This window comes from Micromonospora palomenae (assembly GCF_007829925.1).
GTDB lineage: Bacteria > Actinomycetota > Actinomycetes > Mycobacteriales > Micromonosporaceae > Micromonospora > Micromonospora purpureochromogenes.
In genome coordinates this window covers 345556-402998 of record NZ_VIXA01000001.1, presented here as the reverse complement: position 1 = coordinate 402998, position 57443 = coordinate 345556, and the positions used below count along the sequence as shown (strand labels likewise).

Below are 57443 nucleotides of genomic sequence, written 5' to 3'. Positions count from 1 at the left end.
GGCTGCTGCTCCTGCTCGTCGTCGCGGTGCTGAGCATCGCCGTCGGCGCCCGACCGCTCTCCCCCACCGAGGTCTGGCACGGCCTGGTCTCCGCCGCCTCCCCCGAACACGCGGTGGTGCACCGGATGCGGCTGCCCCGCACGCTGCTCGGCCTGGTCGCCGGCGCGGCGCTCGGGGTGGCCGGGGCGCTGATGCAGACGCTCACCCGCAACCCCCTGGCCGACCCGGGACTGCTCGGCATCAACGCCGGCGCGGCGGCCGCGGTCGCCTCCGCCACCGCCCTGCTCGGCGTCGGCACCGCCGGCGGCTGGATCTGGTTCGCCCTGCTCGGCGCCGCCACCGTCACCGTCGGGGTGTACGCCGTCGGCGGCGGCCGGCAGGCCACCCCGGACCGCCTCGCGCTGGCCGGGGCGGCGCTCAACGCGGTGCTCTACTCCTACGTCAGCGCGGTCATGCTGCTCAACTCCGCCTCGCTGGACCGGCTGCGGTTCTGGACGGTCGGTTCGCTGGCCAACGCCGAGTTCGCCACCCTGCGTACCGTGGCGCCCTTCGTGCTGGCCGGCCTGCTGGTCGCCCTGGCCGGCGCGCGGTCGCTGAACGCGCTGGCCCTGGGCGACGACACCGCGCGGGCGCTCGGCGCCCGGCCGGCCCTGGTACGCGGCGGCACCATCGCGGCGATCACGCTGCTCTGCGGCGCGGCCACCGCCGCCTGCGGGCCCATCGTCTTCGTCGGGCTGCTCGTGCCGCACCTGGTCCGCGTGCTGACCGGGCCGGACCTGCGCTGGCTGCTGCCCGCCTGCGCGCTGTACGCGCCCGTCCTGCTGCTCGGCGCCGACGTGCTGGGCCGGGTGCTGGGCCGCCCCGGCGAACTCCAGGTCGGCCTGGTCACCGCCGTGCTCGGCGGCCCGCTCTTCCTGCGTCTGGTGGCCCGGCGATGACCGTGCTCCGCACCCCCGGTGGCCGGTCACTGCGCTGGCGTCCCCGATCGCTGGTCGTCGTCGCCACCGCCGTGCTGCTCGCCGCCGGCCTCGGCGTGCTCGCCGTCGGCGGCGGGGACTACCCGATGAGCCCGGCCGACGTGCTGCGCACGCTGACCGGGGGCGGCACCGCGGCCGAGGAGTTCATCGTCGGCGAGCTGCGCCTGCCCCGGCTGGTCACCGCGCTGGGCGTCGGGGCCGCCCTGGCGCTCTCCGGCGCGGTGGTCCAGACGCTGCTGCGCAATCCGCTGGGCAGCCCCGACGTGCTCGGCATCACCCAGGGAGCGGCGACCGGCGGGCTGATCGCCGTGGTGCTCGGCGGCAGCAGCCTCGTGCTGTCCGGCGCGGCGCTGGCCACCGGGATCTGCACCGGCCTGCTCATCCGGGCCGTCGCCGGCGCCCGGGGCCTGGCCGGTCACCGGCTCGTGCTGGTCGGCATCGGCTTCACGGCGATCCTCACCGGCGTCAACGGCTGGCTGCTCACCCGGGCGCCGCTGATGGACGCCGCCCGGGCGGTGCTCTGGCTCACCGGCAGCCTGGACGGGCGCGGCTGGTCGCAGGCGGTACCGCTGCTCGGCGTCCTCGCGGCGCTCACCCCGGTGGTGCTCGCCGGCGGCCGGGCAATGGCCATGGTGGAGCTGGGCGACGAGACCGCGACCGCGCTGGGCGTGCCGGTGACCCGGGTCCGGCAGGTGCTGCTCGGCGCGGCGGTGCTGCTCGCCTCCGTCGCGGCGGCCGCCGCCGGGCCGGTCTCCTTCGTGGCGCTCACCGCCCCGCACCTGGCCCGCCGGCTCACCCGTGCGCCGGGGCCGAACCTGGTGGCCTCGGCGCTCACCGGTGCGGTGCTGCTGGTCGGGGCGGACCTGGTGGCGCAGCGCGCCCTCGCCGGCCAGCAACTTCCGGTCGGCGTGGTGACCGGCGTGCTCGGCGGGACGTACCTGGTGTGGTTGCTCGCCGCGCGGCGGGCCGGACGGAACTGAGGGAGATCACGTGTCGGGAAACCCACGCCTGGACGGGGTCGGGCTGACCCTGGCGTACGAGCGGCGGATCGTCGCGGAGGGGCTGTCGGTGGCCGTACCGGACGGGTCGTTCACCGTGGTCATCGGTCCGAACGCCTGCGGCAAGTCGACGCTGCTGCGGGCCCTGGCCCGGACGCTGCGGCCGCGCGCCGGGACGGTGCTGCTCGACGGGCGGGACATCCACGCGCTGCCGTCCCGGGCGGTGGCCCGTACCCTCGGCCTGCTGCCGCAGTCGTCGGTGGCGCCGGACGGCATCACGGTGGCCGACCTGGTCGCCCGCGGCCGGTACCCGCACCAGGGGCTGCTGCGGCAGTGGTCCCGGGAGGACGAACGGGTGGTCGCCGAGTCGATGGCCGCCACCGGCGTCGCCGAGCTGGCCGACCGGCCGGTCGACGAGCTCTCCGGCGGGCAGCGGCAGCGGGTCTGGATCGCCATGGCGCTGGCCCAGCAGACGCCGCTGCTGCTGCTCGACGAGCCGACCACCTGGCTGGACGTCGCCCACCAGATCGAGGTGCTGGACCTGTGCGCCCGGCTGCACGAGGAGCAGGGCCGGACGCTGGTGGCGGTGCTGCACGACCTGCACCACGCCGCCCGCTACGCCACCCACCTGATCGCCATGCGCGACGGCCGGGTGGTCGCCGAGGGCGACCCGCGCGAGGTGGTCACCGCCGACCTGGTCCAGGAGGTGTTCGGGCTGCCGTGCCGGATCGTCGAGGACCCGGAGACCGGCACGCCGCTGGTGGTGCCCGCCACCCGCCGTCCACGTTTGCCGGACGCGGCCTCGCGGGTAGTGCCGACGGCCTGACCGGACACCAAGATCCGGCGTACGGCCGGAGGAGTCGCGATGGCGGGCATGGCCCGGAAGTGGGCGGGGTCCGCCGTCGGGCGGCTGCGGCAGGGCTGGCGGCCGGCGCTGGAGGCGGCCGCGGCGGCCACCGTCGCGTGGATCGTCGCGGCCCGGCTGATCGGCCACCCGGATCCGTTCTTCGCGCCGAGCGCCGCGCTGATCGTGCTCGGCGAGGCGCGCGGGAAGCGACTGCGGCAGACCGTCGAGATGGTGCTCGGGGTGGCCGCCGGGGTGCTCGCCGCCGACCTGGCCGTGCAGTCGCTCGGCCCGGGCACCGGCACCGTCTTCCTCGTGCTGCTGCTGACCATCGGCCTCATGCTCACCATCGGGGCGAGCAGCACGCTCACCGTCCAGGCCGCCGTCTCCGCCCTCTACCTGGTCGCGGTCGCCGCGCCGCAGGGCGGCGGGCTGGTGCCGTTCCGGTTCGTCGACGCGCTGATCGGCGGTGCGGTGGCGCTGGCCGCGAGCCAGCTCATGGTGGCCCGGGACCCGCTCGGCCCGCTCGTCGCCGAGGCCCGGCGCACCTACGGCGACCTGGCCGACCTGCTCGACCGGATCGACCGGGCCCTGGCCGGCGCCGACGAGGACGCCGCCCGCGCGGCGCTGGACCGGGCCCGCGAGGTGGACGGCTGCGTGGACCGCTTCCGCGTCGCCGTGCAGGCCTGCAGCGAGTCGCTGCGGCTGCGGGTCCGCAAGCGTCGCCACCTCGACCAGGTGGCGGAGGTCGAGGCCACCTGCCACCAGCTCGACTACGCGGTACGCAACATCCGGGTGCTGGCCCGCAACGGCGTGACGCTGACCCGGCTCGGCACGCCGGCCCCGCCGGAGCTGGGCGAGGCGATCCGGGCGCTCGGCGAGGCGGTGCGCGCCGCCGCCGACGCCCTCTCCACCGACCTCGGTGGACACTCCGACGCGGACCGGCACGCGGATCGCGCCGACCACGCCGCCCTGGAGGCGGTACGCCTCGCCGCCCGGATGCTCCGGGCCGACCCGCCGCTGCCACTGATCATGATCGTGGGCCAGATCCGGGCCACCGCCATCGACCTGCTGCGCGGGGTCGGGGTGGACGACGCGGCCGTGCTGGGCCGGGTCGACGAGGCGCTGGGCCTGCCGAACACCTGAGCCGCCGGTCGTATCCGGGTCAACTGCCGGCGGGTGTCGGGTGAGTGTGCCCGTCCCGCTCGCCGTCACGTCCAGCCGGTGCCGGTCCAACCTTCGCTGATCCACGGTGGCGCCCACCCCGTCACCGCCGCCGCTGCGACAAGGACGGTCACCGTCGCTGTCCCCACGAGCGCACCCCGCCCGAGGTACCTGGTCCCGGGCAGGCGGGTCAGCAACCAACCCGCAGCCACGGTCACCGGCAGGAGTAGGCAGTTGGTTGCGCCGAAGTAGAAGGTCCACTCGCCGGGCGAATCCCTTCCGACCCACAGTGCATTCGCGGCGGCCGTGGCGCACCAGGTGTGGGCGATGATCACCAGGCCGGCACTCGTGGCCGCCTGGGCGACCTCCGATCGCCTGCCCACGGTGCTCCTGTCTGTCGAGTTCGCCGGGGCCGATCAGCTTATCCGGGCCAGCTCGCCGGAGGCTCGTCCGCTCCGTCCGGAATCCCTCCCGGCTCAGCGGGGCGACGGCGGGGCGGCCGCGCCGGCCGGCGGCTGCGGGCCGAAGGCGCTGAGAAACCGGTCCCGGAAGGTGTCCATCCGCCAGACCGGCGCGCTCGGGCCGGGCCGCAGCCCTTCGTCCCAGCCCCAGGCGGCGACCCGCGCCAGCACGGCCGGGTCGTGGGCCACGATGGTGATCGGCACGTCCCGTCCGGCGTTCTCCCCGGTCACCACCGGCGCGGGCTGGTGGTCGCCGAGGAAGACCAGCACCAGGTTGTCGTCGCCGTACGTCTCCACGTAGGAGATCAGGCTGTTCAGCGAGTACTCGATGGAGCGCCGGTAGCCGGTGCGGACCTCGGTGGCGCTGCGCCCCACCACGTCCTTCGGGTTGACGGCCACCGAGGTCGGCCGGCGGTAGATGGACCCGTCGCCGACGTGGTCCCAGTCCAGCATCCGGGGGATCGCCGCCCAGGGTGAGTGGCTGGAGATCAGCGGGATCTCCGCCATGATCGGCGCGTGCCCCGGCGTGGCCCGCTCCCGCCGGTGGAAGGTGGCCAGCGTGTACTGGTCGGGCATGGGCGCGTAGTTGAACTTCGGGCCGCGGTAGTCGAGCCCGGCCGCGTCGTGGTAGCGGTCGAAGCCGAAGAAGCTCTTCTCCGGCCAGGGCTGGGTGGCCGCCGGCATCACCCCCACCGTCTGCCAGCCGGCCCGCCGGAACGCGCCGTTGAGGGTGAGCCGGTCGCCGGCCAGCAGGCTGAGGTGGCGTTGCTGGTTGTCCACCCAGAGCCCGGACAACAGCGTGTCGTGCGCCAGCCAGCTTCCCCCGCCGGCGGTGGGTGAGGTGAGGAAACCGCTGCGGGCGGAAAAGCCCCGCTCGGCGAGGCGGCGCGTACCGCCGTCGAGCACCGCGCCGACCTGCGGGGCGAACTCCGGGTCCTGCACCGCGTCCCGGCCGTAGCTCTCCACGAACGCGACGATCACGTCCTTGCCGCGCAGCGCGGTGAGCAGCTCATCGCCCGGGGTGTCGCGGAAGGCGTCGGCGGCGGCCTCGGCGGCGAAGGCCTCCCGGTCCCGCAGCCCGGCACCCACCTGACCGACATGCTGGCCGACCAGCCGGGACGTGCCCGAGTCGGCGACCGGCACGCCGATCGTCGCGCCGGCGACCCAGACCACCGCGCACCCCGCCAGCACCCGGACCGTCCGCCGGTCGTGCCGGGCCACCAGCCGGGTCAGCCGGAGCACCGACCGGGTGGTCAGCACCAGCAACGCGCCGACCGCGGCGACCAGCGCCACGATCGCGCCGACCGCGCCGGCCCGGCCGACGGAGTCGCGGACGAAGCCGTACGCGTCGTCCAGCAGCACCCAGTCGAGAACCAGGTCGAAGGGGCGGGCGAGGCTGGCGGACATCCCCATGTCGAGCAGCTTGACGACGGCGAGCAGCCCGAGCGCGACGCCGCACAGCACCGCCACCGTCCGCCGGGCCACGCCGCGCAGCACCAGCAGCAGCGCGGCGGCGACCAGCCCCTCGACCGGGATGCGCAGGAACGCGGCGGGGCCGAGCTGGTCGAGCCGGTTCGGCGCCACCAGCACGGCGAACACGAGCAGGCCGGCCGCCACGGTGGTCACCCGCGCCGCGACGGTACGCACCCGTCCCCGTCCACCGGCGACGGCGTCATCCGCCACGGCGTCGACGGATTCCGCCGCGGCGTCGACGGAATCCGCGGCGGCGGGAGGACCGGCTGGTCCGTCCACCCTGGCCCGGCGGCGCAGGCGCGACAGCACTGACACTGCGATGTCCCTTCCCTGGGCTACCCCCGGCCGTCCGGCCGGGCGATCGGTGCGGCTCAGACGGGCTGGTGCGCGGCGAGCGGGCGCTCGGCGACGGTCTCCGGCGCCGGCCGGAGAGCCGGCGTCGGACGGCGTACCGGGGCGGTCCGGACCCGGCCGTGCCACCAGAGCCAGCCGACGTCGTGGCCGAACGACTCGACCAGCAGCGCCAGCGAGGCCGCCACCACGACGGCGGTCGCCGGCGCGGGCAGCACCTCCGCCGTGGCGACCAGCAGCAGCACCCCCTGGGCCGCGGCCACCACCTTGCGCCAGTACCGCGGCGGCAGCGTCCCACGCATCCACGGCAGCACCCAGCTCGCCGCGACGAAGGCGTACCGCATCGCGCCGATGGCGAGCACCCACCCGCCGGTGGACGGCGCCACGTGGACGCTGAGCACCAGGATCAGGAAGGCGTCGACCTCCATGTCGAAGCGGGCGCCGAGCGCGCTGGCGGTGCCGGTGCGCCGGGCCACCCAGCCGTCGACGGCGTCCAGGGCCAGCGCCACCACGGCCATCGGCACCAGCACGGCCAGCGGCGCCGCCGCGTCGATGGCGTCCACCACCAGGGCGGTCACCCCGCCGACGAGCACGGCCCGGGTCAGCGTCACCCGGTCCGCCGGACCCAACCGGTCCGCGCCGCGCCGGCGCAGGCCACGGTCGAGCGCCCCGCAGAGCCCGATACCGTACGCGACGCCGGCCAGCCAGCCGGCGACGTCGAGCCCGACGGTCGCGGCCAGCCCGGCGAGCAGGACGATCTGGGCGGTCAGGCCGATCACCGGACCGGTTCGAACCTTGGACACCCTGCCTCCGTGTTTATGATCGACGGCCTCGACAGGAAACACGGAGCGCGCGGCCGTTCGGTTCGGTCCGGCAGCCAGATGAGGAGAACATCCGCGTGATCCGCGACGCCCGCGCCTTCTGGCTCCGCTCCCCCGGCGTGGGTGAGATCCGCCCGGTGACGCTACCGGCGCCGGGCCCCGACGAGGTCCTGGTACGCGCGCTGTACTCGGGGGTCAGCCGGGGCACCGAGACGCTGGTCTTCACCGGCGGCGTGCCGGCCGACCAGTACGCGGCGATGCGCGCCCCGTTCCAGGAGGGCGACTTCCCCGCCCCGGTCAAGTACGGCTATCTCAGCGTCGGCGTGGTCGAGGCCGGTCCGGCGCGGCTGCGCGGGCGTACCGTCTTCTGCCTGCACCCGCACCAGAGCGCGTACGTCGTGCCGGCCTCGGCCGTGACGCCGGTGCCCGACGGCGTGGCGGCGGCCCGGGCGGTGCTGGCCGGCACGGTGGAGACGGCGGTGAACGCGCTCTGGGACGCCGCGCCGCTGGTCGGCGACCGGGTCAGCGTGGTGGGCGCCGGCATGGTCGGCTGCGCCGTCGCGGCGCTGCTCGCCCGCTTCCCCGGGGTACGCGTCGAACTGGTGGACACCGACCCGGCGCGGGCGGCGGTGGCCGCGGCGCTGGGCGTCGGGTTCGCGTCGCCCGACGACGCGGCCGGCGGGCGGGACCTGGTGGTGCACGCCAGCGCGACCGGCCCGGGGTTGCAGCACGCCATCGACCTGCTCGCCCCGGAGGGCACGGTGGTCGAGCTGAGCTGGTACGGCGACCGGCCGGTGCACCTGTCGCTGGGCGGGTCGTTCCACTCCGGCCGGTTGACCATCCGCAGCAGCCAGGTCGGCACGGTCTCGCCGGCCCGGGCGGCGCGGCGAAGCTACGCCGACCGGATGGCGCTGGCCCTGGAGCTGCTCGCCGACCCGGTCTTCGACGCGCTGCTCACCGGCCGGTCGCGCTTCGCGGACCTGCCCGACGTGCTCGACCGACTGGCCGCGGGGACCCTCCCCGCGCTGTGCCACCTCATCACCTACGACGGGGAGTGACGCCGTGTTCAGCGTGACCGTACGGGACCACATGATGGTCGCCCACAGCTTCCGGGGCGAGGTCTTCGGGCCGGCGCAGCGGCTGCACGGGGCGACGTTCGTGGTGGACGCGACCTTCCGCCGCGCCGAGCTGGACGCCGACGGCATCGTGGTGGACATCGGCCGGGCCACCGAGGAGCTGCGGGCGGTCCTCGCCGAGCTGACCTACCGCAACCTCGACGACGAGCCGGCTTTCGCCGGGGTGAACACCACCACCGAGGTGCTGTGCCGCACGGTGGCGGACCGGCTGGCCGAGCGGGCGCACGCCGGTGGGCTCGGCCCGGGGGCCCGCGAGCTGGCCGGGATCACGGTGACGCTGCACGAGTCGCACATCGCCTGGGCCAGCTACGAACGGTCGCTGTAGCCGGTGCCCGTGGTGCACGTCGTCCTTCCCGGCGACATCGACGACCCGGCGACCCCGAGCGGCGGCAACACGTACGACCGCCGGGTCTGCCGGGGCCTCGCCGAGCGGGGGTGGGCGGTGCGCGAGCACGGCGTACCCGGGCGGTGGCCGCGCCCCGACCCGCCGGCGCGGACCCGCCTGGCCGGGGTGCTCGCGACGCTGCCCGACGGCACGGTGGTGCTGCTGGACGGGCTGGTCGCCTCGGCCGTGCCGGAGGTGCTGGCCCCGCACGCCCGGCGGCTGCGGCTGGTGGTGCTGGTGCACATGCCGCTGGAGGACGCCACCGAGGCCGCCGCGCTGGCCTGCACCGCCGCGGTGGTCACCACCAGCGGGTGGACCCGCCGCCGCCTGCTCGACCGGTACCCGCTGCCCGCCGACCGGGTGCACGTCGCCACCCCCGGGGTGGACCCGGCGCCGCCGGCGACCGGCGCGGGTGCCGGCACGGCGCTGCTCTGCGTCGCGGCGGTCACCGCCCACAAGGGACACGACGTGCTGGTCCGCGCCCTGGCCGAGGTCGCCGACCTGCCCTGGACGCTGGACTGCGTGGGCGCGCTCACCCGCGACCCCGGCTTCGTGGCCGGGCTGCGCCGGCTGGTGGACGCGCGGGGGCTGGCCGGGCGGGTACGGCTGGCCGGACCGCGCACCGGGTCCGACCTCGACGCCGCGTACGCCGCCGCCGACCTGCTGGTGCTCGCCTCGCACGCCGAGACGTACGGGATGGTGGTCACCGAGGCCCTGGCCCGCGGCCTGCCGGTGCTCGCGACCCGGGTGGGCGGGGTGCCCGAGGCGCTGGGCCGGGCGCCGGACGGCGAGCCGCCCGGCCTGCTGGTACCCGCCGGCGACCCGGCCGCGCTGGCCGGCGCGCTGCGGCGCTGGCTCACCGGGGCGCCGCTGCGGCACCGGCTGCGGCAGGCGGCCCTGGCCCGCCGGGACGGCCTGGCCGGCTGGCCGGACACCGCCGCCGCGATCGCCCACGTCCTGAATGGAGTGCAGCTATGACCACGCACGCCACCGACCCCTTCGCCGACTGGCTCGCGCTGCGCGAGCCCGCCGACGCCGCCGCCCGCGCCGACGACCTGGTGGACCGGGTCCGCGCCCGGCTGGCCGCCGGCCGGCCCTTGGTGGTGCACGACCTGGGCAGTGGCACCGGGTCCATGGCACGCTGGCTGGCCCCCCGGCTGCCCGGCCCGCAGCACTGGGTCCTCTACGACCGGGACCCCGGGCTGCTCGACCGGGCCCTCGCCGCCCCGCCGCGCGCCGCCGACGGCAGCCCGGTGCGCGTCGAGACGCGGCGCACGGACATCACCCGGCTCACCGCCGCCGACCTGACCGGCGCCGACCTGGTCACCGCCTCGGCGTTGCTGGACATGCTGACCGCCGAGGAGATCGAGGCGATCGTGACGGCCTGCGTCGGGGCGGGCCGCCCGACCCTGTTCACGCTCTCCGTCATCGGCCGGGTGCGGCTCGATCCGCCGGACGAGCTGGACGCGGAGGTCGCCGCGGCGTTCGACGCGCACCAACGCCGTACCGTCGACGGCCGGCGGCTGCTCGGGCCGGACGCCGCCGCGGCCACCGTCGCCGCGTTCCGGCGGCGCGGGGTTCCCGTGACCGTCCGGTCCAGCCCGTGGCGGCTGGGCGCCGGGCAGGACGCGCTGATCGCCGAGTGGTTCACCGACTGGTGCGACGCCGCCGTCGAGCAGCGCCCCGAGCTGGCCGCCCGGATCACCGAGTACGCGCGGCGGCGGCTGGCCGAGGCGGCGGCGGGCCGGCTGACCGTCACGGTGGGCCACGACGACCTGCTCGCCGGGGTGGAATGAACCCGACGGCCGGCCAGTACGTGGAGGAGGGAGAGATCTTCGACAGGAGGCCCCGCGTGCCACAGGCTGCCCACGACACCCCCGGCACCCCGGTCCGTCCGACGTGGGCCTGGGTGAGCAACCTCGGCGGCGTCGCGCTGGTGGCGGCGCTGCTGTGGTGGCTGGGCACCGGCCCGGCGCTGGCCGCGCTGCGCCGCATCGACACCGCGGCGGTGGTCGCGGCGCTGCTGCTCGGGGCGCTCAGCACCGTCTGCTGCGCCTGGCGATGGCGGCTGGTCGCCGGAGGGCTCGGCGTCCGGCTTCCGCTGGGCACCGCCGTGGCGGACTGCTACCGGGCGGTCTTCCTCAACGCCACCCTGCCCGGCGGGGTGCTCGGCGACGTGCACCGGGCGGTCCGCCACGGCCGGGAGGCCGGCGACCTGGGCCGGGCCGTGCGGGCGGTGGTCTGGGAACGCAGCGCCGGTCAGGTCGTCCAGGTCACGCTCGCCGCGGCGCTGCTGCTGGCGCTGCCGTCGCCGGTGCGGCCCTGGCTGCCGGAGGCCACCGCGCTGGCCCTGGCGGTGGCCCTCGTGGTGGTGCTGGCGGCCCGGGCGCTGCCCCGCTCCGGTCCGTCCCGGCGGGCCCGCGCGCTGCGCGCCGCCGCCGCCGACGTCCGCGCCGGCCTGCTGACCCGCCGGACCGGGCCGGGGGTGCTGCTCGCCTCGGCGGTGGCGGTCCTCGGCCACCTGGGGACCTTTTTGGTGGCGGCCCGGGTCGCCGGAGCCACGGCCCCGCTGGCGCAGCTGCTGCCGCTGACGCTGCTGGCGCTGCTCGCGATGGGGCTGCCGGCGAACGTGGCCGGGTTCGGCCCGCGCGAGGGGGTGGCCGCCTGGGCGTTCGGGGCCGCCGGCCTGGGCGCCGCCCAGGGGGTGTCCACGGCTCTGGTGTACGGGGCGCTGGTGGTCGTCGCCGCCCTGCCCGGCGCCGCCGTGCTGCTGCTGGGCCGGCTTCCGGCCCGGTTCTCGTACCGGTCCACGCCTCGTACGGTGGGCCAGGGCGGTTCTGCCGCGGTACCCGCTGCCGGGTTGGCCGGCAGCGCCTGACGGAGGAGACACATGTACGGAGCACTTCCGGTCGCCACGGTCCGCACGCAGGTCACGGTCCCGCTGCGCCTACCCGACGGGTACGCCACCACGGCCCGGGTCTTCACCTTCGACGGGCTGGTGGACGGGCGGGAGCACCTGGCGTTCGGGCTCGGCGACTGGGCGGGCGCGCTGCGGCGGCAGCCGGGCGGGCCCGCGCCGCTGGTCCGCCCGCACAGCGAGTGCCTGACCGGGGACGTCTTCGGCAGCCAGCGCTGCGACTGCGGCCCGCAGCTGCGCGAGGCGGTGGAGCGCATCGCCGACGCCGGCGGGTTCCTGCTCTACCTGCGGCAGGAGGGGCGCGGCATCGGCCTGTACCCGAAGCTGGACGCCTACGCGTTGCAGGACGCCGGCCTGGACACCTACGAGGCGAACGTGGCGCTCGGGCACGGCGAGGACGAACGCGACTACCGGGCGGCCGCGCAGATGCTGGCGGTGCTGGGCGTGCGGCGGCTGACGCTGCTGAGCAACAACCCGGAGAAGGCCGAGCAGCTCGACGGGCTCGGCGTTGCGGTGACGGAGGTGGTCCCCACCGGGGTCTACCTCTCCCCCGCCAACGCCGACTACCTGGCGGCGAAGGCGAGCCGGGCGGCCACCCGCACCGCCGACTCGCCGTCGCTGACCTGAGATGGGCGCCGTGCCGGCGGGCCGGCGGCCGTACGTGCTGCTGAGCTGCGCCACGTCGATCGACGGGTACATCGACGACGCCACCGGGCAGCGGCTGCTGCTGTCCAACGCCGACGACCTGGCCCGGGTCGACGCCGTCCGGGCCGGCTGCGACGCGATCCTGGTCGGCGCCGGCACCGTCCGCCGCGACGACCCGCGGTTGGTGATCCGCTCGGAGCGGCTGCGCCGGGCGCGGATGGACCGCGGGCTGCCGCCGTCGCCGCTGAAGGTGACGCTGACCGGGCGGGGCGACCTCGACCGGCGCGCCCGGTTCTTCACCGTCGGCGACGCGGACCGGATCGTGTACTGCGCCTCGCCAGCCGTGGCGAAGACCAGCGAGATGTTGGACGGGCTGGCCACCGTGGTCGACGCCGGCGACCCGCTGGACCCGGCCCGGGCGCTGGCCGACCTGGCCGGGCGCGGGGTGGACCGGCTGATGGTGGAGGGCGGCGGGTCGGTGCACGCCCAGTTCCTCACCGCCGGGCTCGCCGACGAGCTGCACCTGGTGGTCGCCCCGTTCTTCGTCGGCGACCCCCGGGCGCCCCGCTTCGTCCGCGACGGCCCGTTCCCCTGGCACCCTGGCCGACGGGCCCGGGTGATCGAGGCCCGACAGATCGGTGACGTGGTGCTGGTCCGGTACGCCCTGTCGGAACGCTGCCCGGACGCCTGAGCCGGTGAACCGGCGGGCCCGTTCGTCCGTACCACCGGCCGACACGGAGAACCGACCTACTACGCTTCGTCGTAGGAGGTGGGGCGTGGCGGACGAGGGAGCGGCTGTGGTGGACGAGGGCGACGAGCAGGTGACCGCGTGGGCGCTGGCCGCCGGGCGGGGCGACCCGCTGGCGCTGGCCGCGTTCGTCCGGGCCACCCAGGGCCCGACCTGGCGGTTCCTGCACCACCTGCTGGCCGACGCGGAGACCGACGACCTGGTGCAGGAGACGTACCTGCGGGCGATGCGCGCGCTGCCCCGGTTCGCCGCCCGGTCCTCGGCGCGGACCTGGCTGTTCGGCATCGCCCGGCGGGTCGCCGCCGACCACCTCCGCTCCCGGCGGGCCCGCCCACCGGCCACCACCATCGACGGGTACGACCCGCCGTCGGCGGGCCGGTTCGAGAACGTCGTGGTGCTGGACGCCCTGCTGCGGCAACTGCCGGCCGAGCGGCGCGAGGCCTTCGTCGCCACCCAGCTCCTCGGCCTGTCGTACGCCGAGGCGGCGCAGGTCTGCGACTGTCCCGTCGGCACCATCCGGTCGCGGGTGGCCCGGGCCCGGGCGGACCTGGTCGACGCCATGGCCGAACGCGCCACCCGGACGGACACCCGCGCCGGCTGACCCCGCCGCCGGCGCGCATCGTTCCGTAAGGACATCGCAAGGTTTCCGCGCCCCGACACCGGCCCGGCCCGCGGCTACGCTGACCGGCACGAGGGGGAGGTACGCGTGCCGCAACGGGTGCTGGTCGTCGACGACGACCGGACGGTCAGCGACGTGGTCTGCCGCTACCTGGAACACGCCGGCTACCAGGTGGACCACGTCGGGGACGGCGCCGCCGCGCTGGCCGCCGTCGCCGCCGCGCCGCCGCAGCTGGTGGTGCTCGACGTGATGCTGCCCGGCGTCGACGGGCTGGAGGTCTGCCGGCGGCTGCGGGAGCGGCCGGACGGCGTACCCATCGTGATGTTGACCGCGCGCGGCGACGAGGCCGACCGGATCCTCGGCCTGCAACTGGGCGCGGACGACTACCTGAGCAAGCCCTTCTCCCCCCGCGAGCTGGTGCTGCGGGTGCGCTCGGTGCTGCGCCGGGCCGGCGGCGAGCCGGCCGGCGCGGCGCCGGAGGTGCTCACCGACGGCGCCCTCACCGTCGAGACCGGCCCCCGGGTGGCCCGGCTGCACGGTCGGGAGCTGGCCCTCACGCTGCGCGAGTTCGACCTGCTGGCCCACCTGATGCGGCACCCGGCACGGGCGTTCCGCCGGGCCGAACTGCTGGAGCGGGTCTGGGGCTGGAGCTTCGGCGACCAGTCCACCGTCACCGTCCACGTGCGCCGGCTGCGGGAGAAGATCGAGGCCGACCCGGCCGACCCGCGCCGGATCGTCACGGTGTGGGGCGTCGGCTACCGGTACGAGCCGGTTGATGGCTGACCTGGCGCTGATCTTCGGGGCGGCGCTCGCCGCGGCCTGCTGCGTCGGGCTGCTCGGCGCGGGGGCGCTGCGGCTGCTGCGCGGCCGGTCCATCACGGTGCACATCTCCGTCCTGCTGGCGATGACGGTGAGCGCGGTGGCGGCCGGGGTCGCGGTGATCGCCGAGGCGATGTTCCTCTCCCCGCACGACCTGGAGGTGGTGCTGATCACCGTCTCCGCGGCGGCGGTGGTCAGCCTCGCCGTCGGCTGGCTCTTCGGCCGGCGGCTCGCCGCGGCGGCGGTCTGGGCGGACCAGGCCCGGGAGCGGGAGCGGCGGATCGAGAAGGGCCGCCGCGACCTGGTCGCCTGGGTGTCGCACGACCTGCGCACGCCGCTGGCCGGGCTGCGGGCGATGGCCGAGGCGCTGGAGGACGGGGTGGTCGCCGACCCGGAGACGGTGCACGAGTACCACCGCCGGATCCGGGTGGAGACCGACCGGATGACCCGCCTGGTCGACGACCTGTTCGAACTGTCCCGGATCAACGCCGGGGCGTTGCGGCTGTCGCTGTCCGCCGTGCCGCTGGGTGACGTGGTCTCCGACGCCCTGGCCGGCACCGCGCCGCTGGCCGCGGCCCGCCAGATCCGGCTGGTCGCCGCCGAGTCGGGCTGGCCGACGGTGACCGCCAGCGAGCCGGAGCTGGCCCGGGTGGTGGGGAACCTGCTGCTCAACGCGGTGCGCTACACCCCGGACGACGGCACCGTGCGGGTCGACGCCGGCCGCGACGGCGACGCCGCCTGGCTGGCCGTGGCGGACACCTGCGGCGGCATCCCCGAGGACGACCTGCCCCGGCTCTTCGACGTGGCCTTCCGGGGCGAGCCGGCCCGCACGCCCCGGCCCGGCAACGGCGGCGCCGAGGGCTCCGGCGGGCTGGGCCTGGCGATCGTGCGCGGACTGGTCGAGGCGCACGGCGGCCGGGTCGACGTGCGCAACGTCGCCGGCGGGTGCCGGTTCGTCGTCCGGCTGCCGCTGGCCGACGGCTGACCCGTCCCGGCCGACCGTCGGACACTCACTCGGACCGGCGGCCCGGCGCGGCCGGGGGCTCAGGGGCGGCTCAGCTCGGCGAACCAGCGGCGGCCGGCCCGGAACACCTCGCCGACGGCCAGCCCGGCCGCCGCCGCCGGGCCCGCCACCGCGGCGGTGTCCAGCCAGGCCCAGCGGAAGCTCGGCCCCGGACGCCGACCGGTCAGCACGTGGACCTGCCCCTGCCAGGCGCCGGACCCCGGCGGCTCCAGCTCCACCAGCACCGTGCCGGCCGGCCGCAGCAACGCCCGGCACCGGCGCAGCAGCGCCGCCGGGTCGCCGCCGATGCCGATGTTGCCGTCCAGCAGCACCGCGTGCGCCCAGCGTCCCTCCGCCGGCAGCGGGCCGAACAGGTCGGCCTGCACGGCCACCGCACCCCGGGCCCGGGTCAGCGCCACCGCCCGGGCCGACACGTCCACCCCGAGCGTGGTCAGCCCGGACCGGGTCAGGGCCAGGGTCACCCGGCCCGGTCCGCAGCCCAGGTCCAGGGTGGGGCCGGCGCAGCGGGCGAGCACCGCCGTGTCCGCCGGGTCGGCCGGCCCGTGCCACCGGTCCACCGGCAGCGGGCGGCGCAGCCCGTCGGCGGGCACCAGCCAGTGGGCGTCCACGCTCCGGTCGCGCAGGGCGGCGGCGAAGCCGTCCACCGCCGGCGCGGTCACGCCCGCACCACCATCGCCCGGCGTACCGCGGCGACCTGCCGGGCGAACCGGCCACCCGGGACCGCGGCGGCCACCGCCCGGGCGTCCGACCAGTCGTCCACGTCCCGCAGCACCGGCAGCGGCACGGTACGCAGCCCCCGCTCGGCCAGCGCCGACCAGGTCGACCGCCCGGTGTCCGGGGTCGACATCGGCACCGCGCGCAGCGCCACCGCCTGCCGGGGGTCGCGCAGCCCCAGCGCCCACCAGCCGCCGTCGGCGGCCCGCCCCAGCACCGCGTCGGCGTCGGCCAGCCGGCGTACGGCGGCGGCCAGCCGCGCCGGGGTCAGCTGCGGGGTGTCCATGCCGATCTGGAGCACCGGACGGCCCGGGAAGGCGTCGGCGACGTCGGCGTGGGCGTGCACCAGCCGGGCGGCGAAGTCCGCGCCCCGCTGCGGCAGGACCGGCCAGCCGGCGACGGCGGCGGTCAGCGCGGCGGCGTCCTCGGCGTCGGCGAGGCGGCCGGCCAACGCCAGCACCGGCGTCACGCCGGGAGTCTCCCGGACGGCGTCCAGGGTGTCCCGCAGCGCGGCGGCGGCCACCCGGGCGGCCTGCACAGCGGTCGCGGGCGGGCAGAGCCGGGTCTTCACCGCGCCGGGCACGGGTGCCTTGGCGACCACCAGCAGCACGGTCACCGGGGACCGTCCACCCTGCGCAGCACGGCGGCGAAGTCGCGGGTGGCGCGCAGGGTGCCGCGGACCGAGCCGGAGACCTTGGAGCGGGTGCCGACGGCACGGGGAGCGTAGGCGACGTCGAGTTCGTGGATGCGCCAGCCCGCTGCGGCGGCCCGGATCAGCAGCTCCAGCGGGTAGCCGAAGGCCCGGTCGGTGACGCCGAGACCCAGCAGCGCCTCGCGCCGGGCCACCCGGATCGGGCTCAGGTCGCGCAGCGGTACGCCCCGGTGCCGCAGCAGCGCGGCGACCAGCGCGGTGCCGGCGCGGGCGTGCCAGGGCCACACCCCGACGCGGACCGGGCGGCGGCGGCCGACGGCCAGGTCGGCGCTCCCCTCGGCAACCGGGGCGACCAGGGCGGGCAGCTCCCGAGGGGCGAAGGAGCCATCGGCGTCCAGGACGCAGACCAGCTCCGTCTCGGCGGCCTCGATCCCGGCGTGCACGGCCGCGCCGTACCCCCGGCGGGGCTCGTGCACCACCCGGGCGCCGTGCCGGGCGGCCACCTCGGGCGAGCCGTCCCGGGAGCCGTTGTCCACCACGATCGCCCGGTAGCCGGGCGGCAGCGCGGTCAGCACGCCGGGCAGGGCGGCGGCCTCGTCCAGGCACGGCAGCACCACGTCGATCTGTGTCGGCATACCGCCGACGCTAGGTCCGCCCGGGGGCGCCCGCGCCGCGTTCGGCCTTACGGAACGCTTACCGAGCAGGCATTTCTTACCGTCCGGTGACGTACCGGTGGTTCGGCTGACGAGCCGGCGCGCAGGCCGTACCGTCCGGTCGACATGAGACCCGGTACCACGCTCCCCCGCTCGCCCGCCCCCGACCGGGCCCCGGCCCGCGACCGGGGCGATCTCGTCGTGCTGGCGGTCGAGGCGGCGCTGCTGGCCGCCGCGGTGGCTGTCGGCGCGGTGCTGAACCACCGGGGGGTGGGACTGTACGCCGACGCCGCGCCGCTCTACGCCACCTGGCGGCCGCACCTGGGCTGGGGCACGCCGGCGGCGCTGCTGGTTGCCGGCGTCGTGCTCGGCCCCGGGCTGCGCTGGGCCCGGACCGCCCGGTGGGGCCCGCTGCTCGGCGCCGGCTACCTGGCGGCGGTGGCGTGGACGCTGGCCCTGGCGCTGGTGGACGGCTGGTCGGCGGGGCTGACCCGGCGGCTCACCCCGCAGGCGGAGTACCTGCACGAGGTGCCCGGGGTGACCGACGTCCGGCGGATGCTGGCCGGCTTCACCGACCGGATCCTCGACTTCCAGCCGGACTCGTGGTCCACCCACACCGCCGGCCACCCGCCCGGCGCGCTGCTGTTCTTCGTCGGGCTGGACCGGGTCGGCCTGGGCGGCGGGACGGCGGCGGCGCTGGCCTGCGTCCTGGTCGGGGCGAGCATCGTGGTGTCCGTACCGGTGGCGCTGCGGGCGCTGGGCGCCGGCGAGGCGGCCCGGGCGGTGCTGCCGTTCCTGGTGCTGCTGCCCGGGGCGGTCTGGGTGGGCGCCTCCGCCGACGGCGTCTTCACCGGCGTGGTCGCCGCCGGCCTGGCCCTGCTGGCGGTATGCGGACCCGCGACCGCGCTGGCCGGCGGGCTGCTGCTCGGCTTCGCGCTGCACCTGTCGTACGGCTTCGTGCTGGTCGGGCCGCTGGCCCTGGCCGTGCTGGCGCTGCGGCCCTCGGGTCGGCGCGGTGCGCTGCTCGCCGGGGCGGCCGGGGTGGCCGCGGTGGTGGTGGCGTTCACCCTCGCCGGCTTCCACTGGTGGCAGGGGTACGACCGGGTGGTCGAGCGCTACTACCAGGGCTGGGCGGCCGACCGCCCGTACGGGTACTGGGTCTGGGCCAACCTGGCGGCGCTGCTGCTCTCGGCCGGGCCGGTGGTCGGGCCGGCCCTGCGCCGCACGCTGCTGGCGGCCCGGGCGGCCTGGCGCGGCACGGCGCGAGCCGGTGCGGCGGAGCCGGCCGCGTCCGCCCCGACGGTCGGGGCTCCAGGCCGGGTTCCGGGCCGGCTGGTGGGCGGCCTTCTCGCGCACCGCCGGCCGGTCGCGCCGGCGTCCCGGGTGCGGCTGCTCGGGCCGACCGTGCTGCTGCCGGCCGCCGCCGCGCTGGCGGTGATCGGCGCCGACCTGTCCGGCATGAGCAAGGCCGAGGTGGAGCGGATCTGGCTACCGTTCGCGGTGTGGCTGCTGGTCGCCGCCGCGCACCTGCCCGCACCGGCCCGCCGCTGGTGGCTGGCCGCCCAGGCACTCACCGCCCTCGCCGTCAACCACCTCCTCTTCACCGTCTCCTGACCGGGAGCCCCCTCCCCCGACGCCCCGGCCGCCGCCTCCTCCGGCCCCACGCGCCCGCTCGCAGTTTCAGAGAAAGAGGGCGCATTCCGCCGCCCGAGGCCCCTCTTTCAGAGAAAGTGCACGCGGGCGGGGCGGGGGGTCAGGCTGCTACGGCGGCCGGGGCGCGGAGTGGGTCGGTGGCGAAGGCGGTCACCCCGTCGAGGAAGCCGACCCGGGCGGTGTAGCCGAGCAGCTCGCGCGCGCGGCCCGGGTCGGCGACCACGTGCCGTACGTCCGCGGCGCGGGCGCCGCCGACCACCACCGGGGCCGGCCCGTCCATCGCGGCGGCCAGCGCGGCGGCGAGGTCGCCGACGGTGTGCGGCTCGCCGGAGCAGACGTTGAGCGGCACCAGGCCGTCCGGGACGGGTGCCGTCAGCGCCAGCAGGTTCGCCCGTGCCACGTCGGTGACGTGCACGAAGTCGCGGCGCTGCCGGCCGTCCTCGTACACCCGGGGCGGCCGGCCGTCCGCCAGCGCCGAGCGGAAGATCGAGGCGACCCCGGCGTACGGGGTGTCGCGGGGCATCCGGGGACCGTAGACGTTGTGGTAGCGCAGCGCCCACACCCCGCCCCCGGTCTGCCGGGCCCAGGCGGCGGCCAGGTGCTCCTGCGCCAGCTTGCTGGCCGCGTACGTGCTGCGCGGCTCCAGCGGGGCGTCCTCGGGCACCAGCAGGGCGGCGAGGGTGCCGCCGCACTCCGGGCAGGTGGGGTCGTACCGGCCGGCGGCCAGGTCGGCGGCGCGGCGCGGGGCGGGCCGGACGACGCCGTGCCGGGCGCAGCCGTAGCGCCCCTCGCCGTAGACCACCATGGAGCTGGCCAGCACCAACCGGGACACGCCGGCCCGGTGCATCGCGGCGAGCAGCACCGCCGTGCCGTAGTCGTTGTGGCTGGCGTAGTCGGGGGCGTCGGACGGGTCCAGCCCGTGCCCGACCATCGCCGCCTGGTGGCACACCGCGTCCACCCCGGCCAGCAGGTCGTCGAGCAGCCCCGGGTCCCGCACGTCGCCGATCATCGGGTCGTGCCGGCGCGACCACTCCGGGAGCGCGCCGCCGTGCGCCTGCGGCAGCAACGCGTCCAGGCACACCACCTGATGTCCCTCGGCGACGAGCAGGTCCGCGACCTGCGATCCGATGAACCCGGCCGCGCCGGTGACCAGTACCCGCATTCCCGTCACGCTAGGTCAGCGCGGCGGCCCGGCGGGCCGGTTCGGGCCGGACGTCAGCACTCCGTAAGGGACCTGCGGTAAGCCTTCGGTAATGCGGCAAAGCGGACCGGCGGGCGAGGTCGCCGTCTAGCGTCCAGCACGAGGGCCACCGCGCCCGCGCAGTCCCGCCCGCAGGAGGTCCCGTGCCCGCCGACCCGCCGCCACCGCCCGGCGACCCGACGCCCGGGCGCGGCGGGCCGGGCCGGGCGGCCGACCGGTCCGGGCCGCGAGCCGCCGAGGCCGGAACGTCCGACGGCGCCACCGACACCCACGGGTACGCCTTCCCGGAGCGACTGTGGCGGGCACTGGACCGGCACCGCCCGCCCGGCGTCGACGCCACCGCCGACGCGTGGCGCAGCCCGGTACGCGGCCCGTGGTTGACCTCGGTGTTCGGGGCGGTCCTGCTCGCCGCCCTGCCGCTGGTGATCGTCACCGGGCTGCTGGACTGGATCGCCTACGGCCCCCGGCTCGGCCAGGCGTTCCCCCGCGACGTGGGCTGGCTGCACCCGCCCGTCTTCGACTGGCCCACCCGGCCGGCCTGGCTGTTCCGGCTCACCCAGGGCCTGCACGTGACGCTCGGGATCGTGCTGGTTCCGGTGGTGCTGGGCAAGCTCTGGTCGGTGGTGCCGAAGCTCTTCGACTGGCCGCCGGCCCGCTCGGCGGCCCAGGTGCTGGAACGGCTGTCGCTGCTGCTGCTGGTCGGCGGGATCCTCTTCGAGACGGCCACCGGCCTGCTCAACATCCAGTACGCGTACCTGTTCGGGTTCGACTTCTACACCGCGCACTGGTACGGCGCCTGGGTCTTCACCGCCGCCCTGGTCACCCATGTGGCGATCAAGCTGCCCCGGATGGTCACGGCGCTGCGCGGGCCGGGCTTCGCGCGTACCCCGGTGGAGCGGACCGGGCCGGAGCCGGCGGATCCGGACGGCCTGGTGTCCCGGCGGCCCGGCCCGGCGACGATGAGCCGGCGCGGGGTGCTGGCCCTGGCGGGCGGTGGCGCGCTGCTGCTGGCCGCGCTGACCGTCGGGCAGAGCCTGGACGGGGTGCTGCGTCGCACCGCGCTGCTGCTGCCCCGGGGTCGGCAGCCCGGCGCCGGGCCGAACGGCTTCCCGGTCAACCGCAGCGCCGCGGCGGCCGGCATCCAGCCCGCCGACACCGGCACCGGCTGGCGACTGACCGTACGCGGCGGCGGGCGCAGCGTCGAGCTGGACCGGGGCCGCCTGCTCGCGATGGCGCAGCACACGGCGGACCTGCCGATCGCCTGCGTGGAGGGCTGGTCGACGGCGCAGACCTGGACCGGGGTACGGCTGCGCGACCTCGCCGCGCTGGTCGGCGCGCCGGAGGCGGCCACGGCGTCGGTCCGGTCGCTGGAACGGGCCGGCCTGTTCCGCCAGGCCCGGTTGCAGGCCAACCAGGTCCGCGACCCCGACTCGCTGCTCGCCCTGCGGGTCAACGGGGTCGACCTCTCCCCCGACCACGGCTATCCGGCGCGGGTCATCGTGCCGGCGCTGCCGGGCGTGCACTGCACCAAGTGGGTCCGGGAGATCGCCTTCGAGGGGCGCGCCGATGGCTAGGTTCCGGCGGGCCTACGGCGCCTCGCCCGGGCACCTGCTGCTCCTGCTCGGCTGCTTCGCGGTGACCGGCTGGATCGTGCTGCGGCTGGCCGGGGAGGAGTCCGCGGTGCGGATGCTGCTCTGGTTCCTCGGCGCGGTGATCGCCCACGACCTGCTGCTGTTCCCGGTGTACGCGCTGGCCGACCGGGCGCTGCGCGCCGGAGCGGGCCGTCGGGGCGGCCCGTCGGCGCTGAACCACGTCCGGGTGCCCGCGCTCGCCGCCGGGCTGCTCCTGCTCGTCCACCTGCCCGGCGTCCTCGGCCTCGGCGACGGCACGTACACCGCGGCGACCGGCCTGACCCCCCGGCCGCTGCTGACCCGCTGGCTGGCGGTCAGCGGGGCGCTCTTCGCCACCAGCGCGGCGCTGTACGCGCTGCGCCGGTGGCGACACCGCTGAGCCGGGGGGAGGCCGTCGGACGGCGGGCCGCCCGGCGTCACCGCTTGGGCGACAACGGATTGTCCGTGCGGCTGCCGGCGGGGATCATCACGTCCGGGGACGGGGTGGTGGCTTCGCCGCCGGAGCCCACCCAGTTCTCGGTAGCGGCGCCCTTACGCCGCCGCAGCGCCGCGGCACCGGCCGCTCCCGCGGTGAGGACGACCGCCGCCAGCGGCCACCAGTTCCGACGGTGCATCCGCGCCGCCCGCCTCTTCTGCAACATCGTCATTCTCATGCGTCCATTGTCCAAATCCGCCGGGGCGCCGGCGGCGAAATCGGCACCTACACCCGTTCGGTTGGCACCTGACAGCTCCCGAGGGACGGCCCTCCCACACCGGCACGGCCGGCAGCCGGAGGGATGTATACACCGGGCGGCGAGGGGTAACCGGCGTTCCCGTTCCTGCCCGAAGGGCGGGCCCCGACGAAGGGAGATCGCATGACAACGGGTAGGGAATCCCCTCCTGCATCCGGTGACGGATCGCGCGGCGGCAAGGTCGGACAGCTCCGGCAGGAGGCCGGCCGCATCGGCCAGGAGACGGCGCAGGCCGGCGGGCACACCGCCCGGCAGGCGATGGAACAGGGCCGGCAGATCGCCTCGGAGGGTCGCCAGCAGGCCCGCAACCTGCTCAGCGAAGCCTCCGCGCAGGCCCGGACGCAGGCCGAGGAGCAGCAGCGGCGGGCCGCCGACAGCCTGCGCACGCTGGGTACGCAACTGCGGTCCATGGCCGACTGCGCCGACCAGAGCGGCATGGCCAACGAGGTCGTCCGCCGGGGCGCGGATGCCGCCCAGCAGGCCGCGGGCTGGCTGGACAAGCGCGAACCCGGTGCCCTGGTGCGCGAGGTACGCGACTACGCCAGCCGGCACCCCGGGGCCTTCCTCGCCGGGGCCGCGATCGCCGGGCTGCTCGCCGGTCGGTTGGGCCGCGCCCTCACCGGCGGCCAGGACGGCCAGGGCGGCGGCGGTGACACCGGCAGGTACGCCGGCGAGGGCCCGCCGGCGGCGGCCGAGATGCCGTTGAACGTGCCGGCGAGTCCGGGGATGACCGCGCCGGTCCGCCACGGTCCGTTGGGCCATGAGGTGGGCCCATGAGCGCATCGCCCATGGGCGGGGGTCCGGACAAGACCCAGGCCTCCATCGGTGAGCTGCTCGCCGACGCCACCCGCAACTTCTCCTACCTCCTGCGCAAGGAGGTCGAGCTCGCCAAGGCCGAAGTGCGGGAGGAGGCACGCAGCCTCGGCATGGTGGCGGCCATGTTCGCCGCCGCGGCGATCGCGGCGCTGCTGACCCTGGTGTTCCTGTCCCACGCCCTGTGGTGGGCGCTGTCCAACGTCATGGACCAGGGCTGGGCCGCGTTGATCGTCGCCATCATCTGGGCGGTGATCGGCGCCGTGCTCGCCTCCCGGGCGCGCAAGCAGCTACGCACGGTGAAAGCCCTACCGCGTACCAAGCAGACGGCGCACGAGATTCCGGACGCGGTCAGAGGCCGCTGAAACCGAAGGGAGACGTCATGTCCACCGATCCGGACCGGATCCGGTACGACATCGAGGCAGCCAGAGCCGAGTTGAGCAGCGACGTCGACGCGTTGACCGACAGGGTCAACCCGCGTCGGATCGCGGCCGCGCCGGTGAACCGGGCCCGTGGCCGGCTCAGCCGCATGGTCGACACGATCATGGGCAACGCCAGGCATGCGCGGGACGTGGCCAGCCACCAGGCGTCCGGCGTGACGCAGCGGGCCTCGGCCACCACGCATCGGCTGTCCGACACCACGCAACACCTGACCGATACGGCGCAGCACGGCGCCGCCACCGCCGGCGAGCGGGCGCGGAACCTCACCCACGCCTCGCGGGAACGGGCCGAGGGCAATCCGCTCGCCGCGGGCCTCATCGCCTTCGGCGTGGGCGCGCTGGCCTCGTCGCTTCTGCGGCCCAGCCGCAAGGAGCGGGAGCTGGCCGGGCGCGTCAAGCACGAGGCCATGGAACATTCGGACCAGTTCAAGCAGCAGGCCAGCGGCGTGATGCACGGCGTGCAGGACAACCTGCGCGAACCCGTCCACCAGGCGACCGAGCACGTCAGGTCCACCGCGGCCCAGGGCGTGGCCTCGGTCCGCGACACGGGCGTCGGGGAGGCGCAGCACGTCCGCGACGACGCGCGGGAGGCGCCGCGCAGGTGGTGAGAGCCGGTCGGCGGGGTCCACCCGGTACTGGCGGTCAGTCCGCGGTGGTCCCGGCCGGCGCGGCCGGGTCAGGAAGCCTGCGGGGTGAGCAGGTAGTCGTCGGCGTCGGCGTTCCACTCCAGGTGGACCACGCCGCTGGTGGCGGCCGCCTTGCAGAACTGGAGGAAGCTGCGGTAGCCGAGCTTCTTCTCGCTGAAGTCGGGCCGCGCCCGCCGGAGCTGGTTCTTCAGGCCGGACAGGGCCGCCGCGCCGTCGGCGCCGGCCAGGTCCTGGACCACGGCGCGCAGCAGCCCGAACGCTTCCTCCCGGTCGCCGTGCTCGGGCAGGGAGACCTCCGGGTCGCCCTTGGCCGGGCCCTCCGCCAGCTCGACGACGTTCTGCTTGGCGAGGTGGCGCAGGAGTTCGCCGAAGGTGCGGAACCCGTAGTCGGACTCGGTGAAGGTCGGGTCCTTGCGCAGCAGGGTGCGCTTCAACGTCGACGCTGTCACCTCGCCGCCGGAGCTGCCCTGCAGACCGGCCACCGTCTGGGCCACCAGGCCCGCGAGGGTGTCCACGTCGCGGACCCCTTCCTCGACCGCCGCCTGGGGCTCGGGTTCCTGCTCGACCTGTTCCTGCTCCACCTGCTGCGGTTCGGGGCTGGGCACTCGGGCCGGACGAGCCCGCCGGGCCCGGGTCGGCGGGATGTCGACCCCCTCCAGCCGGTCGTAGTAGAGGAACTCGTCGCAGGCCGGCGGCAGCAGCGCGGAGGTGGATTTCTCCACCCCGACGCCGATCACCCGCTTGTTGAGCTCGCGGAGCTTGTGGACCAGCGGAGTGAAGTCGCTGTCGCCGGTGCAGATCACGAACGTCGAGATGTAGTCGCGCTCGAAGGCCAGCTCCACCGCGTCGACCGCCATCTTGATGTCGGCGGCGTTCTTGCGGGAAGCACCCATCCGCTGGGGTATCTCGATGAGTTCGACGTGCGACCGGGTGAGCATCCGACGGTCCTCGTCGAAGTACGACCAGTCCGCGTACGCCCGCCGCACGACCACCCGGCCCCGCTCGGCGAGGGCGTCGGCGATCGGTCGGAAGTCGAAGGCCATGCCGCCGCGGTGGTCGCGCGCCCCCAGCGCGAGGTTCTCGTAGTCGAGGAACAGGGCGATCCGGTCTTCGTGATCCACGCAGGTCAGCCTACGCCCGGGGCCGGCCCGACACCGCCGACGTCGCCCGGCGCGCCCGGCGGACCGCGCCGGACACCCGCACCGCCCTGCGGAGTCAGATCGAGGACAGTCGTCGGGGGTGCCGATCCGCCGCACGCTCAGCACCCCGTGAGCCGAAGATCATATCGCCTCTGAGCTGGGGTTTCATCGTTTCCACGTGGCTATAGTCGAGGTATCGCCCAGCGTCGTGCAGTGACTGGCCGGGCCCGGCCGGTGCCGTGACCCCCGCGTGCGTTCACCTGTTGTGCCCGCCTCTGAACCGCCTGGATCGAGGTAGTCGTGACTCGGGTCCCCCACCAACGCCGCCGCCTCCTGCACCGCCTGCCCGCAGCCGTCCGGTCGTCACTGGCCGCCGCGCTCGGACGGCGCAGGCCGGCGACCGGGCCACCGCCGAACGGGGAAGCCGGCGCCCAGCGCCACGCCGAGGAACTGCTCGCCACCGGCGAGTCGCCCACCCGGCTGCTGGCCCAGGTCGTGGACATGCTGGAGACCTACATCGGGCACGTCGGCGCGCAGGCGCGCCGCTCGGAGAGCAACCGACGGCAGGGTGCCACGCCGTCGTTCTACGCCCACGGCGTCTACCTGCACCTCGCTGTGATCATGACCGTCCACCTGGTCACGCTGCGCCGCATCCAGCGCGCCCGCCTCGCGGGGGGTCGAAGGATGAACTGGCAGCAGTGGTTGCCCTCCATCTTCCTCGCCGTCATCGCCGCGGGCGGTGGCATCGTCGGCACGGTCTGGGTCAAGCGCCTCAACCGCTCGGTGGACCGGGCGCTGGCCCGCAAGTCCACCTCGGAGTCGAAGAAGGCGGAGGCGGAGACCATCTCGCTGGAGGTGGCGACGGCCCGCGCGTTGATCGAGGAGATCGAGAAGATGATGGCCCGGCAGCGGATCAGCTACGAGGCGCAGATCGGTGAGCTGTCCACCCGGCACGACCGGGACCTGCGCGACATCACCGAGCGGATCCGGACGCTCGAACGACGCGAGCAGCAGCTGCGCACCGCGTTGAACGACCACCTGCCCTGGGACCTGGAGACGGCGGAGCGGATCCGGACGGTCCACCCGGACTGGCCCGATCCCCCACCCATCGATCTCGCCGCACCCCCGGCCGGTGATTCCACCGCCCCTCGCCAGTCCGCGCCGCCCCGCAGCACCTAACGCGGGCGGGCCGCAACGAGCCAGGCCCGTCACCGGCCATCAGCCGCTCGTCCTGCGAATGGAACTCATCGGCGGTGGGATTGGCGGCCCGAATGTCCGAGAATCGTTCACAGCAGCACGGAGATCGGAGACCGATGCCCGATCCACATGACCCCGTGAGTCCGTCGTGGCGGTGCCGCGACTGCGGGCGCGACTGGCCCTGCCCGAACCGCCGGCAGATCCTGCTCGACGAGTACCGGCAGCAGTCGACCAACCTGCGGGTGTACCTCGCGACCTGCCTGACCTCGGCCACCCAGGACCTCGCGGCCAACCCGGCCGACCTGCGCGACCGTTTCCTCGGCTGGGTACCACACCGGGTGCCGTCCTGAGCGGACCGCCCCGCCCGGTGGCCCTGTCGGTGCCGCGCGGGTGAGCGGCGCCGCGGGAACGCCGAGCCGGGCGGGGACGCCGAGCCCGGCCGGGACGCGGAGCCGCCCCGACCCGGGCGGCCGGACGCCGCCGGACGGCGGTGAGCCCGCCGACGGCGTCCGGTTCCCCGACGGTCAGTTCCGGTTGATGGTGAAGGTGGACGTGGTGTTGCGGATGTCCTGGTCGTTGTTGCTCAGCCGCAGGTTGGTGAAGGTGGCGGAGCCGACCGCCGGGCCCTGCCCGGCCTCCGGCATCTCGTTGACCCAGATCCCGAAGCCGGACTTGGCGTCGAAGGCATCCCCGCTGCGCCGGGCGCCGCTGATCGAGACGTTGGTGAAGACGGTGTCGGTGACCGGGTACTGCGGCTGCCCGCCGACGTAGTTGGTCTGGAACATGATGCCGCTGTAGGTCGGGTCGACGATGTCGACGTCGCTGACCCGGATGCCCTGGAACACCTTCGAGGCGGAGAAGACCCAGATCGCCGGGAAGGTCTGCGCGCCCCAGAAGTGCCCGCCGGCCCGGACGATGGAGATGTTCTCGAACCGGGTGGGCGGGTCGGCGCCGAAGCCGTTCATCGGGTAGCCGAAGTCCAGCGAGCTGATCGTGATGCCGGAGTAGACCAGCGTGTCGGCGATGTAGATGTTGCGGAACGTGTTGCCGTACCCGCCGTACACGGCCACCCCGGCGGCGCGCCAGGTCAGCAGCGACGTCAGGTTCTCGTAGACGTTGTCCTTCATGTCGGCGCCGCCGGCGTCGATCGCCGAGAAGAGCGCGAAGCTGTCGTCGCCGGTCGCCCGCGCCTCGTTGTTGCTGACCAGGTTGTTGGTGCTGCCGTTGGTCATGTTCACGCCGTCGGCGAAGGTGTTGCGGATCCGGGAGTTGCGGATCGTCGTGCGGTCGGTGTTCGCGCCCCAGTAGAGGCAGACCTGGTGCTCGGCCCAGATGTTGTCGATCACCATGTCGGCCACGTTGGCGAAGTCGAACACCTTGCCCGGCCCGTCGATTCGGGAGGTGTAGTTGCCGAAGTAGGCGAAGCCGGAGAACGTCGAGCCGTTGGCGGTGGCGTCCGCCCGGAAGCCCACGTCGGTGTTTTCCTGGGTGCGTGGCGCGACGAACCGGGTGTACCAGGGGCCGGCGCCGAGCACCTTGACGGCCTTGCCGTACACCTGGAACTTCTGGGCGGTTGCGTACGTCCCCGGCGGCAGGTAGACCCCGAGCGCCGTCGCGCTCTGCCGGGCGGCGTCCAGCGCGTTCTGCACGTCCTGGTGACCGAAGCCGGCCGGTACCAGGTACCGCGCCGGGTCCGGGTTGGCGATCGGCGCGACCTGCTCGGTGTTGATGAAGTCGATCGCGTACGTGGTGGTGTTGGCCGGGTCCTTCTGGAGCCGGATCCGGCTGCCGGCCGGCACGGTCGCGTTGAGCATGACGTTGGCCTCGTCGTAGATGTGCCGCGGTCCGCCCGCCCCCGGTGAGTTGCCCGGGCTGGCCTCGTTGCCGTACAACCACGCGTGCCGGGAGGTGAGGTCGATGGCCTTGTGGAAGGCGCCGTTGACGTAGACGTTCAACGTCGCGTCGATCCCGCCGCCGCCCGGGGCGTCCGGGATGGAGAAGCGGGTGACCAGCGTGTTGGTGCTGGCCCGGGTGGTGAACTCGACGTAGCTGCCGGTCGAGTTGAGGGTGACCGCCCGCCGGCCGGACGCCTCGCCGGCCAGGTCGCCGACGGTCCGGTTCGGTCCGACCACGGCCGCGCCGCCACCGACCACGCCGTCCTCGGCCTCGTACATGTCGTACGGCATGTTCGCGCCCCGCCCGACGAAGAGCGGCCGCTCGCTGGTGTTGTTCTGCTGCTTCGCCGGCAGCTCGTTGGCGTCGGCCGCGACCGCCACCCGGACGGTGTACCGGCCGTTCGCCGCGGTCCAGCTGCCCAGTCCGACCGGGCCGGTGGTGGCGCCCGGGTTGATCACCCCGGAGTACGAGCCGGTCAGCGTGCGGACCACCGCGCCCGACTGGTCGAGCAGGGTCAGCGTGATCGCGTGCGCGCCGGAGGCCGAGGCGACGCTGCCGGCGTTGCGCAGCGTCACGGAGAAGGCCACCGCGCTCCCGGCCGACGGGTTGCCCGGGGTCCAGACGACCGACGCGGCGACCAGGTCGGAGCTGGCCACCGGGTTCACCACCAGCGGGGACGGGTTGGTGTAGCTGTTGTTCGTCTCGTCCCGCTCGATGACGGCGTTCGCCTCGTCGACCTTGGCGCTCAGCGGGTAGCTGCCGGCCGCGCGGGCCCCGATGTTCGCCATGACGGTGGTCGACGCGCCGGCGGCCAGGGCGCCGACCGGCGCGCTGCCCACCCGCACCCCACCGAGGTAGAGGTTGACGGCGGTGGCGGCGGACGCGACCGTGCCCGCGTTGCGGACGGTGGCGGAGAGGGTGACCGCGTCGGCCTCGGTCGGGTTGGCCGGGCTGGCCGACAGCGCGGTGACGGTCAGGTCCGGGTTGGGGGCGGGCACGCCGATAACCTGGAACTCGGCCACCTGCCCGCCCGGGGCGCCGGAGTTGGCGGTGAAGGTCAGCCGCAGGTCGGCGGCGGTGGCGGAGACCGGGATGGTCACCGTGTTGCCGGACGCCGGGTTGAAGGTGTACCCGGCGGCGCCGACCACGCTGGTGAAGGACGTGGCGCTCTGCTCCCGGCCGAGCACCTGCACGGTCTGCGTCCGGGTGCCCCACACCGGGTCCGGGTTCAGCTTCAGCACCACCGCGCTCACGCTGGCGTTCGCCCCGAGCTGCACGGTCAGCGTGCCCGGGTGGCCGGCGCTCTCCCAGTAGGTGGCCGTGTTGTTGTCGTTGGCGTTGGTCGCGACGAAGGTGTGCACGTACGACGAGGCGGTGATCGGCCGGCCGACCGCGAGGTTGCTGCCGCCGGTGCCGCTGCCGGTGCGGGTGACCGTGTTGCTGTTCGCCGACTGGTTGCCGGCGGCGTCCCTCGCCCGCACGTGATAGCTCACCGTGGCGCTGGTGGGCTGGTTGTCGGTGAAGGTGAGCACGGTGCCGGCGACGCTGCCGCGCAGCGCGCCGTTGGCGTACACGTCGTAGCCGGTGACGCCGACGTTGTCGCCGGCGGCGTTCCAGGTCAGCCTGATCTGCCCGCTGGTGGGTTCGGTGTAGGCCAGGTTGGTCGGGGCGGTCGGCGCCTGGGTGTCCCCGGTCGCCGTGCCGTAGACCTCGAACTCGGAGAGCTGACCGGCGGGCCAGCCGGTGTTGCCGGTGAAGGTGAGCCGGACGTAGCGGCTGCCGGTGGCGGTCAGCGGGACGGTCACCGTGTTGCCGGTGGCCGGGTCGAAGGTGTAGCCGGCGGACGGCTTCAGGGTGGTGAAGGTCGAGCCGTTGGTGCTGACCTGCACGGACAGCGTCTGGGTCCGGGTCTGCCAGGCGGCGGCCGGGGGCAGCCTCAGCACCAGCCGGTCCACGGTGACGATGGCGCCGAGGTCGGCCTGGATCCACTGCGGGAAGGCGTTGTTGGCGCTCTCCCAGTAGGTGGCCGGGTTGCCGTCGTTGGCGTTGGCCGGGCCGTACACCTGGTTGACGCTGCTGGCGGTCATGGTGGCGGCGATCCCGGCCAGCGCCGCGGCCGTGGCGGGGGCCGGCGCGGCGGCGCGGGGGGCGCCGTCGCGGGGGCCGGCCGGGGCCGCGGCGGCGGGCACGGCGGGCCCGCCGGTGACCAGCAGTGCGGTGGCCAGCAGGCCGGCGGTCAACCACCGGCCGGGGGTACGTCGTCTCGTGCTGTTTCCGGGCATGGCGGAGCTGCACCTTCTCTCGGGGGTGGTGGTGCCCGCCGGAGGGCGGGGGGTGCCCCGGCGGGGTGGAGCTGCCGGGCCGGCCGGGTCGCGGGGACGGCCGACCGGCCCGGAGACGGGCGCCGTCAGGCGGCGTGGACCTCGAACTCGGAGACCTGGCCGGCGGGCCAGGCGGTGTTGCCGGTGAAGGTCAACCTCAGGTGCCGCTGGGTGGTGGCGGGGAAGGTGATGGTGACCGTGTTGCCGGTGGCCGGGTTGAAGGTGTACCCGGCCGAGGGCTTCAGCGTGGTGAACGTTCCGCCGTCCGTTGAGCCGAGGACCGCCAGGGTCTGGGTACGGGTCTGCCAGGCCGTCGCCGGCGGCAGCCTCAGCACCACCCGGGACACCGAACGGGCGGCGCCCAGGTCGACGGTGAGCGACTGCGGAAAGGCGTTGTTGGCGCTCTCCCAGTAGGTGGCCGGGTTGCCGTCGACCGCGTTGCCGGCGCCGTACACGTCGGCGTGGCTGGTCTCGGTGACCGGCCGGCCCAGGGCCAGGTTCCCCGACGGCGGCGGGGTGGTGGTGGGCGGCGGCGTGGTGGTGGGCGGCGGGGTCGTGCCGCCGCCGTACACCTCGAACTCGGCGACCTGGCCCGCCGGCCACCCGGTGTTGCCGGTGAAGCTCAGCCGCAGGAAGCGCCGGCTGCCGGCCGGCAGGGTGATCGACACGGCGTTGCCGGTGGCCGGGTTGAACGTGTACCCCGCCGACCCGACGACCGTCGAGTACGCCGCACCGTCCGTCGAGCCGGCCACCGAGAGCGTCTGGGTACGGGTCTCCCAGCCCGCGGGCAGTTTCAGCACGATCCGGTCGGTGTTGACCGCCGCGCCGAGGTCGACGGTCAGCGTCTGCGGGAACGCGCCGTTGGCGCTCTCCCAGTAGCTGCCGGCGTTGCCGTCCACGGCGTTGCCCGCCACATAGTTCTGCGACACGCTCGACGCGGTCACCGGCCGGCCCTGCGCCAGGTTGCCCCCGGTCGGCGGCGGGGTGGTCGGGGGCGGAGTGGTGGGTGGTGGGGTGGTCGGGGTGCCGGTGGGCGGGCTGGTCGGGCCGTTGCCCCACTGCGGGGTCGGCCACGGTCCGCAGTACGGGGTGGCGGTGTACCAGCCGGAGTTGCCGGCGCCCTGGCTGATCTGGAAGCCGCTGCCTACGCAGTTGTGCATCGGGTTGCTCTGCGCGATGCCGGTGGCGCGCACGTTGGTGAACGACACCTGGCTCGGCGCCTGCACCTGCAGCGCGTAGGTGCCGGCGCCGTCGATCCGGACGTTGGAGAAGCTGATCCCGCTGGTCTGGCCCTCGATCCAGTGCAGGGCGGCGTAGGAGCTGTCCAGGATGTCGGTGTCGGTGACCCGGATGTCGGCGCCCTGGATCGGCTCGTTCAGCGCGGAGAACCAGATCGCGCCGACGCCGAAGTTCCAGTTGTAGTCGGAGTTGCCGTTGCGGATCAACGTGTTGCGGGCGACGGTGATCGTCCCGGCGACCGCGGTCGGGCCCTGCACCCCGGGGTAGCGGTTGGCGACGTGGATGCCGCCGCCGTTGGTCACCGAGTCGGCGGTGACGTTGTCGGCGATGGTGATGTCCCGGCCGCCGTAGGTGACCAGGTGGTTGGCGAGCACGGTCACGCCGATGGTGTTGTGGGTGAAGGAGTTGCCGACGTTCGGCACGTTCTGCGCCCACATCGCCAGGGCGTCGTCGCCGGTGTTGCGGACGAACGTGTTGGTCACCGTCGAGTTGGTGACGCCCCAGTGGAAGTTCACCCCGTCGGCGGTCTGGTCGAGGATCCGGCTGTTGCGGATGGTGAAGTTGTCCATCGGGCCGTCCATCCAGGCGCCGACCTTGGTGTGCTGCATCCAGACGTTGTCGACCACCGAGTTGCTCATCGCGCCGCCGATGGCGTTGACCTGGTCCTCGTCGACGCGTTCCCGGATGTCGCCGATGATGGCGAAGTCGCGCAGGGTGACGTTGCGGCTGGGGCCGCCGGCCTCGTGCGGCCGGATCCCCCCGCTGTACCCGCCGCCGGGCACGTACTTGCCGTAGATGCCGGCGGCGCGTTTGCGGTCGGTGGGGTGCCGGCCGCCGAGCACCGAGTACCACGGCCCGGCGCCGCGCAGGGTCACCCCGTCGACGACCACGTGGTCCCAGAGGGTGAAGGTGCCGGCGGGGATCCACACCGCCCGGCCCTGGGCCTTCCCGGCGTCCACGGCGGCCTGGAACTTCGCCGTCGAGTCGGTGGCGCCGGTCGGGTCCGCGCCGAAGTCGGTGACCACGTCCAGCACGCCGGCGGGCTTGGCGATCTGCGCGCCGACCAGCTCGAAGTCGGCCAGGTCGACGGTGAAGCTCGGCGACTGGGCGGTCGAGGAGACCTGCAACCGGATCCTGGTGCCGGTCGGGTAGGTGGTCCCGAACATCGTCCGGGTCTCGTCGTAGAAGTGGTGCGGGTTGGTGTCACCGGGGTTGTTGTTGAACGGGTATCCGCCGTAGAACCACCCGTACCGGGAGGTGACCGGCACCGCCTTCACCAGGCTGCCGTTCGCCCGCAGGTCGAGGCTGGCGTCCCGGCCGGTGCCGGCGGCGTTGTCCGGGAGGCTGTAGCGGAAGGTCACCGCGTTGGCCGGGGCGGTCAGGGTGAACTCGACGTATTCGCCGGCGGCGTCGAGGGTGACCGCCTCCCGGCCGGACGCCTCGGACGGCAACTGACCGTAGTAGCGGGTCGGGCCGATCTTCGTACCGTTGTGGCTGGCCCGCTCGGCCTCGTGCTCGACGAACGGCACGGTGGCGCCGCGGCCGGCGATGTCGAACGGGGACAGCCCGGCGGCCTGTGCCGGGGTGGCGGTGGAGATCGCGACGGCGCTGACGCACGCCGCCACGAGCGTGGTGCCGACGATCGCGGCCAGCAGTGAGCGGGCGGATCGTCCCGGGGGTGGAGCGGGGGTGCCGATGGTGTGGTGGGCCATGAGGGGTGCTCTCCGTTTCGTCGGGCGGGCCGGGTCCCCCGTGGTGCGGGCGTTGCGCTCTGCGGTACCTCCGTTCGGTCGCGCCGGCGAGGGGGGCCGGCGACGTGGCGGCGGGTCGGGACGGACCGGCCGGTGGGGGTGGCGCCGGCCGGTCGGGACGGACCGGCCGGCGCCGGGGTCAGCTCAGCAGGCCGGCGCGGCGCCGGGATCGGCCGGCCGTTTCCGGGTACGCAGCCAGACGGCGGTGTCCGGCGGCAGCAGGTCGTCGTCCAGGGGCGCGCTGGCGAGCAGTCGCGCCTCGTGCCGGGGCAGCGGCACCGGGGTCGTGCCGAGGTTCACCAGGCAGGCGAAGGCGGGACCGCGGGCGAAGGCGAGCACCCCGTCGGGGGCCGGCAGCCAGCGCAGCGTCCCGTCACCGAGGTCCGCCTCGCTACGCCGCACGCCGATCGCCGCCCGGTACAGCTCCAGCATCGAGTGCGGGTCGTCGGTCTGCGCCCGGACGGTCCGGTCCTTCCACTCCGCCGGCTGGGGCAGCCAGGGCGTCCGGGTCGCGCCGTCCGGACTGAACCCGAACGGCGGTGCGTCGCCGGCCCAGGGCAGCGGCACCCGGCAGCCGTCCCGGCCGTGACCCGAGCGCTCCCACATCGGGTCCTGGCGCAGCGCGGGCGGGATGTCCTCGACCTCCCACAGGCCCAGCTCCTCGCCCTGGTAGACGTAGACCGCGCCGGGCAGGGCGAGGGTGAGCAGCGCCGCCGCGCGGGCCCGGAGGGTGCCCAGCTCCAGGTCGGTGGGGACGCCTTCGCGCTTGCTGGCGAAGCTGAACGTGGTGTCCGCCCGGCCGTAGCGGGTGACGTGGCGGGTCACGTCGTGGTTGGACAGCACCCAGGTGGCGGGCGCGCCGACCGGGGCGTGCGCGGCGAGCGTCTCGTCGACGCAGTGGCGCAGCGCCGTCGCGTCCCAGGCGCAGCCGAGGAAGTCGAAGTTGAACGCGGAGTGCAACTCGTCCGGGCGCAGGTAGTGGGCGAACCGTTCCTGGTCCGGCAGCCACACCTCGCCGATCAGCGCCCGCTCCCCCGGGTAGGAGTCGGCGATCCGGCGCCAGGCGCGGTAGATCTCGTGCACCCCGTCGAGGTCGTGGAACGGGTGCGGCCGGTCCGCCAGGGCCTCGGGCAGCGTCCCGTCCTTGACCAGCAGGCCCGCCGAGTCGATCCGGATGCCGTCCACCCCGCGGTCGAACCAGAACCGCAGGATGTCCTCGAACTCCGCCCGTACCCGGGGGTGGTCCCAGTTGAAGTCCGGCTGCTCGGCGGTGAACAGGTGCAGGTACCAGTCGCCGGGGGTGCCGTCCGGGTTGACCGTCCGGGTCCAGGTCTCGCCGCCGAACTCGCCGACCCAGTCGGTGGGCCGCTGGTCGCCGTTCGGGCCCCGGCCGGGGCGGAACCAGAACAGCTCCCGCTCCGGCGCGTCCGGCCCGCCGGCGAGCGCCGCCTGAAACCAGGGGTGCGCGTCGGAGCAGTGGTTCGGCACCACGTCGACGATGATCCGGATGCCGAGCGCGTGTGCCTCCGCGATCAGCGCCTCCGCTTCGGCCAGGGTGCCGAAGACCGGATCGATGTCGCGGTGGTCGGCCACGTCGTAGCCGGCGTCGGCCATCGGGGAGGGGTACCAGGGGCTGAACCAGATCGCGTCGACGCCGAGCGCGGACAGGTGGCTCAGCCGGGACCGGATGCCGGCGAGGTCGCCGATGCCGTCGCCGTTGCCGTCGGCGAAGCTACGCGGGTACACCTGGTAGATCACGGCTCCACGCCACCACGGACCCTTGTCTGCTGTGGACACGAGCACCTGCTTTCTGCGTCGGTCGGCGGGTTCGCCGGACCTGAGGGTGAATCGGGCGAGCGGCCGTCGTCCGTCGCGCGGGGATGGTTGCGCTGGTGGTGCAGCGGTGCGGTCGGCTCCTCGTCGAGCCCGCCGGCGGCTGTCCTGCCCGGCGTCCGCAGCCGCGGGGCTAGCCCTTGAGGCTGCCGGTGGTCAGTCCGGACATGATGTTTCGCTGGAAGATCAGGAAGACGACGACGGTCGGGATCGCGGCGATGACCGACGCGGCGATCACCACGTTCATCGGCGTACCACCCGAGAAGGCGTAGATGCCGACGCTGACCGTCCGGGTCTCGGGCGACGGCATGACCAGCTTCGGCCAGAGAAAGTCCTTCCAGACCGCCGTCACGGCGAAGATCGAGACCACGCCGAGGATGGGGCGCGACATCGGCAGGATGATCGACCAGAGCGTGCGCAGCGGGGTCGCGCCGTCCACGAGGGCCGCCGCCATCAGCTCCTCCGGGATCGAGTCGAAGAACCGCTTCAGCAGGAAGATGTTGAACGCGTTCGCGACCGCGGGCAGCCAGATCGCGAACGGCGAGTCGAGCAGGTTGAGGTGCAGGATCGGCAGGTCGATCACGGTCACGTACTGCGGGACGATGAGGACCATCGCCGGGATCATCAGCGTCGCCAGCATCAGGGCGAGGATCAGGTTGCCGAACACCGGTCGAAGCTTCGACAGGGCGTACGCCGCGGCGGTGTCGAGGACGAGTTGGAACAGCAGCGCGCCGATCGCGTAGTAGAACGTGTTGAACAGCAGCTTGGCGAGATTCAGGTTGGTCCACGCGTCGGCGTAGTTCCGCAGCTCGGGGTCGGCGGGGAACAGCGACGGCGGGGTCTGCGCGATCTCCTGGCCGGATTTGAGCGCGCCGGTGACCATCCAGTAGAGCGGCCCGAGGAAGATCAGCGTGAAGCCCACCACGACGACGGCGAGCAGCGTCCAGTAGACGACCTTGCCGCGCCCCCGCCGGAGCTGGGCAGGAGAGATGAGGGTCCGGGTCCCGGAGTCCTGTGCCATTGCTCGCCCCGTCCTAGTCCTGTTTCGCGCTCAGCCGCAGGTAGGCGGCGGAGAAGCCGGCCAGCACCACGAGCATGATCACGCCGAGCGCCGCGGCGCCGTTGAGGTCGTTCTGGAAGAACCCGTGCTGGTAGATGAGGTACGCCACCGAGGTCGCGGAGTCCTCCGCGCCCGCACCGTTGGCGAGGATCAGTGGTTCGATGAAGAGCTGCATCGTGGCGACGATCTGGAGCATCGCCAGGAGCGCGAGGATCAGCCGGGTCTGCGGGATCGTCACGTGGACGATCCGCCGCCAGATCCCGGCGCCGTCGAGCTCGGCGGCTTCGTAGAGTTCGCCGGGGATGTTCTGCAGCGCCGCCAGGTAGATCAGCACCGCGCCGCCCATGTTCATCCAGGTCGACGCGAGCACCATCGCCGGCATCGTCATCTCGGGTGACTGCATCCACTGCGACGTCGGCAGGTGCAGCGCCGTGAGGATCGCGTTGAAGAGCCCCGCCTCGCTGGGGTCGTACGCGTAGAACTTGAAGAGGAACAGCGCCGAGGCCGGCGGCAGCATCACCGGCAGGTAGACCAGGATCCGCAGGTACCCCTTGGCGTGGCGGAACTCGTTGAGCAGGATCGCCACGAAGAACGGCACCGCGTACCCGAGGACGAGTGCGAGAACCGTGAAGTAGAAGGTGTTCTTCCAGGCCGTCCAGAAGCTCGGGTCGTCGATGATGCGCAGGTAGTTGTCCCAGCCCACCCAGGTGGTCTCGCCCCGCCGGGTGCGCTGGAAGCTCATGACGATGCCGCGGATCATCGGGTACCAGGAGAAGACGGCGAAGCAGAGCACCGCGCCGATCAGGAAGGTGTGCCCGGTGAGGTTGTCCCGTACCTTGCGGCCGAGGCTCGTACGCTGCGGTCCGGCCGGGTACGGCGACGCGGGACGACCCGCTCCCCTCGTGGTCCCCGGGACGGTGGTGATCACCAAGACAAACTCCTGCGTGAGTCAGCGGCCGACGGTGCGGCGCGGAGGGTGTGGGGGCCGGCGCGCCGGCCCCCACACGATCGGATCAGCTCTCGGCGAGCAGCTTGTTGACCTTGTCCTCGGCCGTCTTGAGCAGCGCGTCGATGTTCGCGTTCGGGTTCGTCAGCACCCCGGACATCACGGCGTCGAGCACCGCGTAGATCGCCTGCGCGTTGCGGGGCTCACCCTTGATCGGCACCGGGTTCGCCTCGAAGATCGCGAAGTTCGCGGTGTCGACGTTCGCGTTCGCCTTGCGCAGCTCCAACTCCTGCTTCTGCGCCTCGCTGCCGTTCGCGAACAGCAGCGGCTGGGGCAGGCCCACCGGGTAGTTCTGCGGCTTGGCCCGGACGTAGTCGAACTGGCCCTTGCCCGGCGTCAGCTTCTGGTACGCGATCCACTTCAGACCGGCCTTGACCTGCTCCGGAGAGAGGCCCTTCTTGAAGAAGTAGCCCTCGCCACCGCCGAGCGTCGCCTTCGCCGGGCCGTCCTGGCCGGGCAGCGGGCCCATCGCCCAGTCCTGGAACTTGCCCTGGAACTGGCTGACGATCGCCTGGGTGGCATCCGGAGCGCCGACGAACATCCCGACCTTGCCGGCGCCGGCATTGGTCAGCAGGTCACCCCACTGGAGCAGTTGGCGGGCGCCCATGCTGTTGTCGCCGTACCGCATGTCCTTGAGGCTCTGCAGAACCTGCTTGCCCATCGCGTTGTTGAAGTCGGCCTTCTTGCCGTCCGGGGTCAGCACCTGGCCGCCCTGCGAGTAGAGCAGGGAGGTGAAGTGCCAGCCTCCGGTGTTGCCGGCGCTGTACTCCGCGTACCCGGCGATGCCGTTGCCCAGCGCGGAGATCTTCTTGGCGGCGTCGCGGACCTCGCCCCAGGTCTTGGGCGGGTTGTTGACGTCGAGCCCCGCCTGCTGGAACAGGACCTTGTTGTAGACCAGGCCCATCGAGTAGTTCTTCACCGGGACGGCGTAGAGCTTGCCGCCGTCGGTGAAGACCTCCTTCAGCGCCGGGTCGACGCTGTCCCAGGTCGGGACGGTGTCCTTGGTGGCGTACTGGGTGATGTCCATCGCCTGACCGGAGTCCAGCACCTGCTGGAGATCGGTCATGTACCCGTAGAACACGTCGGTCACGGTGCCGCCGGCGAGGCGGGCGGTGAAGTCCGGCGGGTTGTTGCACTGCTCGCCGACGCTGACGCTCTTGATGACGATGTTCGGGTTCTGCCGCTGGAACTCGACGACATCGTCGTTCCAGTTCTTCAGCAGCTCTTTCTGGGAGCCGACCGGCTGGCAGTCGACGGTGATGGTGACCTTGCCACCGGCATCGCTCGTCGTGTCGTCGCTCTTCGTGGAGCACGCCGTGAGGCTGAGCCCCAGGCCGGCCACGAGCGCCAACGCCGCAGCCTTCCGGTACTGCGGTACGGACATCTGTCCATCCCTTCGGGAACGGGTGTCTTCAGGACGTCGCCGACCTGCGGTGATCGCACTGCGGCGCCGCCCTGCGAGTGATCTGCATTGATCGGGTGACCTGACCCCCGGTAGCTGCGTCGGGGCCAGCTGTGAGTGGAGTCACTGTAGCGAGGCCGACTCATTTCAGCAAGGTTTCGACCGTGCACTGAAAGGACGTGACGTCGGCGTGGCAGATGATGACAGAGCCGTGGGCGGTGCCCGAGTTGTGGGGTGTTCCCAGCTTTTGGCGCTCGTGCCCGGTCCGTCGCCCGCGCGGGAACCTTCCGGCGGTCCAGGCGGCGTCCAACCTGGTCGGCGTGGGGTTGAGCAGTGTGGACCGGCTGGATCGGGCCGGTGCTGCTCGGCGCCGGGCGACGGCAACGACGAAGCGGCCGCCGACCGCGAGCAGCGGTCGACGGCCTTGCAGCGTCGGTCGGCGGTCAGGGAGGCGGTTCGTGGCCGGATCGTCGGTCAGTGGCCGCCGGGACGGTCAGCGGCGGGAACGGTGGCCGGCGGTCGACCGACGACCGGGGGCGGGCCCGGGTCAGCGGCCGGGGGCGGGCGCGGTGGAGCCGCGTACCACCAGTTCGGGCTCGAACAGCAGCTCGTCGTGCAGCACGCCGGCCCCCTCGATCTGGGTGACCAGCAGGTCCACCGCGGCCTGGCCCATCGTCTCGATCGGCTGCCGCACGGTGGTCAGCGGCGGGTCGGTGCAGGTCATGAACGCGGAGTCGTCGAAGCCCACCACCGACACGTCGGTCGGCACCGCCCGACCCAGCCGCCGGGCGGCCCGGATGGTGCCCAGGGCCAGCACGTCGCTGGCGCAGATGATGCCGGTCACGCCCCGCTCGACCAGCTTGGTCGCGGCGACCCGCGCGCCCTCCATCGAGAAGCTGGAGCGCTCGACGCACTCCCGGTCGTCGCCCCAGTTCGCGGCCTGGACCATCGCGTCCAGCTTGCGCCGGGACGGCACGTGCCCCTCCGGGCCGAGCACCAGGCCGATCCGCTCGTGCCCGAGCGAGCGCAGGTGCCCGTATGCCTGCTCGACCGCGACCGCGTCGTCGGTGGAGACCCGGGGGAAGTCCAGCGCGTCGACGCCGGCGTTGACCAGCACCACCGGCAGCCCACGGTCGGTCAGCCGGCGGTAGTGCTCGTGCGAGGCGTCGGCCAGCGCGTACGAGCCACCGGCGAAGATGACGCCGGAGACCTGGTGGTCGAGCAGCATCTCGACGTAGTCCGCCTCGGAGACGCCGCCGATCGTCCGGGCGCAGAGCGCGGGGGTGTAACCCCGTTGGGCGAGCGACCCGGTCACCACCTCGGCGAGTGCCGGGAAGATCGGGTTCTGCAACTCCGGGAGCACCAGCCCGACCAGGCGGGCCCGCTCCCCCCGCAGCTTGGTCGGCCGCTCGTAGCCCAGCACGTCCAGCGCGGTGAGCACGGCGGTACGGGTCGACTCGGAGACGCCGCCACGACCGTTGAGCACCCGGCTGACGGTGGCCTCGCTGACGCCGGCCTTCCTCGCCACCTCGGTCAGTCGCTTCGTCACGCCGCGATGATACGTCACCGACACTGCAAGAAATGAACTGCACGCTGACGTGTCACGTCAACGCTCGACGTCACGCAGTCTCTTTCCGCCGAAGCCGCCCGCGGACCGGGCAAGTCGCCTCCGCAATTCCTGCACAAACACCTGCTTGAATATTGACAGCTTATAGAAATAACATCGCCGCAACCAACTCGCCTCGCTTCTGACATCCACCGCGGCACGACGGGGACTGCCCGCGGCGTCGATGACGGTCGTCGGGTCCTCGGGAGAACGGATCACGCGATGTCTCGAACCAGCACAGGACGGCCGGGCGGACCGGCGCGCCGGCGAACCGGCGGGGCGGCCGCCATGGCGGCGGTCATGGCGGTCACGGTGACCGGTGGGGCCGGGGCGGCCCGCGCCGAGGCCGCCCCGCCCGCGCCCCCGGTGGTCACCCGGGCCGCTCTCGACCCGTCGCTGGTCGCGGGCCGGGGCGCCGACGTCGGTTTCCTGGAGCAGGAGGCGGAGCAGGCCACCACGAACGGCACGCTGATCGGCCCGGGGCGCACGGCGTACACCCTGGCGTCGGAAGCCTCCGGTCGCCGGGCGGTGAGCCTGGCACCCGGCCAGTTCGTCGAGTTCACGCTGCCGGCCGCGACCAACGCCATCACCGTGCGCTACAGCATCCCGGACGCGCCCACCGGCGGCGGCATCACCGCGCCGCTGGACGTCTCGGTCGGTCGCCGGCCCGCCCGGACCATGACGCTCACCTCGCAGTACGCCTGGCTGTACAACCAGTACCCGTTCTCCAACGACCCCACGGCCGGCCTGCTGCACCCGGACTGGTGGATCACCGAATGCTCCTGCGTCCCCGCGGCCACCACGCCCACCCCGACGATCACCAGGCCGTTCCGCCCGCACCACTTCTACGACGAGCAGCGGATGCTGCTCGGCCGGACGTATCCGGCGGGCAGCGTGCTGCGACTCGCGGTCCCGGCGGGCAGCGTCGCGCCGTGGACGGTCATCGACCTGCTCGACTCGGAGCTGGTCGCCCCGCCGCGCGTCGTGCCGGTCGCGGCGAACGTGCTGGCGTTCGGCGCGGACCCGACCGGCCGCCGCGACTCCGCCGGCGCCCTCGACCGGGCGATCGCCTTCGCCCGGCGTACCAAGCTGAAGGTCTACCTGCCGCCGGGGACCTACCAGGTGAACCGCCACATCATCGTCGACGACGTCACCATCGAGGGCGCCGGCAACTGGTACACGATCGTCAAGGGACGCGAGGTCGCGCTCGACACCCCGGCCCCGGACGGCTCGGTGCACACCGGGGTCGGCTTCTACGGCCGGCCCGCGTCGGCGGGCGGCAGCCGCAACGTGCACCTGTCCGGCTTCGCGATCGAGGGCGACGTCCGCGAGCGCATCGACACCGACCAGGTCAACGGCGTCGGTGGCGCGCTGAGCCACTCCAGCGTCGACGGCCTCTACCTGCACCACACCAAGGTGGGGCTCTGGTTCGACGGGCCGATGACCGACCTGCGGGTCACGAACAACGTCATCGTCGACCAGATCGCCGACGGCCTGAACTTCCACACCGGCGTCACCAACTCCGTGGTGCGCAACAACTTCGTCCGCAACAGCGGCGACGACGGCCTCGCCATGTGGTCGGAGAAGACCGGCAACGCGGGCAACATCATCGACCGCAACACCGTGCAGTCGCCGGTCCTCGCCAACGGCATCGCCGTGTACGGCGGCACGGACAACACCGTCTCGCGCAACCTGGTCGCCGACCCGGTGCGCGAGGGCAGCGCCATCCAGGTCGGCTCCCGGTTCGGCGCCGAGCCGTTCACCGGGCACCTGTGGATCACGGAGAACACCACCGCCCGGGCCGGCACCTACGAGCTGAACTGGAACATCGGCCTCGGCGCCATCTGGTTCTACGCCCTGGACCGCAGCATCGACGCCGACATCCAGGTGGTCGGCGACCACTACCTGGACAACACCTACAACGCGATCATGCTGGTCAGCGACTGGCCGGTGAAGGACCGGTACTCGATCACGAACGTGCACTTCCGCGACGTCCGGGTGGACGGCGCGGGAACGTCCGTGGTGAGCGCCCGCACGGCGGGCTCGGCCTCGTTCGCGAACGTCGACGCGCGCAACGTGGGGGCGGTCGGCGTCAACAACTGCGGCTCCTTCCACTTCACCCCCGCCGGATCCGAGTTCAGCCTGACCGACCTCGGCGGCAACGACGGCGGGTGGCTCGCCCCGTGGCTGCTGCCCAACACGATCACCTGCGACGACCGGCCGCCGGTCGTGGCGCCGCCACCGCCGTCCAGCTGGTGACCTCCGGCCCGACCATCCCGAACACCTGCTCCCACCCCGGCTGACCCGCCGAGCGGCGCCGGTCGGAATCCCCCGGATTCCGGCCGGCGCCGCCACGCTTCCGTCGACCTGCTGCGCACCGGACAGACTGGACGTGACGCGCCCGCCCATCCGTCGCCCCCCCACCTCGTGGCACTCCGACCCGCGCTTCAACCGATCGGTACACCCTGACTCACCCCGGTCGCGGTGTCGTCAGCTGTCGACGACGACGTCGACGTCCACCGGGCCGACGCGCAGGGTGCCGTCGTTCAACGGCGTGCAGCGCACGCCGCCCCGGCGCCGCAGCGCACGCCATCCGCCGGGGCCGATCGTGACGTCCATCCAGGCGCACGGGTTGGCCGGCCGGTTGACCCGCAGGCTGACCGGGCCGTCCCCCGAGTCGAGGACGAGCACCGATCCGACCAGCTCGTCCACCGCGATGCCGGTGGTCAGGATGTTGCGCCGGACCTGCACCAGGTCGACGCCGGGCGGCAGCGACTCCTGCGCGATCACGGTCACGCTCGCCGCGCGGTGCGCCGGCCGGCCGAAGTACCGGTCGCCGACGATGCCCAGCTCGGCCCGGAGCCGGACCTCGGTCACCAGCTCGCCGGGTGGAGCGGGCAGCGGGCCGTCGGCGGGCCGCCCCACGTAGCGGTGTACCGGCGAGGCCAGCAGCTGGACGATGCGCGGCACAGCGGGATTCTACGGAGCCGGCACCGTCCGCCGGGCACACTCGGGCGAGCCGGGGTGAACCCGCCCGCGCCGTCCCGGCTCATCCCGCCGGCGGGCCGCGCAGCGCGCCGCACCGGTGAGGCGGCGGAGCGGAAACACCGATCTCTCCGCACCGCCCTGGCTACCCTCAGTAGTTGACGGGCTCCGGCGTGGACCCTCGTCCGCGCCCCACGACTGCGATGAGGGGAACCACCATGGCCACCGCACCGAACGGCACGCCGACCGTCGTCCTGGTCCACGGCGCCTTCGCCGACAGTTCGGGGTGGAACGGCGTGGTCGAGCGCCTCCAGGCCGCGGGCGTGACGGTCAAGGCGGTGCCGAACCCGCTGCGCGGCGTCACTGAGGACGCCGCGTACGTCGCGAGCGCGCTGAAGCAGACCGAGGGCCCGGTGCTGGCCGTGGGCCACTCGTACGGCGGGGCGGTCATCACCAACGCCGCGGCCCAGGTCGACAACGTGGTCGGCCTGGTCTACGTCGCCGCCTTCGCCCCGGACGAGGGCGAGACCCTGCTGGCGATCGAGGGCGACTCCAAGGACAGCGTGCTCACCTCCGCGCTCATGCAGGTGACGTACCCGACCGCCCAGGGCACCGAGACGGAGTTCCTGATCGACCCGGCGAAGTTCCACGACGCGTTCGCCGCCGACGTGTCGAAGAAGGATGCCGCCGTCATGGCGGCCACCCAGCGCCCCGTCTCGTCGCTGGCCTTCGGCCAACCCACCGGGAAACCGGCCTGGCGCACCCTGCCGTCCTGGGCCGCGGTCCCCGCCAGCGACAAGGCCGCCGGCAGTGACGTCCTGCGGTCCATGGCGCAGCGGGCCGGGGCGACCATCACCGAGGTCGAGGGCTCGCACGTGATCATGGTCAGCCAGCCCCAGGCCGTCACCGACGTGATCATGCAAGCGCTCGACGGCGTCAAGCGCTGAACACCCTCCCCACCGGCCCGAACCAGCCGGACAATTCTGTACCGACCGGTCGCGCCGGAGGTGCCATGGTGCACCGGGGGGGTGCCGCCATGCCGCAACGGGGGCGACCGCGCGGGTTCGACGCCGACGAGGTGTTGGACCGCGCGATGGAGGTGTTCTGGCGCCAGGGTTACGAGGGCGCCTCGATGGCCGACCTGACCGCCGCGATGGGCATCAACAAGCCCAGCCTCTACGCGGCCTACGGCAGCAAGGAGGAGCTCTTCCGCAAGGTCGCGGCCCGGTACGCCGAGCGGGACATGGCGTACGCGCGCGACGCGCTCGCCCAGCCCACCGCGTACGAGGTGGTGGCGACCCTGCTGCGCGAGAACGTGCTCGCGCTGACCCGCTCCGACTGCCCCGCCGGGTGCCTGTCGATCCAGGGCGGCACCGCCGGTGGCACCGGCAGCGCCCCGGTCGCCGAGTTCCTCGCCGCCAGCCGGCTGACTGGTGAACGTGCCCTCGCCGACCGCCTCGCCCGCGCCGTGGCCGAGGGCGACCTGCCCGCGGACGCGGACCCGGCGGCGCTGGCCCGGTTCGTCGCGGTGGTCACCGAGGGGCACGCCGTGCACGCCGCGGCCGGCGTCGCCCGCGCCGACCTCCAGCAGTCGGCCGAGATCGCACTGGCCGGCTTCGCGGCGGTGGCCGGCATCAAGGCGCCCAGCCCCGCACGCTGAGCCGCCGGTCGATCTACCGCGACCTCGTCCGGGTCAACGCGGTCGCCTTCGAGCTGGACCTGGCCGCCGTGCTGGCCGAACCTGAGCGGATACCTGTGGCAGCTGGGCGCGCACTCCTTCGCGAGCCGAGCCACGACATTCCTTCGAATCTCGACAACTTTCGATTGCGCGGGCTTCACTTCTGTTCAGATCGAACGAAAGACGTTAATGTCTTGACCACCCCACGGTGCTCCTCGAGGCGGCGGCGGAAGTAGCACCGAGCTCGTCACGACGCTCGGAGGTCCCGTGTCACGCGTCCCGCAACGCCGCCTGTTCGTCGCCGCCACCGCCCTGCTCACCGCGCTCGCCGCCGCCGTACCGTCGGCGGCTCTCGCCCATCCCGGTCACCCGCACCCCGCCGCCGAGCCGGCCGCGCCTCACCCGGCCGCCGCCGTGGCGGCCGTCCCGCCGACCAGCGGATTCGAGAAGATCACCCTCGACAGCGGACTCACGATGGGTGAGCCGATCGAACTGGCCGTCCTGCCCGACGGCAAGGTGCTCTACATCAACCGGGGCACCAGCGCCGGCGGCGGGCAGGTCCGGCTCTTCAACCCGGCCACCCGGTCCACCACGGTCGCGCTCACCCTCGCTCTCGACGCCCGGTTCGAGGACGGCCTGATCGGCATCACCACGCACCCGAACTTCGCCACCAACCGCTGGGTCTACCTCTTCTACTCGCCCAAGGTCACCCCGCTGGTCAACCGGATCTCCCGGTTCACCTTCAACCCGGCCACCCTGGTGCTCGACCCGGCCAGCGAGGACGTGCTCATCGAGTGGCCCACCGAACGCGACCTCTGCTGCCACTCCGCCGGCTCGATGAGCTGGGACACCGGCGGCAACCTCTACTTCGCCGTCGGCGACAACACCAACTCCGGCGGCGACTCCGCCGGGATGGCGCCGATCGACGAGCGGACGACCCGCAACCCGCAGTACGACGCCCAGCGCACGTCCGGCAACACCAACGACCTGCGCGGCAAGATCAACCGGATCCACCCGGAGAACGACGGCAGCTACACCATCCCGTCGGGCAACCTCTTCCCCGTCGGCACGGCGAAGACCCGGCCGGAGATCTACGTGATGGGGGTACGCAACCCGTACCGGATCTGGGTCGACCGCAAGGCGGGGAACACCCTCTACTGGGGTGAGGTCGGCCCGGACGCCGGCGCCGACCTGGCCAACCGGGGGCCGGCCGCCTACGACGAGTTCAACCGGGCCACCGGGCCCGGCAACTACGGCTGGCCCTACTGCGGCGGCCCGAACGTGGCGTACAACGACTGGGACTTCGCGGCGAACGCACCGCGCGGCTGGTTCCCCTGCGGCGGCGCGACCGGGCCGGTCAACGACTCGCCCCGCAACACCGGCCTGACGCAGCTCCCGCCGACGAAGCCGGCGCTGGTGTGGGAGCAGCACGGCGGCAGCGACGACTGGCCGGCCCTGGACAACCCGGGCGGCTGCGGCTCGCCCAACCACGTCGAGGTCTACCACTACGACCCCAACCTGAACTCCCAGGTCAAGTGGCCGGCCTACTACGACAACAAGCTGCTGATCTCCGAGTACTGCCGCAACTGGATCAAGGAGGTCCAGTTCGACAACGGCAACCCGGCCACCGGCGCGCCGACCGTGATCGAGCCGGTGCTCGCGGGAATGACGTTCGTGCACCCGATCGACGCGGAGTTCGGCCCGGACGGCTCGCTGTACCTGCTGGAGTACGGCAGCGGCTGGTTCTCCGGCGCCACCGACGCCGGGCTCTACAAAATCAACTACGTCCAGGGTGGCCGGTCGCCGGTGGCCAGGGCGGCGGTGAACAAGGACAACGGTCTCGCGCCGCTGGCGGTGACCTTCTCCAGCGCCGGCAGTGCCGACCCCGACGGCGACCCCCTGACGTACGCCTGGGACTTCACCGACAACGGCAGCGTCGACTCGACGGCGGCCAACCCGTCGTTCACGTACCCGTCGAACGGCAGCTTCCACGCCCGGCTGACGGTCAGCGACGGCACCGGTCGCAGCGGCACCACCACCGTGCCGGTCGTCGTCGGCAACAACCGGCCGACGGTGACCCTGAGCGGGCTGCCGGCGGGCGGCCTCTTCGACTGGGGCCAGGACCTGACCGTCTCCGCCGCGGCCAGTGACCCGCAGGACGGCACCCCGGCCTGCTCGGCGGTCGTGGTCCGGGCCGCGCTCGGGCACCAGGAGCACGCGCACGAGGAGGGGCAGGGCACCGGCTGCGGGGCCACCTTCAACACCGGTCCGGTGCACGCCGGCCCGGACTCGGTGCTCTTCTTCGTGCTGCGCGGCAGCTACACCGACCGGGGCGCGACCGGTTCCGTGCCGCTGACCGGGGAACGGGAGATCAGCCTCTACCCCAAGCAGTGGCAGGCCGAGCACCACGTCACGCTCAACGGCCCCAAGGTGATCGACCAGGCGGCGGCCCAGGGCGGCAAGCGGCTCGGTGACATCCAGAACGGGGAGAACGTCCGGCACCACGCGGTGAGCCTGAAGGGCATCACCGGGGTCAGGGCCCGGGTCTCCTCCGGCGGCGCCGGGGGCACGGTCTCCTTCCGGTACGACTCCGCCAGCGGCCCCGAGGTCGCCCGGATCGCGGTGCCCAACACCGGTGGCTGGGACAACTACACCGAGCTCAGCGCCACCGTGACCAAGCCGGACGACGGCACCCACGACCTGTACCTGGTGTTCACCGGCGGCAGCGGGGCGCTGCTCGACGTCGACAGCTACACCTTCACCGGCCCGGGCGTGGGCACCGGCGGCGCCCGGACCGGTGAGATCAAGGGCCTGGGCAAGTGCGTCGACATCAGCTCCAGCCAGACCGCCGACGGCACCAGGGTGCAGCTGTGGACGTGCAACGGCACCGGCGCCCAGCGGTGGACGCTGCCCGGCGACGGCACCATCCGCGGGCTGGGCAAGTGCCTCGACGTCAAGAGCAGCGGCACCACGAACGGCACCCCGGTCCAGCTCTGGACCTGCAACGGCACCGGCGCGCAGCAGTGGGCGCCGCAACCCGACGGCAGCCTGAAGAACCCGCAGTCGGGCCGCTGCCTCGACATCCCGGCCTCCAACACCACCGACGGCACCCAGTTGCAGATCCACGACTGCAACGGCACCGGCGCCCAGCGCTGGACCCTGCCCTGACCCGACCGGCACCGGGCCGGGGTGACCCGTCACCCCGGCCCACCCGCCGGGGCTCGACCCCGCCGGCGCTCCCCCAGCGCCGGTCCGCGCGCTCCGCCCGGCCGCACGGTGGCGCGAACCGGGCGGGTCCGCCGGGGTGTCTGCGCTCATCGGCTGCTGCCATCCGGGCGCGGTGGTGCGACGATGACATCGACGGCATTCTGGCCGAGCGGAGGACTGTCGTGGCAGACGGAAACGACCCGGCGGTGAACCGGACGCGTCGGGTGGGCCGGGGCGCCCTCCCACACCTCCTGGCGATGGTGGTCTTCGGGCTGCTGGCCTGGTCCGGGGGCAGCATGCTGCGCCAGGGGGTGGACGGGCTCGCCGTGCCCTCGCTGATGATCGGGGCCGCCGGCGCCGTCGGCGCCCTGCTGATGGTGGCGGGGCGCCCCTCCCCGGGCGCCGACCGGAGCGGACCCGACCCCCTCCAGCTCGTCCGGGTGGCGATGGTGCTGGTGGCCGTCACCGCCCTGGTGACCGGCACGGCCCTCGCCCCGGACGGGATGGACCGGGGCTTCGTCATCTCCGTGGACGCGGTCCTCGCCGGGGCGCTCGCCTCGTACGCCCTGCTGGCCGGCGAGCAGCGCCGTCCGGCCCGGCTGCCGGGCTGAGCGCACGCCGCACCGGCGCAACCGCTCCCCCGCCGGGCCCCGCCACGGTCCCGCCGACCGGCACGTACCGGGCGGAAACCGGACCAACCAGCGGGCCGGCCGCGTAGCGTGGGCGACACGAGCGGCAGCAGGAGGGTGACGTGACGGAGCCGGAGGAAGACCGGGAGAAGACCGGCAAGACCGACCGGGTGCTCTACTCCCCCGACGGGGATCCCCACCACACCTTGGCGCAGGCGCCCCAGCCCGACGAGCACCCTCCGGTGACCGTCACGCGCGACGACCGGACCGAGGTCCTCGACGACGAACAGTGACCGGCTGACGGGGGTCGCCGGGCCGTCGGCACGCCCCGGCGCGCGGCCGGGCTTCGTCCGATGGCGTCCGGGCATCAGGTGGCATGTCGGCCGACTCGACGATCCGCCGTTGCCGCCGCACCTCCAGTTGGAGCGCCGAGGATGGTCGGGGCGCTCGCCGGTCAGTCCGCCCGGTGCAGGGGACCCCACTCCCGCGACGCCTGTCCTTCCACCGCCCGGTCCGCCTGCCTCAGGGCCGCCTCGCCGACCCAGGCCACCGGCCGGTGGCAGATCACCAGGGGTTCGTTGTCGGGCCCCCGGCCGATCTGCTCGCCCAGCAGCACCCACGGACGTACGCCGGGACCACGCAGGTCCCCCAGGTGGCAGTAGTCGTACAGCCGGCGGGCGATCCACAGCCGCAGGGAACGGTCACCCCACCACGACTCCACCGCGAGCGGGTTGGCGGACAGGCCCGGCAGTTCCGTCCCGGTGAGCGCATCCCGGCTGGACTGCCTGGCCTGCTGCTCGTCGGTCAGGTCCGCCTCCGGTCCCCGGGACCACCGCACGTACAGCGACTCGTCCGCGTTGTTCCGCACCAGGTTGACGAGCTGATCCAGGTCCTCGACGACCCACATGCCCGCTTGGTTGCCCACCGTGCTCACCCCGTCCATGTGCCCTGCCGGCCCCCTGGTCATTCCTCCTGATTCCGGGCCTTTTGGGGGTCGGTCCGGCGCACCCGCACGTCTTCGGGCGGCCGGCACCTCCCCGCCTGCCGGCGACGGCAGCCGCCGAACGACGGCAGCCGGTACGCATGCGCCCAGCCGGTGCGGGTAGGCACGGGTCGACGTGTCCGTGACGGCGGGCGGGAGCTGCTGGGCGCCCGCCGGTACGGCCCGAGCGCCTGCCGGGTGGCCACGGGCCGATCCGAGGCGGCGGGAGTGCGCGATGGGACGCTACGACGACGAGGTGACCGGGCTCGCGGCGCCGCTGACCGACCCGGGCGACCTGGACGTGCTGCTGGACCGCGTCGGTGCCGCCCGGGTGGTGATGCTGGGCGAGGCGACCCACGGCACGCACGAGTTCTACACCTGGCGGGCCGCGATCACGCGGCGGCTCGTCGAGGAGAAGGGCTTCTCGTTCGTCGCCGTGGAGGGCGACTGGCCCGACTGCGACCGGGTCGACCGCAGCGTACGGTGCCGCAGCGACGCGCCGGCGGATCCGCGCGCAGCCCTCGCGGCGTTCGAGCGGTGGCCGACCTGGATGTGGGCCAACGAGGAGGTCGTCGACTTCACCCGCTGGCTGCGGGCCCACAACGCCCAGCTGGATGCGACGGCACGGGTCGGCTTCCACGGCCTGGACGTGTACTCGCTGTGGGAGTCGCTGCACGAGATCCTCGTCTACCTGCGCGAGCACGACCCGGAACAGGTGCCGGCGGCGCTGGCCGCGTACCGCTGTTTCCAGCCGTACGACGAGGACCCGCAGCAGTACGCGCTGGCGACCCGGCTGGTGCCGAACAGCTGCGAGAACGAGGTCGTCGACCTGCTCGCCGCGCTGCGCGAGCGGGCCGCCGCCGACGGCGCGGGCCGGTTCGGGGCGTGGCAGAACGCCGAGGCGGTCGCCGGCGCCGAGCGCTACTACCGGGCGATGGTGCGGGGCGGCCGCGAGTCGTGGAACGTCCGTGACCGGCACATGGACGACACCCTCGACCGGCTGCTCACGCACTACGGACCGGGCGCGAAGGCGGTCGTCTGGGCACACAACACCCACGTGGGTGACGCCCGGGCCACCGACATGGTCGAGGCGGGCGAGGTCAACATCGGCCAACTCGCCCGCGAGCGGTACGGCGTCGACCAGGTCGTCCTGGTCGGCTTCACCACCCATCGGGGGACCGTGGTGGCCGGCGACGCCTGGGGGGCGCCGATGCGGGTGATGGCGATGCCGCCGGGCCGGCGACACTCGCTGGAGGACGCGCTGCACGCCGCCGCGCCGCCGGAGGCGCTCTTCGTCTTTCCCCGGGACGGCCGGCCCGACCTGCTCACCGACGAACTCGACCATCGGGCGGTCGGCGTGGTCTACCACCCGGAACGGGAGAGCTGGGGCAACTACGTCGCCACGGTGCTCGGCGACCGCTACGACGCCCTCTGCTGGGTTGACGAGTCCCAGGCCGTCCGGCCGCTGCACATCCGGCCCGCCAACCTCGCCGAACCCGAGAGCTACCCCTCCGGCGTCTGAGCACGCCGGCCGGCGGCCCGACCGGATCGGGGCGTCCGGCGGGGCGGCACTATCGGACGGCCACGGTGATCTTGTCGAAGTCGGGTGCCGGCGAGTCCGGGTTGAACATCTTGAGCGTGTTGGGCCCGGGTCGGAGCGGCACCGTCACGACCATGGTGCCGACGCTGCTCCACCCGCCCGTCCCCGGGAAGGTCAGCGTGATCGGGGCCGCGCCGTTCACACTGATCCGCCCCACGCGGGGGGCCTCGCCGTTGACGTACGCGATGGTCACGGTGGCCGACCCGCCGGTGCGGGCGGTCACGCCGTTGAACTGCAGCGTTCCCATGTCACGCCCGATGTTGCCCACCTTCTTCCCGCCGGAGCAGCCGGGGCAGTCGTAGATCCTGATGTCGTCCAGGCCGTTCTCCGTCGACTCGGCCTCGTAGGACCGCACCACCACCGGTGCCGCCGGGGCGGCGGGCGGCCGGGTGGCCGGCGGGCGGGTGGTCGGGGGTGCCGTCGACGGTGCGGCGGGTCGGGTCGCCACCGATCCGACGCGCACCTCCCCGCCGCCCTCGGCCGGAGTGGCGGTGGCCGGGTCCGGCGTCGGGAAGGCCGGATCGAGGTCGGTCGCCGGGCCGGCCGGACCGGGACGATCCGCCGCCGGCGACTCCCCGAAACCCAGATCCACGTTCACCGCCGCGAGCGTCAGCACGATGATCAGGTAGCCGACTCCCACCACCGCCAGCAGGCGGATCGGGCCGATCCGCCACATGCCGCCAGGACCGGATCCGTGACGTGGACTCACTCCCGAGCCTCCCCTCCGCGCGCCGAGTGGTGCGCCCGGCGCGGAGAAGACCCGGAGCCGGGTGTGACAGGTGCCACAGGATTGTAGGGGGTCGATCAACTTCTGGCCCGCCGCCAGGTGCGTCACGCGGGCAGCGTCCGGTCCGTCGGGCCTACTCCTCGATCTGCGTACGCGGCAGCATGGTCGGCGACCAGCCGAAGTCGTACCGGGGGGCGGCGACCGCCCGGGCGAAGGCCTTGGCGGCGGCCGGAGAACTGACGATCCTCCAGTCCACCTCCTTGTTCGCCTCGAACCAGATCAGGCCGATGATGTCCCGGTGGCGGGGCAGCAACTGGAAGGTCTGCTTGATCCACTCGGCCTTGCGCCCATTACCGTCGGAGGCGGCGGTCTCGGTGATGACCAACGGTTTCTGGGTGAAGGTTCGGATCTCCTTGATCGTGGGGTTGAAGATCGCGTCGAAGGACCGGTACGTCGAGAGCGCCCCGGTGCCGTAGTACCCCGAGAGTCCGACCCAGTCGACGTAGTCGTCGCCCGGGTAGAGCGTGGAGAGTTTCGGGGTCGAGTCGTCCCACCTGACGTTCGGGCTCCACGTCCAGATGACGTTCTTGACCCCGGCCGCCTCGAACACGTCGTGGACGTGCCGCCAGGCCTTCACGAAGTCGCCCGGCCGGTTGCCGTTGACCGTCTCGCACCACGGGTACCAGTCGCCGTTCATCTCGTGGCCGAACCGGATGGCCACCGGATAGTCCAGTGCCTTGATGCCCTGGGCCCAGGACAGCAGGTACGTGTCGAAGCTCCCCCGCGCGATGCGGGACAACCGGTAGTGGGGTTGGTCGGAGCGGATCTTGTCGATCTTGCGGGCGCTGAAGCCCTTCTTGCGGGCCGCCTTGTCCAGGCGGTAGTCCCACGGTTCCCACGCCAGCATCGGCAGCATGCCCCGGTCGCGGATCCGGTCGAAGAGCGTCCGGTCGAATGTGTCGGACGCCCACCCCGCGCCGAAGAGCATCACCTGCGGCTCGCGCTTCGCGGCCGCCGTGAACGTGTCCACCGCGGTGAAGTCGTGCGGGCCCTCGTGTGTCATGACACCGATGAACGCCTTGCCGGCCGGCGGGAAGAGTTCCGCAGCCGGTCGGGGCGGCGCGCTCGGTGCCGCCGTGGCTCCGGCCGTCACGGCCGCGCCCGGCTCGGCCTTCGCAATCCGGCCGGACGGACCGTCCTCCCGGCTCCCGGACATGGTGGTCGGTGCGATGGCGAACGCGTAGGTCAGCAGCAGCGCGCCGATCAGCACCATCAGGACCCGCGGAACGGTCAGCCTCATCGTTGCAGAACCCCCTCGGCCGCCACCCGCAACCTCGGCGGGGCGTTCCTCGCTGTCGGCGCGAGCGACCGCTCGGCCATGTCGTCAACCCGGGGACGAGGCAGGGTACGGAACATCTAGTCCTCGAGTTTCGTGCGCAGGAGCATGTCTGGCGACCAGGTGACCTGGTAGCGAGGGTCGGCGACCCCCTTGGCGAAGGCTCTTGCCACTGCCGGTGAGCTGACGATGCGCCAGTCCACCTCCCTCTCCTTGTTCACTTCGAACCAGATGACGCCGATGATGTCCTTGTAGCGGGGCAGCAGCCGGAATGTCTGCGTGATCCACTCGGCCTTGCGCCCGTAGGCGTCGGAGGCACCGGTCTCGGTGATCACCAGCGGTTTGCTGCTGAAGGCGCGGATCTCCTTGATGATCCTGTCAAAGATCACGTCGAAGGACCGGTAGTCCGGGGTGAACACAGTGGTGTAGTAGCCGGAGATGCCCACCCAGTCGACGTAGGCATCGCCCGGGTAGAACGTGGAGAGTTCCGGGAGCGAATCGTCCCAGATGTTGTTCGGGCTCCACACCCATGTGACGTTGGTGGCCCCGGCGGCCCGGAACAGATCATGTACGTGGCGCCACGCCTTGACGTAGTCGCCCGGTCGGTTGCCGTTGACCAACTCGCACCACGGGTACCAGTAGCCGTTCATCTCATGGGCGAACCGAATGGCTACCGGGTAGCCGAGTGACTTGATCCCTTCGGCCCAGGATCGCAGGTAGCTGTCGAAGTCCCCGCGCGCTATGTGGGACAACCGGTACTGGGTCTGCTCGTTCCGTAACCTGTCGACCTCGCGGGTCGGGAGCCCCTTCTTGATGGCCGCTTCGCCCAATCGGTAGTCCCACGGTTCCCAGCCCAGCATTGGCAGCATGCCGCGGTCGTTGATCCGGTCGAAGGGCGTCCGGTCGAATGTGTCGGATGCCCATCCGGAGCCGAAGAGCATGACCTGCGGCTGGCGCTTCGCGGCCGCCGTGAACCTGTTCACCGCGGTGAAGTCGTGCGGGCCCTCGTGGGTCATGACACCGATGAACGTCTTACCGGCCGGAGGGAAGATCTTCCGGTCCGGTCCGAGCGACGAGCCTGGTTCGGCCGTCGCCACCGCGCTTGGTCCGGCCGCGGCGACCCGGTCGGGCGGCGCCTCCTTTCGGCCCTCGGCCGTGGTCCTCGGCGCCATGGCGAAGGCGTAGGCCAGCAGCAGCGCGGCGATCAACACCATCATGACCCGCAGGACGGTCAGCTTGGCCATGGCAGACCCCCGTTCGCCGCCACCCGCGACTTCGGCGGTTGGCGCTCCTCATTGCCGGCGCGCGCGGCTTGCTCGGCCGTGTCGTCGTGCTGCTCTCCGCGGGCCGTGATGTTCGACAGGAGCGCGATCAGCGGCGGACCGAGACCTGTCACGAGGGTCAGGATCGGCCAGACGTGGAGCATGGTGAAGCTGGTGTCCAGTACGAAACTCGCGCCGAGCAGGGCAGCGGCGAAAGCCGCCCAGCAGAAGTGCAGCCGGAAGGTGCCGAGCGACTCGGTGGTGCGCAGCTTCCCCTTGGCCGTCACCACGAACCCGAGCTTCCGCCGAAGCAGCGCACTGACACCGGCGGCCACGTAGATGGGACCGGCGAACAGCGCCAGCGCCATGCCGACCAGGCCGATCTCCTCCCGTTCGTGGGGAGCGATGTTGAAGCGGCGGAGCCAGAGCCACAGCAGGAACCAGGTGCCCATGCTCGAGCCCCACAGCACCGACCACACGGTGACGTCGAGTTGGGCCGCGCCCACCCCGGTGAGCAGGTACATGGCCGTGGCGAGATTGCCCAGCAACAGGCTGACGGCGACGCTCGGGTAGTAGAACTGCAGCAGGCGGTACTGCCAGCGGCGCCGGCCACGGAGTTCGCGCGGTGCGCGCAGCTCGGGGCGGATGAGGATCTCGCAGATGCCGGCCGCCCACCGCTTCTGCTGGTTGAAGTAGTCCGCCCACGACGTCGGGCCTTCCCCGATGGCCACCACGTCCGGGGTGTAGACGCCCTTCCACCGGTTACCGGTCTGCGGGTTGACGGCGGCGTGGACCCGGATGCTGGTGAGATGGTCCTCGATGATCGAGTCCTGGTAGCCCCCGATGCTCCGCCAGGCCGCCGGTCGGTAGAGGTGGCCGGTGCCGGTGAGCAGCGGCGCGTCCAGCCCGTTCCCGCCCCGCGCGATGAGCCCGTTGTAGAGGTACTGCTGCACCGACGCGCCGTGCGCGACCCAGTTCTGGTGCATGTTGCCGTAGACCTGCGGCGTCACCACGAAGGCGACGTCCGGGTCACGGAAGTAGCCGAGGGTCCGTTCGAGGAAGCCCGGCAACGGGACGTGGTCCGGGTCGACGTTGGCGACCACGTCGTAGCAGTGCTCGTACTCCGCCCGCCAGGCGTTGTGGTTGCCCGACTTCGTCCGGGCCCGGAACTCGCCGCTCGGCCGGTTGTACTCCGGGCGGCCCTTACGGCTGAAGTGCCGCACCCCGAGTCGCGCGGCCATCTCCTTCACCGCCGGGTCGTCCCCCTCGTCGAGGATCCAGACGTCGACCTGGCCGCAGTACACGATCTGCGTCATCCTCCGCAGGGTCCGCTCGGCGACGTCGATCGGCTCCTTGCTGGGCACGATCGTGGTGAGCAGCGCCACCCGCAGGCCGACCGGCGGATCGACCGGGATCGGATCCTTGGCGTGGAACGCGAACACCCAGATCACCACGTTCTGCGCGAGGCGGATCAGCTCCACGCCGACGACCACGCAGAAGCCGAGCCGGGCCGCCGTCGTCTGCCAGTTCCCGATCCCGGTCACGCCCGGCCCCGGCACGTGCGCGGGGAGCAACAGCCAGCCGATGAACAGCACCCCGGCCGCGCTGTTGACGAGGACGAACAGCGTGAGGATCAGCCGTGACACCGGCGAGACGGCGTGGCGGAACTCGACCGCCGCCTCCGGGTGCCGCGGCGCGACCAACGGTCCGGCCGTCGTCCCGCATGCCGCGTAGGCACGACGCGCTCTGACGTTGCGCTGTCGACGGTCGGAGGGCTGCTCCGACGAGGCCCGGGGCGAGGTGGCGGCCGGAGCACCCGCCGTGACCTCCCCCGCGACGTGAGCCAGCCGGGTGTCGCTGGCGATCCCCACGTTGCCCCCAAAGGACTCTGCCCGACATGAACTCGACCGGAGCTGATGCTATTCGGGCAATCTGCTCAAAGGGTGCGTGTTGCTTAAATGGTCATGAGCATCGTTCCGCCGGTCGTCTCATTCACCGGCGGGGGCCGGGCGAGCCCCGTGCGGCGTCTCGCCGCCGGCGGGCCGGGTCCACAGTTGAATGATCCTCGCG

General features: G+C 73.6%; 51 protein-coding genes (2 of these 51 only partly in view). 29 read left to right on the top strand and 22 right to left on the bottom strand.

What is annotated here, in order from left to right; genetic code table 11:
• The 4 genes in view from FHX75_RS01755 to FHX75_RS01740 are tightly spaced (at most 43 nt apart) and all read left to right on the top strand, a layout consistent with a single transcriptional unit that may run on beyond the window.
• Window positions 1–938 carry the 3' portion of a FecCD family ABC transporter permease gene (locus tag FHX75_RS01755; protein ID WP_425463466.1) on the top strand. 112 nt of this gene lie to the left of the window's left edge, so 938 of the gene's 1050 nt are visible here — the last part of the coding sequence; its start codon lies beyond the left edge, outside the window; the stop codon is at window positions 936–938.
• The gene (locus tag FHX75_RS01750) at window positions 935–1957 is read left to right on the top strand and encodes a FecCD family ABC transporter permease (protein ID WP_154936331.1); all 1023 of its coding nucleotides are present in this window, start codon (window positions 935–937) and stop codon (window positions 1955–1957) included. The genes FHX75_RS01755 and FHX75_RS01750 overlap by 4 nt, the downstream gene beginning before the upstream one ends.
• A 43-nt stretch (window positions 1958–2000) precedes the next feature.
• Window positions 2001–2801, top strand: a complete 801-nt coding sequence (locus FHX75_RS01745) for an ABC transporter ATP-binding protein (RefSeq protein WP_211364394.1) — start codon at window positions 2001–2003, stop codon at window positions 2799–2801.
• A gap of 39 nt (window positions 2802–2840) precedes the next feature.
• Window positions 2841–3965 (top strand): FUSC family protein, encoded by a 1125-nt coding sequence (locus tag FHX75_RS01740; protein WP_246157516.1) that lies wholly within the window; start codon window positions 2841–2843, stop codon window positions 3963–3965.
• 494 nt (window positions 3966–4459) lie between these two features.
• On the opposite strand, the gene FHX75_RS30530 is transcribed toward FHX75_RS01740, so the two are convergent.
• Together FHX75_RS30530 and FHX75_RS01730 are read right to left on the bottom strand one after the other, a co-directional pair.
• Entirely contained in the window at window positions 4460–6127 is a 1668-nt protein-coding gene (locus tag FHX75_RS30530) for a sulfatase-like hydrolase/transferase (RefSeq protein ID WP_170285270.1), read from the bottom strand.
• Between the two features lie 161 nt (window positions 6128–6288).
• Complete coding sequence (locus FHX75_RS01730; RefSeq protein ID WP_154936329.1) at window positions 6289–7071, bottom strand: CDP-alcohol phosphatidyltransferase family protein; 783 nt, start codon at window positions 7069–7071, stop codon at window positions 6289–6291.
• 95 nt (window positions 7072–7166) lie between these two features.
• Between FHX75_RS01730 and FHX75_RS01725 the strand changes: the two genes are divergently transcribed.
• The 10 genes from FHX75_RS01725 to FHX75_RS01680 all read left to right on the top strand — a co-directional run bounded on the left by FHX75_RS01725 (window position 7167) and on the right by FHX75_RS01680 (window position 15343).
• Window positions 7167–8147 (top strand): zinc-dependent alcohol dehydrogenase, encoded by a 981-nt coding sequence (locus FHX75_RS01725; protein ID WP_154936328.1) that lies wholly within the window; start codon window positions 7167–7169, stop codon window positions 8145–8147.
• Window positions 8148–8151: 4 nt separating this feature from the next.
• Window positions 8152–8550: a 6-pyruvoyl trahydropterin synthase family protein gene (locus FHX75_RS01720; protein ID WP_088961569.1), complete on the top strand. Its 399-nt coding sequence runs from the start codon at window positions 8152–8154 to the stop codon at window positions 8548–8550.
• 3 nt (window positions 8551–8553) lie between these two features.
• The gene (locus FHX75_RS01715) at window positions 8554–9588 is read left to right on the top strand and encodes a glycosyltransferase family 4 protein (protein ID WP_154936327.1); all 1035 of its coding nucleotides are present in this window, start codon (window positions 8554–8556) and stop codon (window positions 9586–9588) included.
• Window positions 9585–10406 carry a class I SAM-dependent methyltransferase gene (locus tag FHX75_RS01710; protein WP_154936326.1) on the top strand — a complete coding sequence of 274 codons (822 nt, stop codon included), beginning with the start codon at window positions 9585–9587 and terminating at the stop codon, window positions 10404–10406. The genes FHX75_RS01715 and FHX75_RS01710 overlap by 4 nt, the downstream gene beginning before the upstream one ends.
• A 56-nt stretch (window positions 10407–10462) precedes the next feature.
• Complete coding sequence (locus FHX75_RS01705; protein WP_246157515.1) at window positions 10463–11488, top strand: lysylphosphatidylglycerol synthase domain-containing protein; 1026 nt, start codon at window positions 10463–10465, stop codon at window positions 11486–11488.
• Between the two features lie 12 nt (window positions 11489–11500).
• Window positions 11501–12154: a GTP cyclohydrolase II gene (locus FHX75_RS01700; protein WP_154936324.1), complete on the top strand. Its 654-nt coding sequence runs from the start codon at window positions 11501–11503 to the stop codon at window positions 12152–12154.
• A gap of 1 nt (window position 12155) precedes the next feature.
• Complete coding sequence (locus FHX75_RS01695) at window positions 12156–12863, top strand: RibD family protein (RefSeq protein ID WP_154936323.1); 708 nt, start codon at window positions 12156–12158, stop codon at window positions 12861–12863.
• 85 nt (window positions 12864–12948) lie between these two features.
• Window positions 12949–13521: a sigma-70 family RNA polymerase sigma factor gene (locus FHX75_RS01690; protein ID WP_425463465.1), complete on the top strand. Its 573-nt coding sequence runs from the start codon at window positions 12949–12951 to the stop codon at window positions 13519–13521.
• Window positions 13522–13626: 105 nt separating this feature from the next.
• Window positions 13627–14322 (top strand): response regulator transcription factor, encoded by a 696-nt coding sequence (locus FHX75_RS01685; protein WP_154936322.1) that lies wholly within the window; start codon window positions 13627–13629, stop codon window positions 14320–14322.
• Window positions 14315–15343, top strand: a complete 1029-nt coding sequence (locus FHX75_RS01680) for a sensor histidine kinase (protein ID WP_154936321.1) — start codon at window positions 14315–14317, stop codon at window positions 15341–15343. Before FHX75_RS01685 ends, FHX75_RS01680 begins: the two co-directional genes overlap by 8 nt.
• 59 nt (window positions 15344–15402) lie before the next feature.
• Here FHX75_RS01680 and FHX75_RS01675 read toward each other — a convergent pair whose 3' ends face one another.
• The 3 genes from FHX75_RS01675 to FHX75_RS01665 are packed head-to-tail and all read right to left on the bottom strand — an operon-like array spanning window position 15403 to window position 17383.
• Window positions 15403–16041 carry a methyltransferase domain-containing protein gene (locus tag FHX75_RS01675; protein WP_154936320.1) on the bottom strand — a complete coding sequence of 213 codons (639 nt, stop codon included), beginning with the start codon at window positions 16039–16041 and terminating at the stop codon, window positions 15403–15405.
• Complete coding sequence (locus FHX75_RS01670; protein ID WP_154936319.1) at window positions 16038–16712, bottom strand: TIGR04282 family arsenosugar biosynthesis glycosyltransferase; 675 nt, start codon at window positions 16710–16712, stop codon at window positions 16038–16040. The genes FHX75_RS01675 and FHX75_RS01670 overlap by 4 nt, the downstream gene beginning before the upstream one ends.
• On the bottom strand, window positions 16709–17383 hold the full coding sequence (locus FHX75_RS01665; RefSeq protein ID WP_154936318.1) for a glycosyltransferase family 2 protein: 675 nt from the start codon (window positions 17381–17383) through the stop codon (window positions 16709–16711). The genes FHX75_RS01670 and FHX75_RS01665 overlap by 4 nt, the downstream gene beginning before the upstream one ends.
• Before the next feature lie 144 nt (window positions 17384–17527).
• Between FHX75_RS01665 and FHX75_RS01660 the strand changes: the two genes are divergently transcribed.
• Complete coding sequence (locus FHX75_RS01660; protein ID WP_425463464.1) at window positions 17528–19015, top strand: hypothetical protein; 1488 nt, start codon at window positions 17528–17530, stop codon at window positions 19013–19015.
• 139 nt (window positions 19016–19154) lie between these two features.
• Here FHX75_RS01660 and FHX75_RS01655 read toward each other — a convergent pair whose 3' ends face one another.
• A complete protein-coding gene (locus FHX75_RS01655) occupies window positions 19155–20216 on the bottom strand; it encodes an NAD-dependent epimerase/dehydratase family protein (RefSeq protein WP_154936317.1) in 1062 nt (353 codons plus the stop codon).
• Window positions 20217–20548: 332 nt separating this feature from the next.
• Here FHX75_RS01655 and FHX75_RS01650 point away from each other — a divergent pair, with 332 nt between their 5' ends.
• Together FHX75_RS01650 and FHX75_RS01645 are read left to right on the top strand one after the other, a co-directional pair.
• Entirely contained in the window at window positions 20549–21829 is a 1281-nt protein-coding gene (locus FHX75_RS01650) for a molybdopterin-dependent oxidoreductase (protein WP_154938673.1), read from the top strand.
• Window positions 21822–22265: a hypothetical protein gene (locus tag FHX75_RS01645; RefSeq protein WP_154936316.1), complete on the top strand. Its 444-nt coding sequence runs from the start codon at window positions 21822–21824 to the stop codon at window positions 22263–22265. Before FHX75_RS01650 ends, FHX75_RS01645 begins: the two co-directional genes overlap by 8 nt.
• A 37-nt stretch (window positions 22266–22302) precedes the next feature.
• On the opposite strand, the gene FHX75_RS01640 is transcribed toward FHX75_RS01645, so the two are convergent.
• On the bottom strand, window positions 22303–22539 hold the full coding sequence (locus FHX75_RS01640; protein ID WP_154936315.1) for a hypothetical protein: 237 nt from the start codon (window positions 22537–22539) through the stop codon (window positions 22303–22305).
• A gap of 201 nt (window positions 22540–22740) precedes the next feature.
• Between FHX75_RS01640 and FHX75_RS01635 the strand changes: the two genes are divergently transcribed.
• The 3 genes from FHX75_RS01635 to FHX75_RS01625 are packed head-to-tail and all read left to right on the top strand — an operon-like array spanning window position 22741 to window position 24478.
• Window positions 22741–23394, top strand: a complete 654-nt coding sequence (locus FHX75_RS01635; protein WP_154936314.1) for a hypothetical protein — start codon at window positions 22741–22743, stop codon at window positions 23392–23394.
• A complete protein-coding gene (locus FHX75_RS01630; RefSeq protein ID WP_154936313.1) occupies window positions 23391–23795 on the top strand; it encodes a phage holin family protein in 405 nt (134 codons plus the stop codon). The genes FHX75_RS01635 and FHX75_RS01630 overlap by 4 nt, the downstream gene beginning before the upstream one ends.
• 17 nt (window positions 23796–23812) lie before the next feature.
• Window positions 23813–24478, top strand: coding sequence for a DUF3618 domain-containing protein (locus tag FHX75_RS01625; RefSeq protein ID WP_154936312.1), 666 nt, complete (start codon window positions 23813–23815; stop codon window positions 24476–24478).
• Between the two features lie 68 nt (window positions 24479–24546).
• Here the strand turns inward: FHX75_RS01625 and FHX75_RS01620 are convergent, their stop codons facing one another.
• The gene (locus FHX75_RS01620; protein ID WP_154936311.1) at window positions 24547–25638 is read right to left on the bottom strand and encodes an NYN domain-containing protein; all 1092 of its coding nucleotides are present in this window, start codon (window positions 25636–25638) and stop codon (window positions 24547–24549) included.
• 318 nt (window positions 25639–25956) lie between these two features.
• Between FHX75_RS01620 and FHX75_RS01615 the strand changes: the two genes are divergently transcribed.
• Both FHX75_RS01615 and FHX75_RS01610 read left to right on the top strand, forming a co-directional pair.
• A complete protein-coding gene (locus FHX75_RS01615; RefSeq protein ID WP_154936310.1) occupies window positions 25957–26835 on the top strand; it encodes a hypothetical protein in 879 nt (292 codons plus the stop codon).
• A gap of 155 nt (window positions 26836–26990) precedes the next feature.
• The gene (locus FHX75_RS01610; RefSeq protein WP_246157514.1) at window positions 26991–27203 is read left to right on the top strand and encodes a hypothetical protein; all 213 of its coding nucleotides are present in this window, start codon (window positions 26991–26993) and stop codon (window positions 27201–27203) included.
• Between the two features lie 174 nt (window positions 27204–27377).
• On the opposite strand, the gene FHX75_RS01605 is transcribed toward FHX75_RS01610, so the two are convergent.
• From FHX75_RS01605 to FHX75_RS01575, 7 genes are all read right to left on the bottom strand, one after another.
• A complete protein-coding gene (locus tag FHX75_RS01605) occupies window positions 27378–31031 on the bottom strand; it encodes a discoidin domain-containing protein (protein WP_154936308.1) in 3654 nt (1217 codons plus the stop codon).
• A gap of 125 nt (window positions 31032–31156) precedes the next feature.
• Complete coding sequence (locus FHX75_RS01600) at window positions 31157–34021, bottom strand: galactose-binding domain-containing protein (RefSeq protein ID WP_154936307.1); 2865 nt, start codon at window positions 34019–34021, stop codon at window positions 31157–31159.
• Window positions 34022–34204: 183 nt separating this feature from the next.
• Window positions 34205–35818, bottom strand: coding sequence for a glycoside hydrolase family 13 protein (locus FHX75_RS01595; protein WP_211364291.1), 1614 nt, complete (start codon window positions 35816–35818; stop codon window positions 34205–34207).
• A 208-nt stretch (window positions 35819–36026) separates the two neighbouring features.
• Window positions 36027–36914 carry a carbohydrate ABC transporter permease gene (locus FHX75_RS01590; protein ID WP_154936305.1) on the bottom strand — a complete coding sequence of 296 codons (888 nt, stop codon included), beginning with the start codon at window positions 36912–36914 and terminating at the stop codon, window positions 36027–36029.
• A gap of 13 nt (window positions 36915–36927) precedes the next feature.
• Window positions 36928–37884: a carbohydrate ABC transporter permease gene (locus tag FHX75_RS01585; RefSeq protein ID WP_154936304.1), complete on the bottom strand. Its 957-nt coding sequence runs from the start codon at window positions 37882–37884 to the stop codon at window positions 36928–36930.
• Between the two features lie 82 nt (window positions 37885–37966).
• Window positions 37967–39343, bottom strand: a complete 1377-nt coding sequence (locus FHX75_RS01580) for an ABC transporter substrate-binding protein (RefSeq protein ID WP_154936303.1) — start codon at window positions 39341–39343, stop codon at window positions 37967–37969.
• Between the two features lie 565 nt (window positions 39344–39908).
• A complete protein-coding gene (locus tag FHX75_RS01575) occupies window positions 39909–40910 on the bottom strand; it encodes a LacI family DNA-binding transcriptional regulator (protein ID WP_088961541.1) in 1002 nt (333 codons plus the stop codon).
• Window positions 40911–41267: 357 nt separating this feature from the next.
• Between FHX75_RS01575 and FHX75_RS01570 the strand changes: the two genes are divergently transcribed.
• The gene (locus tag FHX75_RS01570) at window positions 41268–43226 is read left to right on the top strand and encodes a glycosyl hydrolase family 28-related protein (RefSeq protein ID WP_425463479.1); all 1959 of its coding nucleotides are present in this window, start codon (window positions 41268–41270) and stop codon (window positions 43224–43226) included.
• A 231-nt stretch (window positions 43227–43457) separates the two neighbouring features.
• Here FHX75_RS01570 and FHX75_RS01565 read toward each other — a convergent pair whose 3' ends face one another.
• Window positions 43458–43937: a molybdenum cofactor biosysynthesis protein gene (locus FHX75_RS01565; RefSeq protein ID WP_154936301.1), complete on the bottom strand. Its 480-nt coding sequence runs from the start codon at window positions 43935–43937 to the stop codon at window positions 43458–43460.
• Between the two features lie 233 nt (window positions 43938–44170).
• On the opposite strand from FHX75_RS01565, the gene FHX75_RS01560 reads away from it, so the two are divergent.
• From FHX75_RS01560 to FHX75_RS30525, 5 genes are all read left to right on the top strand, one after another.
• Window positions 44171–44899: an alpha/beta fold hydrolase gene (locus FHX75_RS01560; RefSeq protein WP_154936300.1), complete on the top strand. Its 729-nt coding sequence runs from the start codon at window positions 44171–44173 to the stop codon at window positions 44897–44899.
• Between the two features lie 89 nt (window positions 44900–44988).
• Entirely contained in the window at window positions 44989–45612 is a 624-nt protein-coding gene (locus FHX75_RS01555) for a TetR/AcrR family transcriptional regulator (protein ID WP_154936299.1), read from the top strand.
• A gap of 285 nt (window positions 45613–45897) precedes the next feature.
• A complete protein-coding gene (locus FHX75_RS01550) occupies window positions 45898–48798 on the top strand; it encodes a ricin-type beta-trefoil lectin domain protein (RefSeq protein WP_154936298.1) in 2901 nt (966 codons plus the stop codon).
• Between the two features lie 221 nt (window positions 48799–49019).
• Window positions 49020–49448: a hypothetical protein gene (locus FHX75_RS01545; RefSeq protein ID WP_154936297.1), complete on the top strand. Its 429-nt coding sequence runs from the start codon at window positions 49020–49022 to the stop codon at window positions 49446–49448.
• A 140-nt stretch (window positions 49449–49588) separates the two neighbouring features.
• Complete coding sequence (locus FHX75_RS30525; RefSeq protein WP_170285268.1) at window positions 49589–49759, top strand: hypothetical protein; 171 nt, start codon at window positions 49589–49591, stop codon at window positions 49757–49759.
• Window positions 49760–49920: 161 nt separating this feature from the next.
• On the opposite strand, the gene FHX75_RS01540 is transcribed toward FHX75_RS30525, so the two are convergent.
• The gene (locus FHX75_RS01540; protein WP_211364289.1) at window positions 49921–50391 is read right to left on the bottom strand and encodes a DUF6098 family protein; all 471 of its coding nucleotides are present in this window, start codon (window positions 50389–50391) and stop codon (window positions 49921–49923) included.
• Window positions 50392–50683: 292 nt separating this feature from the next.
• Here FHX75_RS01540 and FHX75_RS01535 point away from each other — a divergent pair, with 292 nt between their 5' ends.
• Window positions 50684–51970, top strand: coding sequence for an erythromycin esterase family protein (locus FHX75_RS01535; RefSeq protein WP_154936296.1), 1287 nt, complete (start codon window positions 50684–50686; stop codon window positions 51968–51970).
• Between the two features lie 49 nt (window positions 51971–52019).
• Here FHX75_RS01535 and FHX75_RS01530 read toward each other — a convergent pair whose 3' ends face one another.
• The 5 genes from FHX75_RS01530 to FHX75_RS01510 form a co-directional block, all read right to left on the bottom strand.
• Entirely contained in the window at window positions 52020–52757 is a 738-nt protein-coding gene (locus FHX75_RS01530; protein WP_154936295.1) for a carbohydrate-binding protein, read from the bottom strand.
• 151 nt (window positions 52758–52908) lie between these two features.
• A complete protein-coding gene (locus FHX75_RS01525; RefSeq protein WP_154936294.1) occupies window positions 52909–54075 on the bottom strand; it encodes a glycoside hydrolase family 26 protein in 1167 nt (388 codons plus the stop codon).
• 116 nt (window positions 54076–54191) lie between these two features.
• Window positions 54192–55355 (bottom strand): glycoside hydrolase family 26 protein, encoded by a 1164-nt coding sequence (locus FHX75_RS01520; RefSeq protein WP_154936293.1) that lies wholly within the window; start codon window positions 55353–55355, stop codon window positions 54192–54194.
• The gene (locus FHX75_RS01515) at window positions 55343–57076 is read right to left on the bottom strand and encodes a glycosyltransferase family 2 protein (protein ID WP_246157513.1); all 1734 of its coding nucleotides are present in this window, start codon (window positions 57074–57076) and stop codon (window positions 55343–55345) included. Before FHX75_RS01515 ends, FHX75_RS01520 begins: the two co-directional genes overlap by 13 nt.
• A gap of 285 nt (window positions 57077–57361) precedes the next feature.
• Window positions 57362–57443 carry the 3' end of a glycosyltransferase family 39 protein gene (locus FHX75_RS01510; RefSeq protein WP_154936291.1) on the bottom strand. 1082 nt of this gene lie beyond the right edge of the window, so only the last 82 of its 1164 coding nucleotides appear in the window; its start codon lies beyond the right edge, outside the window; its stop codon occupies window positions 57362–57364.

Coding starts and splice junctions, on each gene's coding strand:
- FHX75_RS01700 (WP_154936324.1), top strand. CDS start 11,501: ATGTACGGAGCACTTCCGGTCGCCACGGTCCGCACGCAGGTCACGGTC.
- FHX75_RS01520 (WP_154936293.1), bottom strand. CDS start 55,355: ATGGCCAAGCTGACCGTCCTGCGGGTCATGATGGTGTTGATCGCCGCG.
- FHX75_RS01680 (WP_154936321.1), top strand. CDS start 14,315: ATGGCTGACCTGGCGCTGATCTTCGGGGCGGCGCTCGCCGCGGCCTGC.
- FHX75_RS01655 (WP_154936317.1), bottom strand. CDS start 20,216: ATGCGGGTACTGGTCACCGGCGCGGCCGGGTTCATCGGATCGCAGGTC.
- FHX75_RS01630 (WP_154936313.1), top strand. CDS start 23,391: ATGAGCGCATCGCCCATGGGCGGGGGTCCGGACAAGACCCAGGCCTCC.
- FHX75_RS01640 (WP_154936315.1), bottom strand. CDS start 22,539: ATGAGAATGACGATGTTGCAGAAGAGGCGGGCGGCGCGGATGCACCGT.
- FHX75_RS01635 (WP_154936314.1), top strand. CDS start 22,741: ATGACAACGGGTAGGGAATCCCCTCCTGCATCCGGTGACGGATCGCGC.
- FHX75_RS01605 (WP_154936308.1), bottom strand. CDS start 31,031: ATGCCCGGAAACAGCACGAGACGACGTACCCCCGGCCGGTGGTTGACC.
- FHX75_RS01625 (WP_154936312.1), top strand. CDS start 23,813: ATGTCCACCGATCCGGACCGGATCCGGTACGACATCGAGGCAGCCAGA.
- FHX75_RS01710 (WP_154936326.1), top strand. CDS start 9,585: ATGACCACGCACGCCACCGACCCCTTCGCCGACTGGCTCGCGCTGCGC.
- FHX75_RS01580 (WP_154936303.1), bottom strand. CDS start 39,343: ATGTCCGTACCGCAGTACCGGAAGGCTGCGGCGTTGGCGCTCGTGGCC.
- FHX75_RS01660 (WP_425463464.1), top strand. CDS start 17,528: ATGAGACCCGGTACCACGCTCCCCCGCTCGCCCGCCCCCGACCGGGCC.
- FHX75_RS01740 (WP_246157516.1), top strand. CDS start 2,841: ATGGCGGGCATGGCCCGGAAGTGGGCGGGGTCCGCCGTCGGGCGGCTG.
- FHX75_RS01570 (WP_425463479.1), top strand. CDS start 41,268: ATGGCGGTCACGGTGACCGGTGGGGCCGGGGCGGCCCGCGCCGAGGCC.
- FHX75_RS01600 (WP_154936307.1), bottom strand. CDS start 34,021: ATGGCCCACCACACCATCGGCACCCCCGCTCCACCCCCGGGACGATCC.
- FHX75_RS01695 (WP_154936323.1), top strand. CDS start 12,156: ATGGGCGCCGTGCCGGCGGGCCGGCGGCCGTACGTGCTGCTGAGCTGC.
- FHX75_RS01590 (WP_154936305.1), bottom strand. CDS start 36,914: ATGGCACAGGACTCCGGGACCCGGACCCTCATCTCTCCTGCCCAGCTC.
- FHX75_RS01750 (WP_154936331.1), top strand. CDS start 935: ATGACCGTGCTCCGCACCCCCGGTGGCCGGTCACTGCGCTGGCGTCCC.
- FHX75_RS01645 (WP_154936316.1), top strand. CDS start 21,822: ATGGCTAGGTTCCGGCGGGCCTACGGCGCCTCGCCCGGGCACCTGCTG.
- FHX75_RS01555 (WP_154936299.1), top strand. CDS start 44,989: ATGCCGCAACGGGGGCGACCGCGCGGGTTCGACGCCGACGAGGTGTTG.
- FHX75_RS01665 (WP_154936318.1), bottom strand. CDS start 17,383: ATGCCGACACAGATCGACGTGGTGCTGCCGTGCCTGGACGAGGCCGCC.
- FHX75_RS01535 (WP_154936296.1), top strand. CDS start 50,684: ATGGGACGCTACGACGACGAGGTGACCGGGCTCGCGGCGCCGCTGACC.
- FHX75_RS01525 (WP_154936294.1), bottom strand. CDS start 54,075: ATGAGGCTGACCGTTCCGCGGGTCCTGATGGTGCTGATCGGCGCGCTG.
- FHX75_RS01560 (WP_154936300.1), top strand. CDS start 44,171: ATGGCCACCGCACCGAACGGCACGCCGACCGTCGTCCTGGTCCACGGC.